The organism is Olsenella uli (assembly GCF_016899935.1).
In the GTDB taxonomy this organism is placed as follows: Bacteria; Actinomycetota; Coriobacteriia; order Coriobacteriales; family Atopobiaceae; genus Thermophilibacter; species Thermophilibacter uli_B.
Window position 1 is genome coordinate 168,484 of record NZ_JACJJK010000005.1, and the last position, 57,217, is coordinate 225,700.

The following is a 57,217-nucleotide window of genomic DNA, read 5'->3' on the forward strand; positions in this document are numbered from 1 at the left end:
CATGCCGAAGGCGGCGAAGAGCTCGGGCATGGCTTCGCGCATGAGCTCGAGCGACGCGCCGAGCTCAGGGTCGTACATGCTCACGATCACTCCGGCGTAGAGCGCGCAGACGCACGCGATGACAAGGGTGGGCAGGGCGCACGCGCGCAGCTCCCGCCTGAACAGCGGCCAGACCATGGCTACCTCCCGTCCTCGGGAACGGACGCCTGCCCGTCCCCCTCGTAGAGCCCCATGAACAGCTCCTCGAGCGTCTGCTCGCGCGAGGAGAGCGCCACCACGTCGAAGGCGGCGAGCCCGCGGATGAGGGCGTTCACGTCCGTGACGTTGCGCAACTCGGCAACGGCGCCGTCCTTCTCGCCCTCCGCCAGGCCCTGGGACCGCGCCCAGCGCTGCCGCTCCCCCGCGCTTGCGAACTCGATGACGTACGTGCGCCCCCGTCGGGCGCGAACGTCGGCCATCGAGCGCTCCAGGACCACGTGCCCCGCGCGAATGAAGGTCACCCGGTCGCAGGCGTGCTCGACTTCCTCGAAGATGTGGGATGAGAGCAGGATGGCGGCGCCGCGGGCGCGCTCCTCGGCGACCAGATCCAGGAAGCGCTCCTGCATGAGCGGGTCGAGGCCGCTCGTGGGCTCGTCGAGCAGCAGCACGTCGGGGCGCGCCATGAACGCCGCCACAATGGCGACCTTCTGCCGGTTGCCCTTGGACATGCCGCCGATCCGCGCGCGGGGATCGAGGTCGAAGCGCTCGGAGAGCTCCCGCATGCACGAGCGGTCGGAGAGGCCCCTTATGTCCGCCATGAGGCGCAGGAACGCTCCCGCGGTCATCTCCCGCATGCAGGCGTTCTCACCGGGGAGGTAGCCCAAGCGGGCCTGGACGGCGGGCCGCTCGCGGAAGCAGTCGTGCCCGAGGATGCGAGCCTCGCCCGCCTGGGGACGCACGAGGCCCATGAGGTGACGCATGGTGACGGTCTTGCCCGCTCCGTTGGGGCCGAGGAACCCCAGCACCTCCCCGGGCGCCACCGTAAGATCCACGCCGAAGACCCCGCGTCCCCACCCGTAGTCCTTGGTGAGCCTGTGCACGCAAACCGCGGGCTCCGCCGTTCTTCTCGTCATAGGAACTCCTCCTTGTAGGTCGCCCGCCTGAGCAGGTCGCTCCACACCAGAAACTCGGCGAGCATCGCATCCATGTCGAGCTCTCCGCTCGCGCGCAGCCGCTCGTGCAGGTAGCCGTCGGCCATCCACACGAGCATGCGCACCACGCGCATGGGGTCCACGTCGTCACGGAAGCGATCCCAGCGCACATGAGGGAGGTAGGTTTTGATCATCGCGGGCACCGCGTCCGCCATGAAGGCGTCGAGCGTCGCGGAAACCTCCTTGCCGCGCGAGTAGAACGCACGAACGAAGAAGCCCAGGACGCGCGGGCTAATCCGCAGGTCGTCCACCTCGCGCGTCGCGGCATAGCGCATAAGCTCAAAGAAGTCGTCGATCTCGTGCCAACGCTCGTCCACCACGGCGCTGGCCACGCGCCGGGTGAGCGCGGCGAGCACATAAAGGTAGAGCTCACGCTTGTTCCTAAAGTAGAAGAACAGCAGGCTCTTGGAGATACCGACCCGCCGCGCGATGTCGGCAGTGGAGGCGCGGCCGTAGTCCTCGCCGCCGAACACCTCCGCCGCGGCATCCAGCACCGCGCGCCTGCGATCCTCGGGGAGCGCCTCGAAGCGCTCGAATCTTTCGTCCATGGGGCCTCGCTCTCTTGATCCTCGGGAACAAGGCTACCCCGTTGACCCAGAGATGGAAGGGGTTCCGAGCAGGGGCGCAGGCCCACTATTCCCCGATGATCTCCCGCTGCACGCGCTTGGGCAGCTTGGCGAGGACCAGCTCGTAGCTCATGTCACAGAGACTGAGCACAAGGTCCTCGGGCAGATCGGCGTCGAGGTCGATAGAGACCCACGTGCGCCCGTCGGAGTAGTAGCCGGGCAGCACAGCCTCCGAGTACTCGGCGCGCAATTCCAAGATGCGGTTGGGGTCGCACTTGAGCGAGAGCAGATGGCGCCCCGCATAGGGCGGCTTCGCGTCGGGAGAAGCGGTGAACTCGCAGGCGAACTGCCTGCCGCCCACCCAGTAGACCATCCACCCCCACGTTTCGTGGAGGGCCTTCGTGGCGCCGGGGTGCGAGAGCAGACGGGCGTCTATGCGCGAGAGGTCCAAGGCGCGCCTCCTTTGGCCGGGCTTACGCTCCCGATTATACCGGGCGCGCCGCCGGCCCCGACGCACCCCATGGGATAATTGGGGAGCCGGGGCACGGGCGAAGGACTCCCCCTCGGGCGCTCTCGTCGCGTCCGCCGAGCGGGAGCGCCATCACGGCCTCCCTGTCGTCGCCGGAGATCTCCTGGAAGCCAAGCCGCTCGTAGAGTCGCGCGGCGGGGTTGGAGCGCTGCACCGAGAGTGACAGCGCGGGGCAGCCGAGCTCGGAGCACCGCTCGATGAGGGAGGAGAGCAAGGCGGTTCCCAGCCCGCGGCCGCGATGGCCCGGCAGGACGGAGACGGCGAGCTCCGGCACGCCGTCCCCCGCGAAGCCGTAGCCGCGCATGAGGCGCGCCCAGGCGGCCCCCACGACATCGCCGTCCTCCTCGGCGCAGACGGCGACGTCGCCGGTTCGGCCGAAACCCTCGACGTAGGCGCGCAGCGCCGGGTCTGCGGTCACGGAGCGCGGCGGGCGCGGCTCGTCCGGCTCGGTGTGGATCGCCTGGTACAGGAACTCGTCCAGCAGCCCGTACTCACCGGACAGCATCTCCCTGATTCTCGACATAGCTGTCCCTCCATCCGATAGCGAAAGCATTAGGCGTCATCGGCTAGAGGTCCGTCGTCATGCGTGCCTCCTCGGGAGGGAAGGTCTGAGGCGATTGTACCCGCAGGGGGTACATGGATGCACAGAGACGCGGAGACGCCCCGTAGGAGGCTCCCTTGGGGCACCCAACGGCCTCGTCGATTCCGGCGAGGCAGCACCTTACCCTCGCCGCCTCCGCCCGATCGCCCAGAGCGCAAGGAGCGAGATGGCGCCGCCCGCAACGGCAATCCAGCCGCGCGGCGTGCCGAGGCCGCCCGTCGCAGTGCCGAGGGCAATCGCGCCTACGACCCAGATTGCCGGCAGGATGGCCTCCGTCCACACGGGGCGGGCATAACGGCCCAGCATCCGCGCCGCCACCAGCGCAACAACGACGCCGACGGCCGCCACAGGCCCGATGAATCCTCACGCGTCAAGCAGCAGGCTGCCCAACACGAGCACGCCGATGCCCACGGCGAGCCCCACGAACACCTGGAGTACCACCCGCATGACGTTGGCGGAGACACTCTCCTGCGCCGCCTCCACCGGGTCACCCGACGCCGCCCCCAGAAGCTCCGCCGCGCTCTTGGCGTCACGCCCGCCCTCCTGGCGCCGCGCGACGGAGGCGACCACGGCAGATGCCACCACCAGCACCGCGAGCAGCAGACGCAGCACCAGCTCAAGATAGGCGCGCCCCACCACCTCTATGAGAACGAGTACTGCGATCACCGCGACCTCGACCGCCCCCCAGCGCCATGGCGAACGCCCTCGTCCTCCGCTCGTTCTTCTCGACCATCTCACGCATCTCGTCCACGTCCCCTCTCACTAGCTCGTCGATCGTGGTGCCGAAGAGGTTGGCGAGCAGGAGCATGCTCTGGACGTCGGGCAGGGTCTTCGAGGTCTCCCAGTGGCTCACCGTGACGCGGCTCACGTAGAGCCTCTGCGCCAGCTCGTTCTGGGAGAGCCCGAGCCGCGTGCGCCGTTCACGAATCTGGTTGCCGATGTCCATGCGCTTCCTCATCCCTCGCAACCTCGCCGACGCCCCCAACGTAGTCAGAGGACGCACGCTTCGCTGCATAAAGTGCTTTACAGCCCGTCCGAGCTGCGGGGATAACCAGCATCCTCCAACCGCGGCCAGCACGGCTCACTTCGCCGCGCTTTCAGACCATCTATGCGGGAGCCCCGCACCCCTGTACGTACAGCGCTGCACCCAGCTCCTGCGCCTCGATCTTCGGATGGAATCGCTGACCATGGTAGCCAGGGGGACAGCTGTGCCTGGAGAAGGTCCTGCGGAGGCCGTCATAACCCCCCCTCCTGATGAACGCATCGCGCGATGCACGTTCTTCTCGGCACGTTCCCCTCTGCCGCCGACACTCATGAGTGCCGGCTGGGAGTGTCGGCTGCGGGAGCCCTTTTCGCGCAGGAGTGTCGGCGCCTTCTTGGAATCTGGTGAGAGGTGTCGGCTGAAGCGTGATGTCTTGCCGGCACTCATGAGTGCCGGCCGGCGAGAGGAACCCGACACAGCGCGCCCGCACATCGTCGGAAAAAACTTCCCGTTCTCGCTTGCACTGTGTATAGGTGAGTATATACTGTACTTACCGGGTATACACGGTAGGCTCGCAGGAGACGTCCGGCGGGCCAGCAGGGAAGGACACGGCTTGGACATCATCATCTCGAACTCGAGCGGCAAGCCCATCTACGAGCAGATCACCGCCCAGATCAAGGCCGCGATCGTGACCGGCCAGCTCACGGAGGGCGAGCAGCTCCCCAGCATCCGGGCCCTCGCCAACAGCCTGCGCGTGAGCGCGATCACCACCAAGCGCGCCTACGCGGACCTGGAGGCAACCGGCCTCATCGAGACCGTGCAGGGCAAGGGCAGCTTCGTCGCCGGCGGCAACGCCGAGCTCATCCGCGAGGAGCAGCTGCGGGAGGTCGAGGGGCTTCTCGCCCGCGCCGTTGAGCGCGGACGGGCCTGCGGCCTCACGGACGACGAGCTCACCGAGATGCTCGCCCTGGTACTGGAGTAGCGCGCGAGAGGGACCTCGCGCGGAAAGGACGTCAGCATGAGCGCACTCATCGAGGCGCACGGCCTCACCAAGCACTACGAGGGGTTCTCCCTCGAGGGCGTTGACCTCACCGTGAGCGAGGGCGAGGTCGTGGGCTTCGTCGGCCAGAACGGCGCCGGCAAGTCCACCACCATCAAGGCCCTTCTCGGCCTCTTCCCCACCGACGGCGGCACCTCAAGCGTGCTGGGCACCCCCAGCGACGAGCTCTCCCGCCCCTCGGGCGCGGCCACCAAGGAGCAGGTGGGCGTGGTCTTTGACGCCATCTCGCTGCCGGAGCACCTGCGCGTTGCGGACGTGGGCCGCATCTACGGGCGCGCCTACGCAACCTGGGACGCGCACCGCTTCTCTCGCCTGACGGCGGAGCTCGGCCTGGACGCGCGCAAGACCGTGAAGGAGCTCTCCCGCGGCATGGGCATGAAGCTCTCCCTGGCCTGCGCGTTCTCCCATGACGCACGCCTGCTCATCCTGGACGAGGCCACGGCGGGCCTGGACCCGATGGCGCGCGACGAGGTGCTCGACCGCCTGCGGGACTTCGTGGCCGAGCCGGGCCGCGCCGTCCTCATGAGCAGCCACATCACGAGCGACCTGGAGCGCATCGCGGACCGGATCGTCTGCATCGAGGCGGGATGCATCGTCTTTGACCTGCCCAAGGACGCCATCACCGACGAGATGGGCATCGCGCGCTGCCGCGTGGCGGACCTCGAGAAGATCGCGGACTCGGGCGTCATCCCGGAGCGCGACCTCCGCTACCTGCGGCACGACTACGGCATCGACGTGCTGGTCCCCGACCGCTTCGCCTTTGCCGAGAGCTTCCCGGAGATCCCGGTGGACCGCATGACCATTGACGACTACCTGGCACTCACGCTGAAGGGCGGTGTCCGATAATGAGGCGCGCATACCTGATCGAGATGGCGGTGTTCCGCGACTACGCGAGGCAGCTCCTGGGCCTGGGGCTTCTGGTGAGCCTGTGCATCGGCGTGGGCATGCAGACGCCGCTTGCGATGCCGGCGACCCTCACCTGCATGTTCTTCATGATGGGCGCGATGGGCCTCGCCGCCTACGACGAGCTCAACCACTGGGGGCTCTTCCGCCTCACGCTGCCGCTCTCCCGGCGCGACGTGGTGCTCGGCCGCTACGCCGCCATCGTGACGCTCGGGCTCATGGGCATGGTCGTGGGCCTCGTGGGCGCGCTTCTCGCCATGGGCGTGATGGGCGCGCTCGGGATCGGCGGCGAGGTGGGCGAGGCGTTCTCGTTTGACGCGGAGCTCATGGGGCCGATGCTCTTCGTGACGAGCTTCACCCTGCTCATCGGCTCCGTGGTGGCGGGCGTCGTGACGCCGATCTACTTCCGCCTGGGCCAGACGCGCGCCACGCAGATCCTGCCCACGGTGATCGTGCTGCTCTTCGTGGTGCCGGTGGCGGTGCTCGGCAACAGCGGGATGCTCGACGGCGGGATCCCGGGGCTGGACCTGCTCTCCGGCCTGCTCGAGGCGCTGGAGACGCCTGCCGGCATGGCGTGCGGCGTGGCGGCGTGCATGGCCGTCTCCGCCGTGGTGCTCGCCGCCTCCGCCGCGCTCTCCCTCAAGCTCTACGAGCGGCGCGAGCTCTAGGGTCGGCCCGCAAGCGCCTCGCGACCACGAGATCCGACCACGAGCACGTGCTCGAGGGCGCCGGAGCCGTGGAGCGGGGCGCCGCAGGTCACGACCTCGCGAGCCAGCTCGGCGTCGGCGACCACGCTGCCGGCGACGAGGTCGGCGCCCGCGTCCAGCACCGGCGCGCAGATCGTGGCCGAGGGGCCCACCACGCAGGCGAGCGCGTCGCGCGAGAGCTCAAGCAGGCGCGGCATGGTCTTGTTGGCGAGCGTCATGCCCGTCATGATGACAAGGTCCGCACCCGGCAGCAGGTACTCGCAGGCGGTGTCCGGCAGGTCCGTGTCCACGCGGGCGGCGCGCTCCAGCACGGCAACGTCCGCGTGCTCGGCCAGGGCCGCGAGGTGCGGGAAGTGGCCGATCACCACCGCACGCGGCCGCGAGCCGTCGTTCTTCTCGGCCGCCATGCGCGCGGCCACGGGGGCCAGGAACACGAACGGGTCCGTGCTCTCCGCGTCCGCGACCAGGCCCAGAGCGCCCAGCCGCCCGCGCTGGTTGTGCCAGGCGTTGAGCGCCGCGACGCCCACCGACGCGACCTCGAAGTCCCAGGACCTCGCGCACGCCGCGAGCGCGCGCAGCGGGCGGCCCGCCCAACCGCGTTCCATGCGCAGGCGCGGGCCGCCGCGATGGAGCGCGGCCACGCCCGTCCCGCACTCCGCCTCGACGAGGCAGTGGTGCGCGCCCATGACCACGTGCCGCACGAGCACGTCCCCGGGAATCTGGGCGATCATCCGGTCATAGAGCGACCAAGGGTCTGTCATCATGTCCTCCAGTCGGGTAGTCGGGAGGCGGCATGCTGTTCATTCTCACCGGAGGCATCCGAACGGGCAAGACCACGTGGCTCCAGGCGTGTGTGGGCGAGCTCGAGGCGACGGGGGTTCCCGTGCGCGGCGTGCTCGCGCCGGGCGTCTGGCTCGACGGCGAGAAGCTTGGGATAGAGAACGTGCTGCTGCCCTCGCGCGAGCGCGTCCTTCTCGCCACGCCTGTTAATTGGGGACAGTCCCCAATTAACAGATGCGGCTGGGACTTTGACCCGACGGCACTCGCGCACGTGAACGCGCACCTCGCCGAGCTGCGGACACGGGCGGACGAGAAGGACGTGCGGCCCGGCCTTCTTGTCATCGACGAGATCGGCCCGCTCGAGCTGCGCTGCGGCGGCGGGCTCACCGCAGGGCTTGAGCTGCTCGACGCCGGTCCCGCGCCCGCCTGGCCGCACGCGCTCGTCGTCGTGCGCGCGGCACTCGCCGAGGAGGTCGCCGCGCGCCTGCAGGGCGCGTGGGGCCCCGTCGAGCTCGTCCGACCCGATGAATCGGGCGCCCGCCGCCTGCGCGAGGTTCTTCTCGGCGAGCGATCTTCGCACGGTCCGGAAAATTAGCATACACTGGGTTAACGTTTTCAGATAGCCAACTGGGCAAACGTAGCGTACTGGCTTGCCAGTGTATGCTAATTTCCGGTCAGTCCTCAGAAGCCAGCCCCTAAAGGCCCCCCGGCACTACTCCCGCACGGCGCCGGCCATCAGCGCGTCGTACTCCTCGTCCGTGAGATCGTGGCCGTAGAAGAGCTGGTAGTACTCCTCCACCACGTCGCGCAAGTCGTCGTCGAAGCGGTCCGGGTAGCACAGGCGCGCGTACCACTGCAGGCCGATGATCTGGTTGACCGACGCCGGCATGGAGATCCAGTTGTACGGCACGCTCGGCGCGCGGAAGTAGTTGCCAGACTTGATGGCGCTGAGCTCGGCCCACGCGGGGTCGTCGCCCACGGTGTCATAGATCGAGTCGCCCACGAAGACGATGAGCTCGGGGTCCCAGAGCGCGATCTGCTCGAGGCCGATCTCGTTGCCCTTGCCGCTGGACGATGGGTCGTCCACCACCACGACGTTATCGGAGCACAGGTCGATGATGCCGGACTGGAAGCCTCCGCGCGCCATCGCATTGGTGCCCGTGTCGCCGAGCAGGTACGCCGCGCGCGGGCGCTCGTCCTCGGGGACCTCCGCGACGACGGCCTCGACCTCGGCCACGGCGTCGCGGCAGTAGTCCGCGAGCTCGGCCGCCTTCTCGGAGTCCAGGATGTCGGCGAGCTGGTCATAGAGGTCGGCGTAGCTGTGAAGGTCGGTCGAGTCGATGTGCACGCACGGGATGCCCAGCTGCTCCTGAAGCGCGTCCAGGTCCTCGGCGAGCGAGTCCTTGGCCTCGCCGACGTCGATGATCAGCTGCGGGTCCGCAGCGGCCACGGCCTCCTTGTTGAAGTCCCCCTTGCCGCCGTAGATCTGGCCAAAGACCGGCAGGTTGGCGAGGTCCTCGCCGAGGTAGGCGAGCTGCTCGTCCGTGAGCTCGCTCGAGAGGCCCACCAGGCGCTCCGGAGCCACCGTGAGCAGCACCTGCTGGGCCACGGGGCCGGAGGCCGCGATGCGCTCGACCTCGGCCGGGATCTCCACCTCGCGCCCGAGCGAGTCCGTGACCACGCGCGTCGCCTGGTCGGTGGGCACGGGCTCCGCAGCCGGCGCGCCGCCGCACGCCCCGAGCGACGCCGCCACCGCAAGCGCCGCGACCGCCGACAAGAACGTCCTTCTCCTCACTTCTTCTCCCTCCCGCCTGTGAATTGGGGACAGTCCCCAATTCACATAAATTTTTTCTGTTAATTGGGGACTGTCCCCAATTCACAGGCCGGCACGCAGGCGCGCACCCGGTCGTCGTGGAGCGAACTGACCTCCACGGGCAGGCCGTAGAGCTCGCTCAGGAGCGGCCCCGTGATGACCTCGGACGGCGGCCCGCACGCGCGGACGCGCCCACCGTCCAGCGCGAGCACCGTGTCCGCGTAGAGATAGGCCAGGTCGGGCGCGTGCGTGGACGCAATGACCGAGAGCCCCTCGCGCGCGAGCCGCCGCACGACCGCCATCACGCGCGCCGTGTTGCCAAAGTCGAGCGCGCTCGTGGGCTCGTCCATCACGATCGAGCGCGCGTCCTGCGCGATGGCCCGGGCGATGAGGACGAGCTGCCGCTCCCCGCCCGAGACCTGCATGAAGCTCCGATGCGCGAGGTGCGCCACGCCCACGCGCTCGAGCGCCTCCTCGGCGCGGGCGCGCTCGGCCGCGCCCGGCGCGCGCAGCGGCCCCAGGCGCGACGCCGCGCTCATGAGCACCACGTCGAGCACCTCGTAGTCAAAGACCTGCGCGTGGCTCTGCGGGACGAAGGCCATCTCTCGAGCGCGCTCGGCTACCGTGAGCTCCCCGAGCGGCCGGCCGTTCACGAGGATGGTCCCCGCGCGCGGCCGCTCGAGGCCCAGGACGCAGCGGAAGAGCGTGGTCTTGCCCACGCCGTTGGGCCCGAGCACGCACGCGAGCTCGCCGTCCGCGACGGAGAGGCTCACGCCCTCGAGCACCGCATGGTCGCCGTAGGCAAAGCTCAGGCCGGAGATCTCAAAGCTCATGTCAGCCGCGCCCCCGCTTCACGATGAGCCACAGGAAGAACGGCGCGCCCACCACGGACGTAAGGATGCCAATGGGGATCTCGGCCGTGAGCGCAAGGCGCGCGATGTCATCCACCACCAGGAGAAACGTGGCGCCCGCGAGCATGCTGGCCGGCAGGAGGTGCCGGTAGTCGCTGCCCACCAGGCCGCGCGAGAGGTGTGGCACCACGAGCCCCACCCAGCCGATGAGGCCGGAGACCGCCACGCTCGCCGCCGTCACGAGCGCCGAGAAGAGCACGGCCACGGCGCGGACGCGCGGGGCGTTGACGCCCATGGAGAGCGCTTCGTCGTCGGACATCGTGAGGACGTTGAGGCGCCAGCGCATAGCCATGAGCCCGACGAGGCCGATCGCGATGGGGCCCGCCGCCAGCGCGAGGTCGGCCGTCTTGGCGCCGGTGAACGAGCCGAGCAGCCAGAACGTGATGGCCTGTAGCTGGTTGGACGGGTCGGCCACGAGCTTGGCGTAGGAGACGCCGGCCTCGAAGAGCGACTTCACCATGATGCCGGCGAGCACGGTCACGAGGATCCGGTTGCCGCGCGCACGGCCGCTCACCAGCAGCACGATGCCCACCGCGGCGAGCGAGACGACGAAGGCCGAGCCGGAGATCGCAAGCGAGCCCGCGCCCGCGAGGATGGCCCAGCACGCGCCGAAGGCCGCGCCCTGCGACGCGCCGAGGAAGTCCGGCGAGACGAGCGGGTTCTGGAAGATGCCCTGGAAGGCGGCGCCGGCGGCCGAGAGGCTCGCACCCACGAGGATCACGAGCAGGATGCGCGGCAGGCGCACGTTGAAGAAGAGCGTCTCCTGCTGCGCGGAGAAGTCGCCGAGGCCGGGGGCGATGCGGGAGGCCAGGAGCTCGAGCGCGTCCGCAGGACCGATGGGGTAGCGGCCGAGCGCCAGCGACGCGAGCACGGTGGCGACAAGCAGCGCGCCGAGAAGGGCGATGATGCGGCCGGGATGTCTGCGCAGGGCGGCGGTCATGCGCGCTCGCCCTTCCCCGGCCCCGCACCGCGACGCTCGGCACGCCGGTGGACGAGCTGCGCGACGATGGAGAGCGCGATCTCGGCGGGCGTGACGGCGCCGATGGCGAGGCCAATCGGCATGGCCACGGCGTCAACGCGCTCGGCCAGCACGCCGGCAGCCCTGAGGTGCTCACGCGCGAGGGCCGCCTTGCGAGCGCTGCCGATGCAGCCCACGTAGGCGGGCTGGACGTCGCGCGTCAGCACGGCGAGAAGGACCGTTTCGTCGTGGGCGTGCCCGTGCGTAAGCACGACGACGGAGTCACGTGGGCCGACGGCGGCGCCGACGGCGAGCTCGTCAAACGCACCGCAGGTCACGGATGCCGCCGCCGGGAGGTTGGCAGGCGTGGCGAGCTCCGGGCGGTCGTCGTAGACGTGGACCTCAAAGCCCGCCTGCGCCGCCAGGCCCACGAGCGCGGCTCCCACGTGCCCGGCGCCAAAGACGTGGAGGCGGCTCGGCGCGGCAACGGGCTCGCGGTAGATGGCGCAGGCGTCGTCCCAGGTCGGGGCGGTCAGGCGCGCGGCGGGGCCCACCTCAAGCGTCGGCGCGGCGGGGTCGGCCCAGCGCTCCGTCACGGTGACGGGCTCGTCGCGCCGGAGGGCGCCCCGCGCGGCGAGAAGAACGGGCAGGTCGTCGACCGTGAGCGCGCGCACGGCGAGCAGCGCGTCGCCACCACAGGCCATGGCGTCCCCGGTGTGGTACCACTCGAGGCTCGGTGCGCCGCCCGCCTGCGCCGCACGGGCGCGCTCGATGGCCAGCCGCTCGATCGCGCCGCCGCCGACGGTCCCGAGCAGGCGGCCGTCCTCGGTCACGGCCAACCGCGCGCCCTCGTGGCGCGGCATCGAGCCACGCGTCGCGAGCAGGCTCGCCAGTCCCACGCGCCGCCCGGCCCCGAGCTCGTGCACGAGCGCGGAGACGAAGCCCTCGTCGGAGAGGGAGCCGTTGACGGGACGGACGTTCTTCTCGGCGTGCATGTCCTTATCGTCCATCGCGCCCGAGAGCGCGAGAATCGCCTCGAGCACGCCGCCGCCCACGGCCCGCGCCTTGTCGGAGGCGCTCTCGATGTACTCCGGGTGGCAGCGCGGGTCCACGTCGCCGCACTTCATGCCCGTGTGCACGGGGACGCCCGCCTGGAGGAGCCCCCGCACCACGCCATCAATCGTGGCGTGCATGGGCTCGCAGGCCACCGTGGCGCAGACGTCACCGGCCGCCACCTGCGCGCCGATCTCCACGCACGGCTCGAAGACGCCGTCCGCCGGCGCGCGCATCACGCGCTCGCCCGCGTAGCCGCCGATGAGCCCGGGCACCGCCGTGTTGGGGATGGGCGACCCCTCGTAGTAGACGCGCCCCAGGTAGTGGCCGCGCATCGTCTCCACGGCGGCGTCGCAGTCCTCGCGCGCGGTGAAGCCGGGGCCCACGCCAATGACGACGGGCGCCAGGTCGCGCGTGGTGCCGAGGTTGCGCTTGGCCAGAATCGCGTCCACCAGGGCGTCCGGCGCGAGCTCGCGCACACAGGCGGCCTCGGGGTCCACGAGCACGGCCACGTCGCCCGCCGCCGCTGCCGCACGTGCCGCCATCGCGTCCGCACAGAGCACGCCGCGCACGCCCTCCACGCGCGTCTCACCCAGGCGGATGGCCTCGGAGAAGCACACGGTGCGCCGGATGGACGTGGGGACCGCAAGGTCGCACATCACGACCTGCATGCCCGCACGACGCAGCCGCAGCGCGATGCCCGATGCGATGTCCCCCGCCCCGCGAATCACGACCAGCATGTCCGGAAACCTCCTCGTCAACGTTATATTTTCAAAAATATAACGCTCTGCGCGACGCCTACTTCCAACAAGTAAGTCTACCTCACAAAATGTTTGCCCCACCGCCCAACGTCGCGAACGGCGGCCATTCGCACCCAGACGGCTCCCAAAACGGGACGTGTTTGCTGGCGCAGCTTTTTTGGGACAAGCCCGGGAATCCCAAGCCCCGGGTCCGAACCTGTCCCAAAAAAGCGGCAGCGATAAACACGCCCCGTTTTTGCTTATGCGGCGATGGTTCGGATGGCAGAGATGGCGGTGTCGATTTCATCCTCCGTGTTGAACCAGCCACAGCTCAAGCGAACGATGCCCTGGCGTTCGGTCCCCAGGGCGCGGTGCATGAGCGGTGCACAGTGGGCACCGGCGCGACACGCGATGCCCCAGCCCGCAGAGAGCGCGTCCGCCGCCTCCGCGGAATCCAGCCCGTCAACGTTCAGCGCCACCACGGATCCGCAGCGGTCGGGTGCCACGGGCCAGCCGCCGTAGACCGTCACACCCGGCACGTCGCGCACGCCCTCCCACAGCCGCCGCGCCAGCGCGTGCTCGCGCGCGCCCACCGCAGCGGGCCCGCCGTTCTTCTCGATAAACGCAACGCCCGCCGCAAGGCCGGCCAGGCCGTGGGCGTTGAGCGTCCCCGCCTCCAGCCGCGTGGGCCACTCCAGCGGGTGCCGCCGCTCAAAGGAGTGCACGCCGGAGCCGCCCTCGGCCCACGGCCGCACCTCCACGCCCTCGGCCACCGCCATGCCGCCCGTGCCCTGCGGGCCCATGAGGCCCTTGTGCCCGGTGAAGCACACCACGTCGATACCCATCGCAGCCATGTCCAGCGGCACCGCACCCGCCGTCTGCGACGCGTCCACCAGGCAGAGCGCACCCGCCGCATGCGCGATCTCGGCCACGCGGGCCACGTCCACGAGGTTGCCCGTCACGTTGGACGCGTGCGTCACCGCCACGAGGTTTGTCCCCGGCGTGACCAGCCGCTCGAGCTCGTCCATGTCGAGAAACCCGTGCGCGTCACAGCCGGCGCACGTCACGTCCACGCCCCGCTCGTCCGCCAGACGTGCGAGCGGGCGCAGCACGGAGTTGTGCTCCAGCACCGTGGTCACCACGCGCTCCCCCGGCCCCACCAGGCCGGACAGCGCGGCGTTGAGCGCCGCCGTCGCGTTGGCCGAGAAGCACACGTGGTCGGCGCGCGGGCAGCCCAGGAGCGCCGCCACCGCCTCGCGACAGCGCTGCACCACACGGCCGGCGTCGAGCGCGCCCGCGGACGCGCCGCGCCCCGCGTTGCCGAGTGAGCCCATCGCTGCGACGACGGCATCCACGACCTCCTGCGGCTTGCGCATCGTCGTCGCCGCGTTGTCCAGGTAAATCATCGGCCCCACGTCCTTCTGTAAATTGGGGACAGTCCCCAATTTACATAAATTATTTCTGTTAATTGGGGACTGTCCCCAATTAACAGAACTCCAGAAGCTCGATTATGGTCATGGCCTCCACGGGGACGCCGTCGGCGGCGAGCGCTGCCGCAAGCTCGTCGCGCGCCTCGGGCGCCGTCTTCCACGCCAGCCCGCACCCGGCTGCCACCTGCCCCGGGACCGGAATCATCCGCCCGCCCAGGCTGCGCCGCTCGCAGCACTCCTCGCAGGACAGCGCCGCCGCCGTGGTGGGAAACGTCACCACCAACGACGGCACCCGCACGCGCGTCACCGCACGCCCCTACGGCCGCACCACGAGGCTCGCCTGCGTGAGCCGCTGCGCGATCACGTACATGTTGGTGACCTCGCCCACGGCCAGCGTGTCCGCGATGCCGTAGTGGTCGAGACAGGTTCCGCAGGTGAGCACCTCCACGCCGGAAGCCGCCAAGCCGCGCAGGTCCTCGAGCGCCGCCGACCCCTCGCAGCTGAGGTGCGCGCCGCCGTTGTAGAGCAGCACGGTCGCGGGCAGCTCGTCGAGCTGCGTGAGCGAGTACACGAAGCTCCCCATGAGCTTGCGCCCCAGCACGTCGTCGCCGGTGCCCATGCACTCGGAGGTGATGGCCACCACGACGTTCTTCGGCGCGGGCGCTGCAACCGGTGTGCCCGGTACCTCACACGTCGCCGACTCCGCCTCCGCGTCGCTCACGCCCAGCGCCACGTCCGTGGTCACGGTCACGCGCCATTCCTTCTCGCCCAGGCGCTCGCTCGCCACCGTGCAGCCCTTGCCCTCACCCATGCGCGTGAGGTTCTGGACCGCAATCTCGTTGTCCACGAGGGTCTCCACGCTGCCCGGGCCTGCCAGCGCGCCCAGCGCCTTGAGGGTCCGCACCACGGGGATGGGGCACGCCTCGCCCCGCGCGTCGATCGTGAGCACCGTGTCTGCCATGTTCTCTCCCATCCGGCCCGTCCGGGCCTCACTCGGCGGGCGAGAAGAACCTCGGCCCGCGTCTCGTACAGCCTACCCCAGCTCCAGTGCCATGAGCGCCGCACCGAGGGCACCCGCGTAGCGTGCCTCCGGGCAGGTGGTCACGGGCGCGCCGAGCTTCTCGCCAAGCCGCTCCACCACGTACTCATTGTCACAGAGCCCGCCCGTGAGGTAGTACGGCGCCATGCCGCCCGCCGACCCCACGAGCGCAGCCACGCGGCCCACCACGCTCTCGATCACGCCGCGCGCGATGTTCTCGCGCGGCTCGCCGCGACCGACGAGGCTGATGACCTCGCTCTCGGCGAAGACGGTGCACATGCTGGAGATCTGCGTCGGCTCGCCGGCACGTGCGAGCGCAGCCAGCTCGTCGTGGCTCACGCCCAGCCGGTCTGCCATGACCTCCAGGAAGCGCCCGGTGCCCGCCGCGCACTTGTCGTTCATCACAAACTTGAACACGCGACCGCCGCGCAGGCGAATGACCTTGGTGTCCTGGCCGCCCACGTCGATCACGGTTCCGCCGGGCCCAAAGAGCCGCGCGGCACCGCGCCCGTGGCACGTGATCTCGGTCACGACCTTGTCCGCGTACGGCACCGCCACGCGCCCGTAGCCCGTCGCCACCACGCGCGGGTCGAGCGTCGAAAGGTATCTCTCCCCTTTGCACGCCCCCATCGCCGCGCGGGCGCGCTCGGCGGCGTCCACGCTGGAGAAGCCTGTGGGCATGAGCTCGGTGCGCACGAGCTCGCCAGCGGCGTCCACCATGGCGACCTTCGTGGCCGTGGAGCCGATGTCAACACCTATGCCCAGGCGCCCGGACGGCACGTTCTTCTCGCCCCCTACAGCGTCTCGATGAACGCGGCGATGCGCGTCTCGAGCTGACCCATGTCGCCGGCGGAGTAGTCGGTCTCCACCTTCATGTACGGGATGCCCGCGCCCTCCACGGCGCGCTCCATGCGCGCGGACTCCACGTTGAAGGTGTGGCACGCCGTGAGCACGCACTCGATCACGCCGTCCACCTGGTACTTCCCCGCCATCTCGAGCGTCGCGGCAAAGCGGTCGTCGTTTGGCGTCATGACGGAGCAGTTGATCTTGAGGTAGCGCTCGGCGATCGCGCGCAGGATATCAGGTGCGTCCTCGTCCACCATGAAGCGGTTGGTGCGCTCGCCGGAGCAGTCGTCCTCGCAGACTACCACGCCGCCGTTGCGCTCGATCGTGGCACCCACCTTGTTGATGACGCCGCCCACGGGACAGCCGGTGATGAGGATGCGCTTGGCGCCCGCGCTGATAGGGCTGCCGCCTGCCTGGGCCTCCGCGCGGCGCTGCTCGCACAGGCGCTCGAGGCTCTCCACATACGCGCGCACGTCAAAGTTGAACGTGCCCGCGAACATCGTGCTCATGAGCTCAACGCCGCTCATCGCCGGCGGCACGCTCCGCTGCAGGTCGTAGAGGGCCAGGATCGCGCGGCGCAGACGGTTGCGCAGACGCGCAGCCTCACGCAGGGCGTCGTCGGTGATCTGGATGCCGTAGAGTTGCTCGAGCGCCCGTTTAAGACCAACGACCTCCTGGTACCAGCCCTCGCGCTCGTGCTCGCGCGAGCGTCCCTGCGGCAGATGCAGCACATAGGTGGGCTTGAGCTCGTTTAGCAGCTCGTACATCTTCTTCTTGCCGTCGCAGGTGGTCTCGCCCACGATGAGGTCGCTGAAGTGCGTGAACGGGCACTTCTGCGAGTATGCAAAGCCGTAGGTGGACTTGATGAGCGGACAGAGGTTGGCCGGCAGGACCTCCTCTGCCGCGGGGATGACCTCGTCGGAGGTGCCGCAGAGCCCCACCCCGGAGGCACCCGCGGCATCAATTACCTCGAGCGGTGTGTAGCTGCAGAGATAGCCCACCAGACGCCCGCCCGCCTGCTTGAAGTCCTTCACCTTGAGAAAGCTCTGGCGGCGCTGTTCGTTGAACTCCTCGAAGGTGCGCGGGAGCTCGAGGGTGGCAGGCGTGGGCATGTCTCCTCCTGACGTCGTCGAAAAATGAGTTTGGCATCCAAACAAAGAGTAATACAGCGTTATAGTTTGGAAACTACAATGCGGCAGACGGTAGGATTGTGTCGAGGAGCACAAAGGGGGCGATGAGCATGGCGCTGGCAGAGACTCTGGGCGTAAGGCCCGGCGTGACGTCGGTCATCGGCAGCGGCGGCAAGACGTCGCTCCTCGCGGCACTCGCGCGCGAGCTGCCGGGCACGGTTGTGCTCACCACCACGACGCACATCCTGCCGTTCCCGAACGTGCCGCTCGCGGCCTCGGCCGACGTCAACGACGTGCGTGCCGCCCTCGCGAAGTCGCGCGTCGTCTGCGTGGGGTCGCAGGCCGAGAAGAACGGCAAGCTCGTGACCCCCGAGCTCGGCGTCGACGCGCTGGCGTCCCTCGCGGACTACGTCCTTGTGGAGGCCGACGGCGCCCGGCGGCTGCCGCTCAAGGCGCACGCCGCCTGGGAGCCCGTCATCCCCGCGTGCTCCGGCCGCACGGTCCTCGTGCTCGGCGCCTCCGGCCTCGACCGCCCTGTGCGCGAAGCCGTGCACCGCCCGGAGCTCTTCTGCGAGCTCGCCGGCTGCTTGCCGGACGACCCCGCCACCCCGGAGCTCGTCGCCCGCGCGGCCAACGCCGAGGCCCTCGCCGACGTCGCCCTCGTCAACCAGGCCGACGTCGCCCCCGAGCGCTCACGCGACCTCGCCGCCCTGCTCGACGTGCCGGCCGTCACGGGCAGCCTGCGCGCCGGCAGCGCCACATCACCTCGCTAAAACCTCACAGGTGGTGTTTGTCATTTTTAACGATATAATACTTAGGTTTATCTACGCAACGTATGCATGAAAATAGACCTACCACCTGTGAGGTTTGTGGCCAAGCAAAAGGACGGCCGAGAAAAGCGTCGGCCCGCCCGGGCGCTGGGTGCGCTCCGGACGGGCCGCTCAGGCGTGTGGCAGAGCCTACAGGTAGGCCACGGCCTTGATCTCGACCTTGGCGGCCTTGGGCAGCGCGGCCACCTCGAAGGCGGCGCGGCTGGGATACGGCGCGGTGAAGAACTCGCCATAGACCTCGTTCATGGCGCCGAAGTCGGCGATGTCGTCGAGAAGGACGGTGACCTCGGCCACGTCGGCCATGGAGGCGCCGGCGGCCTCGAGGATGTTCTTGATGTTGGTGAGGCTCTGGCGCGTCTGGGCCTGGATGTCCTCGCCGGCGAACTCGCCGGTCGCCGGGTCGATCGGCAGCTGGCCGGACACGTGGATCGCGCGCGTGCCGGTCGCGGCCACCGCCGCGGAGTAGGGGCCGAGCGCCGCAGGCGCCTTGTCGGTGACGATTGCCTCGAGTGCCATGTTCTTCTCCTTTGTCTTGGGCGCGCGGGCAGCGGGCGCCGCGCGCGATTAACGCTATCTTGCCACGTAGCGGCCGGGGGTGGGGCCGCAGGGCTCGCCGTCACGGGCCACGAGCTCGCCGCCCACGTAGACGAGGTGAGCGCGCCCGTGCGCCTCGAAGCCCTCCCACGGCGTGTAGTCCACGGCCTGATGCTGCGTCGCCGCGCTGATGGTCCAGCGCGCGGACGGGTCCCACACGCAGACATCGGCCGCGGCGCCCACGGCGAGCCGCCCGCGCTCCGGCCACAGGCCAAACGTCCGCGCCGGTCCCTCCGAGAGCAGCCGGCAGAGCTCCATCGGGCCGAGCTGGCCCTCAAAGCTCGTGGCCATCACGGCCGGGCGGTGCTCGATGCCGGGCCCGCCGTTGGGGATTTTGGTGAAGTCTCCGCGACCCCGGTCCTTCTGGCCGTGCAGGTTGAACGAGCAGTGGTCCGTCGCGATGGAGTCCACCTCGCCGGCGAGCACGGCCCCGCGCAGCGCGCGCACGTCCGACGGCTTGCGCAGCGGCGGGCTCATCACGTACTTGGCACCCGCGAAGCCGTCGTCGCCGGCCTCGAGGTAGCGCGTGTCGTCCAGCGTGAGGTACTGCGGGCAGGTCTCCACGTAGATGCCCCGCTGGCCGCGCGCCCGGGAAGCGCGCACGGCGGCCAGCCCCAGCTCCGTGGACAGGTGCACCACGTTCACGCGCGCGCCCGCGATCTGCGCCAGGTAGAGCAGGCGGGAGACGGCGTCCGCCTCGGCCTCGGCCGGGCGAGAGAGCGGGTGCCCCTCCGGGCCCGTGATGCCGGCCGCCAGCACCTGGCGCTGCAGCTCGTTCACCACGTCGCCGTTCTCGCAGTGGACGCAGAGCACGGCATCCAGGTCGCGCACCACCTCCAGGCAGCGTAGCGTCTCCGCGTCCGAGAGGCGCAGGTGGTCGTAGGCGAGGTAGGTCTTGAAGCTCGAGACGCCCGCCTCGCGCATGCGGCGCATCTGCGCCGGCGAGTCCTCGCCCCACTCGGCAATGGCCATGTGGAAGCCGTAGTTGGCCGTGCAGCCGGCACCGCTCTCGGCGCGCGCGTGCCACTCGGCCAGCGCGTCGTCCATCGTCACGCCCCGGTCGGCCGTGGCGTAGTCCACGATGCAGGTGGTCCCGCCGCAGGCTGCGGCGCGCGTGCCGGTCTCAAAGCTGTCGGCCGTCCAGTCCATGCCGGTCCAGCACTGCAGGTGCGTGTGCGCGTCGATGAAGCCGGGGAACACCCAGCAGCCGCTCACGTCCTCCACCACGTCCGTGAGGGCGGGCTCGATGCGCGCGGCGATCTCCGCGATCCGCCCGCCCTCCAGCGCGAGGTCGGCACGCCGCAGGCCCTCCGGCGTGACCAGCGTGCCGTTTGCCAGAATCCTCCTCATCGGCTCTCCTCTCTCTCGGCCAGCGCGCCCTCGAGGCGTGCCAGGTCCTCGGGCGTGTCCACGTCCGAAAGCTCCCACTCGTCGGCGGCCTCGACCAGGCGCACGCGGTCCGTGAGCTCGGCATGCCCGGACAGAAGGACGCGCCCCCCGGCATCGCCCTCCAGCCGCGCGAGCGCGCCCAGCGTGTCCCCCGGCCAGAGCACCGGGTTCGCCGCCCGACCGTGCCAGCCCAGGCGCACGATCGCCCCGGGCTCGCGAACGAGCGCCGCGACCATCGCGCGCACGCTCGCCTCGCGCAGGAGCGGCTGGTCGCCGGTCACAAAGAGGCAGCCCGCCCGGTGCCCGAGCGCCTCCAGGCCCGCGCGCATCGTGTCGCTCTTGAGCGGACCGCGCGCACGCACGCAGCGCACGCCGATCCGCGCGCACAGCGCCTCGACCGCGTCCCAGCGCGTCACCACCACCACGTCCAGCACGTCCGCCGGCAGCGCGGCGAGCGTGCGCTCCAGCACCGGCACGCCGGCGAGCGGCGCCACGAGCTTCTCGCCCGGCGCCCCGCCGAAGCGCGAGCCCTCGCCGGACGCCATGACCACGCAGCCCAGGCGCGCCACGTCGCCAAAGCCCGAGAAGCACGTCTCGTAGGCGGCGGAGAGCGCGCGGCGGCTGGCCCGCTCGAACGCCCGGTAGCGCTCGATCAGCTCGCGCGCGGCCGGCGTGAGCTGGGAGCCTCCGCCCCCGGAGCCGCCCACGGTCCGCTCGGTGAGCGCAAAGCCAAAGGCGCGCTCCGCGTCGCGCACGAGGCGTGTGGCCTTGGTGTAGGCCATCCCCATGTCGATCGCGGCGGCGCGCAGGCTCCCCAGCTCGCCCACGCGCTCAAGCAGGTCGACGGGACCGGGCCCAAAGACCCGGCGCCCGTCGTCACCCAGAAGATATGCCCTGAGGTCAGGCCTCATGCCCGCGCTTCACCGTCCTTCTCGCCGGCCCGCCGTCCTTCTCGGCCCTTAGCTCTTCTCTACCCACGCTCAGGTGGAGAAAACAGACGTTTTCCGCCCCATTTGGCGAGAAAAACGTCCGTCTCGTCCACCTGAGCGCGCGGGCGAGAAGAGCCGCGCGTCGAACCTACCCGCGTACGATGGTACCCGTCTTGCCGGCGATGCCGTCGGCCGCGCGCTCGAGCAGCGTGATCAGCGACGAGCGTCCCGGCCCGGACTGCGCGAACGCGAGCGCCGCCTGGACCTTGGGCAGCATCGAGCCGGGCGCGAACTGGCCCTCGGCCACGTAGCGCTCCACGTCGGCGGGCGTGAGCTCGTCGAGCCAGCGCTGGTCGGGCTTGCCAAAGTTCACGGCGACCTTCTCCACCGCCGTGAGGATCACCAGGAAGTCCGCGTCCAGCTGCTCGGCCAGGCGCGCCGCCGCGAAGTCCTTGTCGATGACCGCCGCCGCGCCCTTGAGGTGGTTGCCCTCGGTCTTGAACACGGGGATGCCGCCGCCACCGCACGCGATGACCACGTGGTTGGTCTCCACGAGCGAGCGGATGGTGTCCAGCTCCACGATGCCGACCGGCTTGGGCGAGGCCACCACGCGGCGGTACCCGCGCCCGGCGTCCTCCACCACGTCGTAGCCGCGCTCGGCGATCATGCGGTCGGCCTCCTCGCGCGTCATGAAGGCGCCGATCGGCTTGGTGGGATGGGCGAAGGCCGGGTCCTCCGGGTCCACCTCAACCTGCGTGAGCACGGTGGCCGCGCCCACGTCTATCCCGCGGTCGAGCATCTCCTCGCGCAGGGCGTTCTGCAGGTCGTAGCCGATGTAGCCCTGGCTCATGGCCACGCAGACCGAGAGCGGGCACGGGATGTACTTCTCGGGGTCGGAGCGCGTGAGCTGGGTCATGGCCTCCTGGATCATGCCCACCTGCGGGCCGTTGCCGTGGGCCACCACGACTTCGTTCCCTTGCTCGATGAGGTCCACGATCGCGCGCGCCGTGTGCTTGACGGCCTGCATCTGCTCGGGCAGGTTGTTGCCCAAGGCGTTGCCGCCCAGGGCGATGACGATTCTCTTACCCATGGTTTCTCTCCTGAATAGAAAAGTTGCCTAAAAGGGGTCTGTCCCCTTTTAGGCAACTCTGGGGAAGCGAGCGACTAGGCCTGGTTCCAGCGGGGCTTGGCCGCGGCCTCGAGCGCCGCGAGGGTGGCCACGGGGTCCTTGACCTTCTGCAGGAAGATCATGGCCGCGATGGCGTAGGGCTTGTAGCTGGCCTCCTTGTACATGCCCACGCGGTGCATGTCAAAGACGTCGGCCATGACCTCGCCGTGCTCGCAGGAGACGCCGGAGATGTCGGCGGGCAGCGGGTGCATGTAGATGGTGTCCTGGCCGTTTGCCGTCTTGGCCATGAGGTCGGTCGTGGAGCACCAGTCCTGGTGCGTGGCGTTCTGGGCGAGCAGCTCCTTCTCCAGCGCCTTGATGCCGGCGTCGTCGCCCTCGGCGTAGAGGTTGGTGCGCCTCTCCATGGCGGCGTAGGGCGCCCAGCTCTTGGGGATGACGATGTCGGCGCCCTCGAAGGCCTCCTCCATCGTGTTCACCTGGCGGAACGTGCAGCCGGACTCGGCGGCGTAGGTCTTGGCGGCCTCCACGCGGTCGCCCATGAGGTCGTAGCCCTCGGGGTGGGCCAGCGTGACGTCCATGCCAAAGCGCGGCAAGAGCGAGATGAGCGACTGCGGGCAGGAGAGCGGCTTGCCGTAGCTCGGCGAGTACGCCCAGGTCACGGCAACCTTCTTGCCGCGCAGGTTCTCCAGGCCGCCAAACTCCTCGATGAGGTAGAGCATGTCGGCGGAGGACTGGGTCGGATGGTCGGAGTCGGACTGCAGCGAGATGAGCGTGGGACGGTGGTCGAGCACGCCGTCCTTGTAGGCCTCGTCCACGGACTCGGCGACCTCGGCCATGTAGGCGTCGCCCTTGCCGATGTACATGTCGTCGCGGATGCCGATGACGTCGGCCATGAAGGAGATCATCGTGGCGGTCTCGCGGACGGTCTCGCCGTGGGCGATCTGGGACTTGCCCTCGTCGAGGTCCTGGAGCTGGAGGCCCAGGAGGTTCGTGGCCTTGGAGAACGAGAAGCGCGTGCGCGTGGAGTTGTCACGGAAGAGGCTCACGGCGAGGCCCGAGTCAAAGATGCGCGGCGAGATGTTGCGCTCGCGGAGGTTGCGGAGCGCTGCGGCCACCACGTAGAGGGCGCGCAGCTCGTCGGTGGTCTTGTCCCAGGTGTGCAGGAAGTCGGCGTTGTACATGCCGGAGAAGTCGTAGCCCTTGAGCTCGTCGAGAAGCGCGGAGAAGTCCTTGGCCATGGTGGGTTCCTTTCTTGTGGGGATCGGGCGTGCGCCGTCCTTCTCGCCCGCCTTGGCGAGAAGGACGTGAGGTCGCGGCTCTTTCTTACTTGATGTCGTTGTCAGTCGCGCCGGCGCGGAAGACGGTGACGTCGCCGGTCTTCTTGGACGGGTCGTAGAGGTTGAGCGCGGCGGTGTAGAGCGCGGCGCAGGTCACGAGGTCCTGCTTGTAGGTGACCTCGTTGGGCGCGTGCGCCTGGCTCTCGGCTCCGGGGCCAAAGCCCACGCACGGGATGCCGTAGCGGCCCTGGATGGAGACGCAGTTGGTCGAGAAGGTCCACTTGTCGGTCAGCGGACGGCCGGCGCGCTTGTCCATGGAGGCCGCACATCCGATGCGCTCGTCGCCATAGAGCGCGTGGTGCGCGTCGACGAGGGCCTGGACGTGGGCCGCGCTCTCGGCGTTGATCCACGTGGGGAAGTAGGCCTCGGTCTCGTAGACGGTGCCCTTCCAGCTCGGGCGGTCGTACATGTACATGGAGACCTTGACGTCGTCGCCGTACTTCTTGACGCTCGGCAGGTCGCGGATCTCCTGGAGGCAGGAGTCCCAGGTCTCACCGGCGGTCATGCGGCGGTCGATGGAAATCGCGCAGGAGTCGGCCACGGCGCAGCGGCTGGGCGAGGTGTAGAAGATCTGCGACACGGTGCAGGTGCCGCGACCCAGGAAGCGCGCGTCCTCGAAGTGCTCGGGGTTGTACTTGGGGTCGAGCATCTTGACGAGGCCCTTGATGTCGGTGGACTCGTCGCAGCCGTTGTTGTTGAGGGCGCGGACGTCGGCGATGATGTCGGCCATCTTGTAGATGGCGTTGTCGCCGCGGTCGGGCGCCGAGCCGTGGCAGGAGACGCCGTGGACGTCCACGCGGATCTCCATGCGGCCGCGGTGACCGCGGTAGATGCCACCGTCGGTGGGCTCGGTGGAGATCACGAACTCGATCTTCTCGCGGGCGTCCTCGGGACCGTCGAAGTACTTGTTGACGATGTACTGCCAGCACATGCCGTCGCAGTCCTCCTCCTGGACGGAGCCCACGACCATGATCTTGTAGCCCTCGGGAATGAGGCCCAGGTCCTTCATCATCTTGGCCGCGTAGGTGGCGCTGGCCATGCCACCCTCCTGGTCGGAGCCGCCACGGCCGTAGATGATGTCATCGGTCTCGTAGCCCTCGTAGGGGTCGGCCTCCCAGTTGTCACGGTTGCCGATGCCCACGGTGTCGATGTGGGAGTCGATGGCGATGATCTTGTCGCCCTCGCCCATCCAGCCGATCACGTTGCCCAGGCCGTCGACCTCCACCTTGTCAAAGCCGAGCTTCTCCATCTCGGCCTTGATGCAGGCCACGACCTCGCCCTCCTCGCAGGACTCACTCGGATGGGAGATCATCGCGCGCAGGAACGCGGTCATGTCCTTGCCGTACGCCTCCGCCGCGCTCTTGATCTGCTCGAAATCCAGTTCCTTGGCCATGGTGCCCACGTCCTTTCTGACGCCCTCGTTACCAGAATCTGCCGAGAAGAACCGCGTCCTTCTCGCTCTCCCCTACTCGGCGGGGTACGCGCCGTCCCACACGACCTTGCGGTAGTTGACCGGGTCCGTGTCACCCTCGGTCGAGAAGAGCAGCACGGAGCTCGTCTCGTCCAGCCCGATGGCCTCGCGCAGGTCGGCGTACTCGTCGGACTCCATGAGGGTCGTGACCAGGCCCGCGCCCACGGCTCCGGACTCGCCGGAGATGACGCGCGGGTCGCCCTTCTTGGGCGCGCCGAGCACGCGCATGCCCTTGGCGGCCACCCAGTTGGGGCAGCTCACGAACACGGACACGTGGTTGCGCAGGATGTCCCAGCCCAGCGTGTTGGGCTCGCCGCAGGCCAGGCCCGCCATGATCGTGGGCATGTCGCCGTCCACGATGCGCGGCTCGCCGTCGCCGGCGAGCGCGCCCTTGTAGAGGCAGGCCGCGGTGTCGGCCTCCATCACCACGAAGGTGGGCGGGTTGTCGGGGAAGAGGTTGGTGAAGTAGCCCACCACGCCGCCGGCCAGGCTGCCCACGCCGGCCTGCACGAAGACGTGCGTCGGGCGCTCCACGCCGGCCGCCGCGTACTGCTCGGCCGCCTCGGAGGCCATGGTGCCGTAGCCCTCCATGATCCAGGACGGGATCTCCTCGTAGCCGTCCCAGGCGGTGTCCTGCACGATGACGCCGTTCTCGCAGGCCTCGGCCTCGGCGGCGGCCATGCGGACGCACTCGTCGTAGTTGACGTCCTCGATCGTGACCTCGGCGCCCTCGGCGGCGATGTTGTCAAAGCGGCTCTTCACGCTGCCCTTGGGCATGTGCACGACGGCCTTCTGGCCCAGCTTGTTGGCAGCCCAGGCCACGCCACGCCCGTGGTTGCCGTCGGTGGCGGTGAAGAATGTGGCCTGGCCGAAATCGCGCGCCAGCTCGTCGCTCGTGAGGTAGTCGTAGGTCATGTCGGAAACCGGGCGGCCGATCTTGCCTGCAATATAGTTGGCCATGGCGAAGGAGCCGCCGAGCACCTTGAAGGCGTTGAGGCCAAAGCGGTAGGACTCGTCCTTCACGGCCAGGTTCTTGAGGCCGAGATCCGCCGCCAGCGCGTCGAGCTTGGCGAGCGGGGTGACGTCGTACTGCGGGAAGCTCTGGTGGAAGCTGCGCGCCGCCTCCACGTTCTCGAGGGACATAATGCCAAGGTGGCGGTCGTCGCTCTTGGGCATCTTGTTGGCGACCCACTTGATCTTCTCGCTCAACGCTTCCTCCTTGCTTCGGCGCCTACCAACTTTTTGTTTGCTTACCAAACAGAAAGTTTGTTACTGCATATGGTGGCACATTTCAAGGGCGTTTCAAGGGGAATTTTCGGGATGCCGCAGGCGGTGTTTTTGACGCGGCGAACGGTCGGCCGAGAAGGTCCACTTCACGACCACCACACGGCCCGTTCGTTCTTCTCGCCCGATCTGGCGCGCCCCTCTCACCGAGACGGAGCAATTGCAGAAAAAGGCCGCGATTTCTCAACCGTTTTCTGCAGTCGCTCCGTCTCGGCAGAACGCAGATGGGCGAGAAGAACGTCCGGCCGCAAGAGGGTTTTCAGCGGTAAAGAAGAGCCCGGGAGCGCCACTCGGCTCCCGGGCCCGCGCACGCTATCGGCCGGCACCTACACCGTCATGCCGCCGTCGACGGCCAGGACCTCGCCCGTCACGTAGGACGCGAGGTCGCTCGCCAGGTAGACGAAGGCGTTGGCCACGTCCTCGGGCTGGCCCACACGCCCCAGCGGGATGGCCGCCGCAATGGGGGCGATGGCCTCCTCGGGCAGGCTCGCCACCATGTCCGTAGCCGTGACGCCCGGCGCGACGGCGTTCACGCGGATGCCACGCGGCCCCAGCTCGCGCGCGAGCGAGATGGTGATGCCGTTCACCGCGAACTTGCTCATGGGATAGGCAACGCCGGAGGGCTGGCCCATCTTGCTCACCATGGAACTCGTGTTGATGATGACGCCACCCTCGCCGAGCACGCGCGACGCCGCCTGGCAGCCGTTGAGCACGCCCTTGACGTTGATGTCGATGATTTTGTCAAACTCCTCGGACGTGTAGGCGTCGAGCGGCGTGGACTGAGAGATGCCGGCGTTATTGCACACGATGTCGAGCCCGCCAAAGCGCTCCGCCACCTGGCGGAAGGCCGCCTCGAGCTCGGCCTCGTCGGAGACGTTCGGCCAGATGGCCATGACGGGAGCGTCGGGGTTTTCGGCCAGGATGCCGTCGAGCGCCTTCTGGGCGGTCTCCTCGCGGCTCCCGCAGAGCGCCACGTTGGCGCCCTCCTCCAGGAAGCGCTTCACGATGACGAGGCCAATCCCGCGCGAGCCTCCGGTAACGACGGCGGTCTTTCCCTTGAGCAGCATAGCGATTGTCCCTTCTCCGTGGGGTTGGTTGGGACTGCCCCTGCCCGATCAGGCAGGGGCAGGAGGGGCGAGAAGAACGAGCGGCCGGGGCCGTCACGCGATGTCGAGCACCGCCTGATACGCCTCGCGGATGGCGTCGAGCGCCAGGCGCGGCGCCTCCTTGGCGTCGCCCACCACGGCGCACGGGATGCCCCGCGCCTCGCACGCCGCCCTGAGGTTGTCGGTCGGGCGCGGCCTGGAGCCCACCGCCATGATGACCACGTCGGCGGGCACGTTCTTCTCGGCACCGTCCACCTTTACCGTCACCGCGCCGTCCGCGATGGCGGTGCAGGTGGCGTTGGTGAGAACCGTGATGGGCTCCTGGGCGAGCGACATCTGCGTGGCGGTCTTGCGCATCTCCCCCATCTCGACGAGAATCGCGTCGCGCATCTCGATCACCGTGGACGCGCGGCCCCGCCCGGCAAGGTGCTCGGCCACCTCGACGCCCACGAGCCCGCCGCCGATGATGGCGACGTCGCCCTCGGGGAGCTCGGCGCCGGAGAGGACCTCGCGTGCGTCGATGACGTTGTCGCCGTCCGCGCCAGGGATGCCGGGCACGACGGGCTCCGAGCCAATCGCCACGATGACGGCATCGGGAGCCACCTCGTCGATGAGCTCGGGCGTCACGGGCGTGTTGAGGCGGATGTCAACGCCGAGGTCCTCCAGGTTCTTGATCGCCCTGTCGCACGCGTAGGTGAAGTCGCCCTTGCGCGGCGCGACGCCGGCGAGCGCGAACTGGCCGCCCAGGCGGTCGGACGCCTCGCAGAGGATGGGCGTGCACCCGCGCTTGACCAGGTCCTCCGCCGCCTCGATGCCAGCGATGCCGCCGCCCGCGACGAGCACGCGCTGGGGCTCCGCCACGGGCTCGAGCGCCATGGCGCGCTCCTCAAAGAGCGCAGGGTTGCGCAGGCAGGTGATGTGCTCGATCGAGGGGTCGGCGAGCGCGCGGTAGAAGTAGTCGTAGCAGCCCTGGTCGCAGCCAACGCAGTACTTGATGGACGCCAGCTCGCCCGCCTTGGCCTTGTTGCAGAAGTCGGCGTCGGCCAGCTGGGAGCGCGCCATGACCACGAGGTCCGCCTTGTCCTCGTCGAGGATCTGCTCGGCGAGCTCGGGGCGGTTGATGCGCCCGCAGGGCATGGTGAGCATGCCGGTCTCGCGACGGATGCGCGCCGCCGGCTCAACGTTGAAGCCGTTGGGGAGGTCCACCGGGGGCGTCTCGTAGATGAGGGCTGCCGAGAGGATGTTGCCGCGCGAGACGTTGAGGACGTCGACCCCGTGCTCGCCCGCGCGCCTGCAGAACTCGATGACCTCCTCGGGCGTGAGGCCGCCCTCGAGGTAGTCGTCCTGCCAGCCGATACGCATGAAGAGCGGCATGTCCTCGGGGATGTTGGCGCGGATGGCGTCTATGCACGCAAGCGGGAAGCGCATGCGGTTCTCCAGGCTGCCGCCCCACTCGTCGGTGCGGTGGTTGATGCCGCCGGAGAGGAACGAGTGCGGCAGGTAGGTGTGCGCGCAGTGGAACTCGACGGCGTCGAAGCCGGCGGCCACGGCACGCGCCGCAGCGGCACCGTAGGCGTCGATGACCTCGTGGATGCGCTCGACCGTGATGCCCGGCAGCGTGAACTCGGGGGACATGGGCATGTCGGAGGGCACGAGCATCTGCGCGGTGGGGTCGCTGCCAACGGCGAGCGCGCCCTGCCAGAGCTGCACGGCTATGTGCCCGCCCGCCTCGTGCACGGCGTCGCAGAGCTTGGTGAGGCCGGGGACGAACTTGTCCTCGGCGATGGAGAGGAAGCCCCTGGGCGAGCTCGCCACGTCGACGGAGCAGACCTCCGTGGTGTTGAGGCCGCAGCCGCCCTTGGCGCGCGCCACGTGGAAGTCGATGAGCTTCTGCGTCACCGACTTGCCGTCTTCGCTCGCTGCGGACTCGTGCGTGCCCATCGCCGACATGACAACGCGGTTGGGCAGCTCGAGCCCCCGGACCGTGATAGGCGAGAACAGCTTGTCGAACATGGAGCCTCCCTCCGGGCAGGATGCGTAGGCTCCCCCTACCCTACCCAGCAACGGGCGAGAAGAACGCGGGGACCGCACAGCGCTCGGCGTAGGGCGCGACGTCACTCGGCGAGCGCGCAGCATAGTGCCGCGTAGCTACCAGTCGTGGATGTCGTCCTTCACCGGCTTCCATGTCCCGGCCAGGAAGTCGACGGGCTTGGTCGTCTCCTCCACCCGCACGCCGATGCGCTCGAGAAATCCTCGGTACTGCTCGTCCACGCCAAAGAACGGGTCCGTGTCCGCGCCGCTCGGTATGCCCCTCTCCAGGAGGGCGCGGCACAGCTCGCGCTCGTCCTCCCAGCGCTTGCCGCGCCGCCACACGTCGTGGATGCGCGCGCCGGGGTTCGGGAGGATCCAGACCGTCCTGTCCTTCCTGTTGTGAAACCCGGTGCAGTCGGCGATCCTGATAACGTTGATGCGGACGATTCCGAGGCCGTCCTTGTGCCGCTGCTTGTCGCGGATGAACGAGGTGCTGAAGAGGTGCCCGCCGGCTGCGAACACGTCCCGCTTTTCCGGGTGCAGGTAGTGATGGCGCGCGACAAGGACCGCCGCTAGCGCGAGCGCGGCGAACACGACGAACGCGGGGATGCCGATTACGGCGAGCCACGTGAGGTCCCGCTCGCCATACTCGCCGTTCGTGACGCCGCTGACGGCGGTTGCGACGACGATGACGAGGACGATGAAGGCGACCAGGGCGAAGGCGGCCATCCCGAGGGCGGTGCTGTCATGGGCAAAGGAGCGCCCGAACGTCCGGGCCGCCTGCGCCGCGCTCTTCTCGTCATCGGTCGGCTCGACGATCTGCATTGAGCGTCGGTTGGGACGCGCTCGCTCCTCACCCATTGTCTTGCCTTTCTCGAGCTGGACGGTGTCGCTCCCCGAGCGTCACGTTAGCAGCCGCTTGGCGCCGCCTACCAGTCTCGTCGTTTTCGTTATTTTATCCGTTTTCGTTTTTTTATTATCTTTCGTCAAAGTATTTGGGGACGGGCGCCATTCGAGGATGAGAGGAACCACGACCACAACACCGAGAAGTGTGCGTAGCTGCGGCTCAGCGTCCCGGCTCAAGTGGAGCTTACAGACGTTTCCGGCCTCGAATGGCGAGAAAAACGTCCGCAAGCTCCACCTGAGTGTGCGCCGCTCGTTTGCGCGGACGCGCACCAGGCCTTCAGAACAGGCAGCTCTCGATGACGCCCGTGCCCCGCAGCTTGTCGAGCCACTCGGACGGAATCCCCTCGATGCCGTAGACGATGCCGGCGAGCGCGCCGGCAACGGCGGCCGTGGTGTCCGCGTCGTCCCCGAGGTTCACCGCGGCGAGCGCGCACTCGGCGTAGCTCGACGTGTTGGCCAGACACCAGAGCGCAGCGTCAAAGGTGTCGCGCACGAAGCCCCCGGAGCGGATCTCGTCAACGGGGCGCGCGGCGACGTCACCTGCCACGTCCGTCGGGCTCGCACCGGCGATGAGGTCCCGCGCGATATGCACCATGGCGACGCACGCCTCCGTCGAGGTCGGGTGCGCGTGCGTGATCGCGGAGACGGCGCGCACCTCATCGTCGGTGGCGTCGGTGAACGCGAGCGGGACCGTGCGCATGAGCGAGCCGTTGCCGTTATCCCACTCCCCCGTAAGACCGTGCCCGCGCTCGAGCGCCTCGCGCGTGGCGTTGCCGATGTCAAAGAGCCCGTCGACCGTATAGGCGCCCTCGCGGTACCATCGCACGAAGCGCCCTCGGATGTCATCGACGTCAATGCGACCCAGCTCACGGCAGCTGTCGCAGATCGCAAGCGTCATCGACGTGTCGTCGCTCCACGTACCCGCCGGCTGGTCGTGACTGCCGTGTCCGACCATGTCCGTACAGCGGAACGAGCCCCGCGGACGGAACTCGTACGGCACTCCCAGCGCGTCGGCCACCGCCTGGCCGTAGACGCAGTCGCGAAGTGTTCTTGCCACGCCAGCCTCCTCTTTATCAACGGCCTGCCCATCATAGGCACTCAACGGACATCAATCCAGAGCAGACATTGGATATGGTACCGCTATAAAATGTTCGACGTTGTGGCGCCTGCCAGAAATGGAAGCACGAGACATATCGATAAGAGCGACAAAATCTGCCACAAGTTGTGGCAATCAATCCCCCAGTAACCATCGTGTTCGGGACTGCCCTGGCACCCATATACGCTGTAGCTTAGTTCATAAGACCAAGAACAATTCTCCCGCAACTTGTGGGAGAAACTTGGCGTCAGGAATTGTGCAACAACCTGTTGCAAGATTACCTGTCCCCGCAGCTTTCATTGACGGCCAGATGCCCAAACACGTTCATATCCAGCCGGATGTAAAGATTTCTTGACCGCATCAGCGTCGCGGGTATTATAAGAGCAGTGATGCAGTCGCCGTGGACTCTACGTGAGGCGGTGACAAAGAAGGGTCGCTGCCGGGCTTGTCCGGTAGCGGCCCTTTGACTTACGAGGGGGTCACCATGGCCAAGGAATTCAAGACTATTGACCAGCTCGTTGAGCTCATGGAAAGTCGCGGGATTGTCACGGACAACAAGACGGCGGCGGCAATCAAGCGAGAGAGCTACTACGCCATCATCAATGGATACAAAGCCCCATTCCTTGACAGAGAAGCAATGAAGTCTTCCGCCGACGACGTCTATCTCGAAGGTACAACCTTCCAGCAGATATATGACCTCTTTATGTTTGACCGGAATCTGAGGGAGTCAACGTTCCCCTACCTAACCGCCGCGGAGTCTGCGCTCAAGAACGCAGCCGTCTACGCCTTCTGTGAGAAGAATCGGAACGCGGAAGCCTACCTCGAACGATCGAACTACACCTCGGCAAGGGACATGTTGGTGCCAAAGTCCTACCAAGGAAACAAAGCCGAAGAGCACGCAACAAACATGGCCAACCTCATGAAGATCCTGAACGGAAAGCTCACCAACAAGAAGAAGATGCGACCCTTCGTGAAGCACTATCTCAACAGCTATGGAAAGGTTCCCCTCTGGGTTCTTCAGAATGACCTAACCTTCGGCAATATCGCTCACTTCTACCAACTCCAAAAGAGAGGCGTTCAGAACGCAGCCTGCAGGATCGTCGGCGAAATCTCCGGAAGAGGTGTCCGACTCAACCCTCATGACCTCCTGAGAGCGTTCGACGTTCTCGTTGGGTATAGAAACATCTGTGCTCATGACGAGAGACTCTACTGCGCCACAGTAAAAGGAGCTCGCTTCGCGGATATGTTTGATGAACTATGTGTTGTTCTCCCCGAAGAGGATACACAAGCAATGATCGACACTCTCAATTCGCTCATCCGGGCTTACCAAGGGAGAATCAGTACGGAAGTCCTCGTTCAGATCAACACAGAGATGGGCGTTAAGTTTGCCAATCAAAGCTAGAAACTATTCGACCTCAAAACACGTCGGCAGCAGTACCCCGGACCAAGAAAAGCGAAGCCTGTACCCAATCTCATTATGAGCGGGGAGATGCTGATTGTTGGGGCGGAAACGTATAGTCGAAAGGCTGTTCGCCGCCTCATGCTGCAGCTCATAGAAGCGCTTCATGTACCGAAGGTTGCGCGGCGAGAAGCCCTTGGCGTCCGGAATCTCCTTCTTAAGATCCCTGCTCAGTGTTTCGAAGAATCCCGAGCCCCACCGACTCTCGGCGTGCAACTCGGCAATGTCTTTTCCCAACTGCCAGTAGTACAGCAGCATCTCACGGTTTACCGAAACCGCCGCCTTAATCTGGCTGCGGCGATACCTCTCGCTCAGCTCTTGCACCCAAGCCAGGTACTCAGGGTCGTTCTTGATAATCGATTCTGCCATGGCGGCACCTTCCCGAGAGACTTCCTCAGGTTCAGTGTCGCCTAGGCACCGGACAACAATTAGCGCTCGCGCTTGCGCTGGAAAACACTCCTCATCGCAATTCAGTTAGATGTGATCCTGCGGGTAGATAATAACTAACAGCCCTCCTAAGGTTGGAGACTCATGAACGATAAGACTTGGAAAACTGCCCTCTGGGACACAAGCTGGGAAGAGCTTTACGAGGGGAAATTCAGTGAAGAGGGCGTCTGTCGCTTTTCAAAAACCAATGGAGCTACTCTAGAGATACCTTTTGGGGATATAAGCAAAACAAGAGAATTAATAACAACTGGCAGATACGTGGAGGGCATCTCCTCAAGGAGATATGACTATTTATTTGGCATCACTCAAGATGGGACGAAGCTCGCCCTCTACAACGTTCTTTCAAATGGGGTGGGAGGATCCTTTCCCGGATCGACGCATGAGACGCTTGAAGCGCCAACAGTCCTCGAGTCAAGAAGCGAGTTCGACCCTGCCGCCCCAATGCTGTCAGCCCAGTTCGATATCCAATTTCTGCGTGACTGGCTCGGAATCAGCTACAGCCCCATACGTAAAGACAGCACCTGCACATTCGACTATGACAAAGGTCGCCTGTCACTTCCACTTCTCATTTCTTCGAACACCTGCATAGAAATTCGAGTAGGCATCAACAGACCGCAAACGAACTCTTCGGGACTATCTATCTCATATTACTGTCATGTCTGTATCGAGTATCTATATGGAAAGACTCTTGATGAAATCTGGCGCACAGACCTATGGAAGCTCCAATCTCTATTCGCCTTCTGTTTTGGAACCTATCCCGAGGTAGCTTCAGCAAAGGTGAGACAGAAACGTGAGGATAGGTGGATTCACGTATATCGGAGCTCCGCGAATACCAATCGAGTTGCCAAACTATCCGCGCAACCACCGATTCAGCTACACCAACTCAGCAGAGACGGTCTTCAGAAACTGGCCCAGAGTTGGTTCGACTTGAGTGGAGACGAACAGCACGCTGCAGAAATGCTCGCTTCGCTTCTCGGATCTTGGAACATGCCACTTGATTTGGAGCTTCTGGCCGCAACGACCATGTTCGAGTCACTGATACGAGCTAACAGACCACCGCTTTATGACAAAGAAGCGCTTGAGGAGCTTATTGAACCTATCGTCGCTTCTGCCGACGACGAGATTAGTGAGCGCGTCAAAGGCCTCCTCAGCCAACTCGACAAACCCTCCTACAACCAAATGCTCAAGGAGGCATACGAAGAGGCTAAACCTTGGAGCCAGCGCCTCCTTCCCCGATGGTCAAAGTTTAGAAACGAGCAATACAGTCTGAGAATCAGCGGCGCGCACGGAATTGAATCTGACGAGAACCCCCATCTCCGCATTGACCATTACTATGCACAAATCACCCTCGCGTACTTCATCCTCATGAAGCGTCTAGGCCTATCAACAGAGACTATCGATGGATTCGAGCAGTCGAGCTTTCTCAATGTCGCACGATGGGAAATAACGAAGCACTATGCAAACTCATAAGACAGCGAAATAGACAAGGGACGCCGAGTGGCCTGAAATACTTCAAATAGATAGGATAGATTCGATATATCCGCCGTGTACTCAGTACGATCGGGAGCACTGATATGCAAGACTTTCTCAATCTTCTATCCAGTCACATTGTTGAGCTTGCCATATCTATTCTCACTGTTTTAGTAACAGGAGTTGTCACTTATATCAGCTCAGCCAAACTCAAGAAAAAAGATGCTGAGCTCGAGAACAGGATAGGCGAGAACCGGGAGCAACTATCGAGACAAAGCTCGTCAATCCAGTCTGTGCTATCTCAACAGGCAAAAAGCCAGTCGCTTACTATAGAACTTCAAGCTAGGGCAGTAGGAGAGGCATGGAAGCATGTCCTCACACTTAGAAAGATCTCAGAACCCTGTGAACTAATTGATCGAATCCTGTATCCCAGCGAAAGGAAAGGCGACCTATTAGAGGCCGCAGGAGGTCTTTCGCAGAACCTGATTGAAGAAACACTAACCGAATTATTCGATAGTGATTTGCTTGAAGAGCATCGGCCCTATCTTGGTGAAGACCTCTGGTCACAATATGATACCCTTCGGCTCTTCTCCGGAAGATCGCTTTACTACTTAAAGAAATGCTGGAATGCCGATCATCCCGTAATCTGGCAAGACGACCCAGTGTTAAATCAAATATTAGATAAGTCAACGCTGGAAAGAGATGTATTGGAGCACTGCAAGTCTCTTGAAATGGGCTTCATTCAATCCACTCGTCAAGAACTAGAAAACGCAATACTCTCTTCGATTCATAAGATAATAACTGGAGAATCCGCTTCAAAAGAATCCCTGAAAACGCTGTCCATAATTGGAACAGCCCTCTCTAAAGACGAGGCAAGGGCCGCCTTAGGCGATGTTGCCAACACAAAGAAACTTCGGATATGAGCTTTCCTCATAGAAGGTAGGGTTTCGAAGGAATAGCCATCTCCCTTCAACATTTCTATCTACACCCCACCAACATACCTAATCGGATTCTGTCCTTGCGCTAGATCCTCAACGATTTGACCCTTGTAGCGCTCACGCAGCTCGTCGCTAGCAAGACGTCCGACAAACTGGTAACGGCTGTCCCCGGACTCTGAAGCCTCATCCTGCCCCACAGGAAGCCACTCATCGATGCGGTAGACCTCGACAATGCGGCCGTCACAGACACCAAAAGCAAGCTTGGCATTGCGCGCTCTCGTAAGACCGATTCGCCAATTACCACGCACCCTGTCGTACAGCTCCTGGGCACTCATTTCCGAGGGGTTGACGTTAGAGATCTTGATGAGGATACCGGGCTCATCAAAGTCAGACTCTCCGAGCTGATTCACAGGATCGCGACGTTCCTCCCTGGCGCCATTGCTCTCGACTCTCAGCATCTTCGCCGCCGCACGCATCCGAAGCAGCCCGCTCACAAGCCATCCATACAGCCCATCCCAGTGCTCGGAGCTCACGTCCGCATCCAGTCGCACCTGCAGTTCGCGCGTCTTCTCGCTCGGCTCGCGCCAGGAGATCTTCCCGCCAAGATCGGCAAGCAGCGCGTCGACCTCCGCACTGCGCGCAACAAGCCCCTCGTACAGCGACGCATCCGTGAACCACAGATTCACGCCAACCCAACCATCACGCTGCGCGAAGTACGCCGTCGCATGAACGCCCCGCATGCCCAGCCCGAACGTCGCATACCACCCGTTGTTCTCTGCCCGACCCGACGGGTCGGCATACGCGGACACAAAGTCCTGTCGCTCGGCGCAATAGTCGTAGAAGCCGTCCCAGAAGAGCGACTTAAGGTTGGGATTCGTAACCTCCGCAAGACACTTCGCCCGCACGTCATAGAGCAGCGGACCGCTCTCCCCCACGCGCCAGTACCTCCACCCGTTGGCGGCAACATACTTCCCGGTCACGAGCTCCTTCACCCGCGTCGCCGCGCGTGAGGGGCTGTTGAGAACATCCCCGTTGAAGAGGCGAATGCCGTAGTCGTCGGTCACCGTGGCAACAACGGCACGGTCGCCCTCGCTAGCAACCAGCTCGGTCCCCGGGGCAATCTGCGCCATGGTGCAGACCGCTCTGAACGTCATGGACTTCATCGCGGGCGCGGCCTTCTTGACTGGCTTATACGACGCCACGACGTCAGCACTCAGCTCCGGGAACGGCCAGACCTCGAGAGCACGCTCTGCCAGCCGCTCGGCACGTCCGCGGATAGCGTCCTCATCCCACACGTCCAGGTCATGCAGCTCCTTGGAAATCACCAGGTAGTCCTGATCAAAGCCACCCTTGAGATGCACCTTCTTCTCCGCGAAAGGTGCGTCGGAGAGTTCAGAGTTGTACGCCGTGAGCGTGAGGTTGCCCAGCGTGTTGATGAGCTCTTCGTAGACGCGCTCGCAGTCATCCCCGAGCATCTCGCGCCACTCCGCACTGTTGAGCGCGTTCTGCGGCATGATGTGCTCGATGGAGAAGGTACCGCCCGAGAAGTCCAGCGGATCCTTCGCGTGCCAGCTGTTCTCAAGCGTGGTGAGCAGGTAGAAGCCACGTTTGAACGCGTAGCAGTCGCGCGTCCTGAGCGCCCGCTCGAACTCTGCGTCGCTCGGCATGCGTCGAGCCGTTCCCTCCTCTCCCAGGAGAATCGCCTCATAGGCCTCACGAATGTTGCCGCCGTCGTCCCGCACCGCGTTCAGCCGCGCAATCACGGACGAGAAGAACTTGTTCAGGCTGTTCGTCGCGACGTCACACACAGAGCGACGGAAGAGGTAGCTCTCCGTGGTCCTCAGCATGGAGGCGAAGTCGTCATGCGAGAGGGCATCGCCGACATAATCCTCGAAGAAGGACATGAGCGGCGGGTTCACAACTGAGACGTCAAGCTTCTGAATGCGAGCGAGAAGAACGCGCAGCTCCTTGTCCTCACAGGCACCAGCCGTGATGCACGCGTAGTGCCCTGCGTAGCGACGAATCTCCTTGAGGAGGTCCGCCATCTGCCCAGGCTTGTCGTAGCCGTTGTCCATGACATGACGCTTGAACAGTCGGTACACGTCACGCGCGACGATGCTGGTCGGCGCGTTGATGACCGTCAGCCAGTTACGCAGGAACTCGTCGAAGACCTCGTCATAGCTGTCCGCGCCGAGCGTCTCCTCGATCTTGCGCCAGTGGTTGGCGTAGAGGCCCTCCTGCTCGTCCATGGGAAGGCCCATAAGCACGAAGTTACGCACGAGGTCTGCCGTGGAGAGATCCTTGCCGGTAGAGTTCATCGACTCGAAGATAAGCTGCGGGTTGTCCTGGCCCTGCGAGAGCGTGATAGCAACAATCTCAAGGCACTGAATACCGTCCCAGACTACGTTGGGGTCGTCAATGTTGCTCAGCCACGTCCGGAAGAGGGCGAGGTTGTCGACGATTCGGTGGGACCCACTCACAACCTCGATGTCCGGATTCTCCAGGTGGTCGACAACGGAGCAGAGCGTCTTCTCGTCACCTTGCGAGAGGGTGAGACGGTAATGGTCCTCCCCCTTCTTATACTTGAGGACAAGGTAACCGCTGTCGATGATCTCATCGTAGGAGACATGCGTCAGCTTGTCAGGGTGCTCGCGGGCAAACTCCGCCATCGCGATAATGAGTAGACTGAGCGTGGTGATGCGCTGCTGGCCATCGATGATCAGGAGCTTATTCACGCCCGAGGCGCTGAACTCCCCTCCCAGCACCATGACCACGGAGCCCGTGAAGTGCGTGCCGGAGCTTCGCCGCCCAATGGCGACAATGTCATCCCAGAGCTGCCGGCACTGCTCCTCATCCCACGAGTAGGCTCGCTGATAGACAGGAATAACCATCCGCTGGTTAGCGGAGGTGAGAAGGCTGACAATTGACTGTGGTCCGGCGTTCATGTGGACTCCAAGGGACAAGGCGATTAATGCGCCCATTTTACTCAATGGCGCAGAGCGATTATTAACTGCGGGCGGCTTGATGCCGCGGTCGTAGTTGAACGTCTTGGTCTCGAACTCATAGGTGATGCTACCGGTCTTGTAACCAACGTTGCGCGCGTAGTCTCCGAGACCCGAGACCTGAATCTTCGGAACCATGATCTCCTCGGCATTGCAGCCGGCGCGCACCATGCAGCGGGGGCTGTTCAGGCACGCGGAGACCGCCGCGCACCGATAGACCTCGTCAAGGATGGTCGTGTAGTTCTTGGCGGACGCGATGCTATTGCCCATCTGCTACTCCTTGTCCGCGATGCTCGCAATCTCACGCCACCGCTTCATCGTCTTGCCCTCGTCTGATGCGACCCCCGCGTTGGGAGACCGGCCTTGCCTCCCTGCCTGGGAGCAGCTCCCTCGAACAGCCACGGCTCGGCCTCCTTCAGCTTGGAGACATCCCCGCCATGCTCGTCGAGAAGGACGCGGGCGGCCCTCATGCTCCTCGCGCCGGCCATCGTGACCTCAAACTCGACGCGCTGCTCCTCGCCCTGGCGTCGCAGCTCGTCCATCTCCGCGCGCAGGGCCTCGGCCGCCTCGGCGGGCTTAGCCGCCTCCGCAATCGCTCTCTCGATCTCGGCAATCTTCACGTCGCGCTCGGCGAGAAGGGCCTCGTAGTTCGCACCCGTTGCCGTCGCGCTGCCGCCCGTCAGCGGCTCCTGCGCCGCCTGCTGCGGCTCGCCCTGCGGCGCCTTGCCGCCCGCTTCCTGGAGCCCCCGCACCTTGCCATCGCCCTCGCCGCCCATAGATGGTCCTGCCTTTCTCTTCGGCAGGCAGAGAGAAAGCCTGCGCCCGGTATTCCACGGGTACAGGCTATCGGCGTGTCACAAGGTGCCATCTTCGATTAATACTGTTTATCGATTTGTGCTGTTCTAGTTCTTTGTATCATATTGGCACAAGCGAATTGAAAATCCTTGTATTTCTGGCATACTATACTTGTTCCAGTTTCGTCGTATGATTTGGATTGGCACATGGATGCTGTTGATTACGTTCCCAGACTTGTCAGAGCCTGCTTGGATAACGACCGGCAACTGGTCGAGTCCGTATCTCTGACCATATCCCGAAGACTTCGGAAGGATAAGCCGAACCTCGCGAGTGAAATTGCATCAGCTCTGGCTTCGGCAAATTCAAATTGCGCTGCAACCAGAGCCTCAGGCATCACTCCCTTGCCTGTTGACAAGGAGACTAGGCTCTCCTTGGTGGAACTTGTTGAGCCGACCGAGATGCCAGAACCAATACTTGACCACCTGACTATCAAGGAATTGTCCGATTTTCTTAAGGAACGATCTCTCATGGAACGTTTCTTTGAAGATGGGATTGAGCCATCCAACAGCATCCTATTTGTGGGTTCTCCCGGAGTGGGCAAGACATACACTGCCCACTGGCTTGCATATATGCTTGAATTGCCCCTAATAACCCTAGATCTTGCCACTTCTATATCAAGTTATCTGGGACGTTCTGGTCAGAACATCAAAAGCGTTTTCGACTATGCGCGAGCCCAGCCCTCAGTGCTTCTTCTAGATGAATTCGATGCAATCGCAAAGAGAAGGGATGACCAAGGGGATTTGGGCGAATTAAAGCGTCTTGTAAACGTCCTCCTCAAGGAAATCGAGACATGTCCGAAAAGCAGTGTCATCCTTGCGGCGACGAACCACCCAGAGCTTCTTGATAGAGCAATGTGGAGGCGCTTCGACAGAGTCATCGAAGTGCAGCTTCCGGATATGGATGAGAGGGTCAATTTAATTTCAAGACATCTCCCGCAAGATCGCTTTTTCCTTAGCGAGTCGATTCGCGACTATCTTGCAGCTCACAGTAGCGGGATTAGCGCGGCCGATTTATGCAAAGTGTGCGAGCACATCAAACGGCAGTCAGTCATGAACCCGGACACCAGCCTTGAAGTCATCTCTCTTGCCGAGCTGTATTCCAGGCTTAAGCCCAAAACGAAGCTAGAGAAAAAAGAAGCTTGCAAAATGGTCAAAGAGGCGAGTCCCGCGCTTACAACACGCGATATTGCGCGCATCGTCGGCGTCGGAGCCTCAACGGTCTCCCGATACCTGAAAGAGGAGTAGGTCATGTCTGAGAGGCTTCCAATCATCGCTCATGGCGAGACATATATAAAACCAGTTGAACGAGGCCAGGGCGGCGGTCCAAAAACCCTTCCACATGAGTATGAAGAGGCAAGGGGGAGGCTTCTTTCCAACATAGAAACGATCTTCACCCAAATTGAAGATAACCCAGACTTGTATCTTGACGAGAAGGTTGTTTGCGTGCGTCTCGAGCCCAAGTTTGAGGCAAAGTCATACGTTCCATCCTCAATGCTGACCACTTCCGATGACCTTGCGATTGTCGGAGGTAGAAGGTACCGAATTGCGGATGATCAGATTCCGAAGCCTAGCGAGAACGACGGACAGGAGGGGATTCCCAAGTTCGCGAAACTCTATTTCCTTCGCACAACCTCAAGAGGTATTAGAGACTTCGAGAACGCTCTGCGCCGTGAAACCGCCGTTTCTGAGGCCTGGCGAAACGAGATTATGTCTATTCACTCCCTTGATTTGCTTACCCCCGAAGAGAAGGTTCTCGGATTTGATGATGATTGGGAGTCGGGAATTGTAGAAGTCGTTCTCCACCCGTTAGATCAGGATGAAGATGAGGCGGTCAATCTATTCTGCAGGACGTCGGGACTCAGCCGCAACGAAATCGAGGTGAGGACATATCGAGACGGAGTAACATTCATAGCCGCACAAATGGACAGAGAGGCCGCATTTGGTGCAGCAAGAATCAACCCTCTTCGCACCATGCATCCGATGGGCGGCATCAGCTTCGAGCCGATTATTCGTAGCAAACTCAGCGCACCTGCTCCTCAGATTGCTCCCGCTCAAGAAAGACCTCCTGTTACGGTTGGTGTATTTGATGGAGGCTGCAACGCAGACGTTCCACTGTTGAGGGGCCGCGTCGATGTACACGATTGCGTTGGGTCTCCAGCGCTGCAAGAGGGCATCGACCATGGCAGTGGAGTGTGTGGTGCCGTACTTCATGGCGAACTTTCCAACAAGAAAGCAAGCGACGTCCTTCCAGAACCCGAGATATATGTCGAAAGCTTTCGCGTTCTTCCGGCGAGCAGTCCAGCTGACTTCGATTTATACGAGTCCATCGATGCGATTGAATTTGTGGTCGAGCAGAACCCCAACATCAAGCTATACAACCTTTCATTTGGCCCCCGGGGACCGATACTCGACGATGACATAAGTCGATTCACGTATGCTCTTGATGTCATGTCTTTCAGCCGAGATGACGAGCCCCCTTTGTTCTGCGTGGCAGTAGGCAACGATGGGGAAATGCCCCAGCCTTTCAACCGCATCCAATCACCCTCTGACCTCATTAACGGCGTTGGAGTGGGAGCGTTTGTCAAGAAGAGCGACGGCACCCAAGCCCGTGCTGACTACAGCTGCGTAGGGCCGGGACGCGAAGGAGCTAAAGTCAAGCCGGATATCCTTGAGTTCGGAGGCGATATTTTCAGGCCATTTTTCGTTGTGGGCTCAAGCGGCAACGAATTGCAAATCAACGCAGGAACAAGCTTCGCCTCTCCTCTAGTTGTGCACAAGCTCGGAAAGATGATGGCTCGCAGCGAGGATGTTACACAGCACCTTGCGAGGGCGATACTCCTTCACAATGCCGTGCACCGCGAGGATTATAGCCAAGAGGAATATGGTTTTGGCATAGCCCCTGACAATCCAGCAGACTGCCTGAGTTGCGAAGACAACAGGGTAACGACGCTGTACCAGGGCATCCTGAGACCCAAGCAGCTGGTGTCGCTTCCTATCTTTGCGCCACGCATCGAACAGGCGAAAGGGTTAGTTACCATTAACTGGACTATTGTTGCCGTCTGCGATACAGACCCAAACGATTCGGACGCCTACTCGGCAAGCTGTATCACCGACACATTTGTTCCGCATTCCAGTAAGTTTGCATACACGCTGAAGGGGACCAAACACAAGAAAACTGTCGATCTATCTACCGAAGAGGGTCGCAACTTGGCTGCGAGACTCGAGCGTGAGGGCTATTCTGCCTCGAATCTCCCTGTGAGCAAACCTGCAAAACGGTACTGGGAGGAAAGCGACCTTAGGGCAAATGATTTTAAGTGGGATACCGTCATCAACAAGAGCCAACGTATGCAGGGCGCTTCACTTCATGAACCATCTCTCACGCTGCAATCCATCTTTCGCAACAATAGTGATCCCGATGCGCTTACAAGGTATTACGCGGTAGTCACCGTTGATGCTCCCGGATATATCGGTAGTCTATACAATGAAACCCTTCAGCAGTTCCAGAACTTGCAGCCCATTAGACTGCGGGCGACGCAGCGCATCGAAACGAGAATCTAGTGTAAGGGGTAAATTATGTTCTTGGCACACGTAGCCATAGCCGACCTCGAAGACCGCCCCGAGTGCGTTCACCGCGCCTACCTCGACCCCACCGAGGAGTGGAACGGCTGGGCATGCCCCTACTTCGAGCGCGCCGAGGTCGAGCGCATGGCTGCGTGGCTGTCCGAGTTCGACGATTCGCTCGTCTACGACGAGAAGTCAGACGCCTTCCGCACCACCTACGATCCTGACCTCACCGAGACCTTCCTCGGCACAGACATTGACGGTCGGCACCTATACCCCATAGGCGCCGGCTCATGGACGTGGGTCATAGTTGACGAGAGCAGCGAGGAAACCATCGCAGACGTATCGGCTGGCACGGCCACCAAAGCCGACAAGCACGCCCCCGCCTAGCCAATCACCTCGGCAAGGCGCGCTGCGTCCAACTCCCGCCCTCCCACATAGGCGTCGAACACCGCCTCCGCCGGCAGCGCGTACAGCTCCACCTCGTTCGAGAACGGCAGCTCCTCGGCAGCGATCACGCCGGGAAAGCGCACGCGCCCCAGATGCTCCACAGCGTCACCGCACGACGGCACGAGAAATGCGTTCACCACCCTGGAGAACCCGTGCGCGAGCACAAAGTCGCGGTATGCAGCCTGATACAGGAACTGCTTGGTCACCGACTCCACGCCCGGCACACCACCCACGCGCTCACCCAGCAGCGGCGTGTAGTACTTAGCGTCAAGGATGGCGAACGCCCCAACCCCGACACCAGCAATCCCACCAGAACCTCGCATCGTCACGATGTCCGGAATCAGCGTCGCAACCTCGCCGCACGCCCGCTCCTCGCCAGCACCCAGCGCAGCCCACTCCGGTCTCGGAATGACATCGATGAGCCGCATTTCCGCCATCCCCGCAAACGGTGGAGCCAGCTCAATCCCCAGCTCTCCAAGCCGAACGGACAGCACGTCACCGAACGCGATCTTGCACGCCGTCTCCCACACGTGATGGAAGCTTGACGTCCCCAGGCACAGCGGCGCGTCCGGCGTTGCGGACATGCCCTCGTCGCGCACATAGCGCACGAGGAGGTCGATTACGTCCTGCTTCCACGTGACGAACTGCACTGCCCGCTCGCGCTCCAGCCGATATGCCACGAAATCAGTGTCCCCAAAGTCCGCCACGGAGGAATCGCTCAGCCACACCTCGTCAAGTGCCAGCAGCTGAGTAAGCCCGCTCTCCCGCATAAAGCGCGAGCACTCCGTAAGCACCGCGCGGTGCAGCCGCGTCACGAAGTCAGAGGCGTCGGCGTCAGTCTCCACGGTCTTGTAGTCAAAGTAGATGGGACGCCCGTCCCGCACGAAGGGGAGGTTCGCCGCGATAGTGCGCTCCCAGCTGATGTTGCCCGATCCGTTGTCCGCGATGGTGTGCACGTAGTTTGAGTAGACACCGTACTCGTCGTACATCTCGAGCAACGCGAGCATGAGCGCCAGACTGTCGTTGGCCCTCATGCCGTCCTCAGTCGCAGCGGCGATGCTGGCGTAGCTTCCACTGCTCTTGCGAAGGACTCTAAACACCTGGCGCATCGTGGCCCTCGTGACGTCATCGGGGCATAGGGGGTCGACTACGGGAAGGTACTTCGGATACACGACGATACAGATGCCCTCCACCAGGGCGAGCCCAACGTATACGAACTGATAGGTCCCGCGCGGCGCGCTCTCCCCAAGAGGGTCGTATTCCTTCGGCTCGTCACCCGTCCTCAGTCGAAGCACGCCGTGCGCGCACAGCAGAGCGATGTAGCGGCCGGCATCATCCACCTCGATGCCAAGTGTCCGCGCGAGGCTCATCGGAGTGTGGAACGAACGCTCACGAACGTAGACCGTACGCATGACGCTACTCCGCACCGTCAGCAAAAGGCTCCTCCGCGGCGTCCGCTTCCTCGCCGGCCTCAAGCTCCTCAGTCACGTTCGCGTTAACCGGCGAGAAGGGCGGCAGCTCGCGCATGCCCCTAAACGCCAGCTCTCCAAAGCTCTCGAAGTCCTTGCAAACATCCGAGTATGTCGCATGCCCCTCGTGGGAGAATACCTTTGAGGCCTTGGTCTTGGCAGCATCCTCAAAGAGATAGAGGAGCACTTTGTCCTTGAAGACCTGCGTGAAGCCGTCAGGGTCAGCGAGCCTCGCGGGCGAGATGAAGAACGGCCCGAGCAGCTTATCCTCGTTCACACCCGCATTGAGAAGCACCCGGTTGATGCCGCGCCTCAGCGCGTCCCAGCTCACCATGCGGGCGGGCGTCCCGACCGGCACGGCGTAGCCGGCGATCTTGTCCGAACCCTTGTCTATGCCCATGTAGCGGAAGTCCCAGCGACGCTTGAAAGCGGTGTCCATCGGAAAGACGCCCTGGTCCGCACTGTTCATGGTTGCCCAGATGAACATGTTGGGCGGCAGCGACAGTCGCTCCGCTTCGCCCTTGAGACGCAGCTGTTCGGAGAGTAGCCGCTCAGGATCTTGGATATTCGCCGTTGTGGCATACTCAGGTAGGAACACGCGCAGGTACTCGCGCATCTCGCGCGGCACGGCAATATCGTACTCACTTCGCCCATCGGAGTCGCGATCAAGCAGCTGGAACACGTCACCGAACGCGGCCGCCGGGTTCGCGCGATTGATCTCCTCAACGACAAGCAGGTAGTTCGTGCCGGGGTTCTGCACCGCTGCAATGTATGTCTCCAGGAACGGCCCAGGAACGAAACCGTAGCTGATCTCACTCTGGGTGCTCTCGGTTCCACCCTCATCGGTCGCCGTGCGCATCGTCGTGACCGGCTTGTAGCAGCCCACGAACTGAGCGTAGGTGTAGTCGGGGTGGAAGGTGACGCGCCTGACGTTCCTCCTGTCGAAATACTTCTCCGCAAGCCGTGCGAGCCGGTACGACTTACCCGTGCCAGGAGCCCCGAAGAAGATGAGATTGCGGGGTTCGGGGACACTTGGCGAAACAGAAACGAAAGGATTGCCAGGAAGAGCAGGGCGTCCAACAATATCCATCACAGCTGGCAGCGGATCACCAATACCCGAATAGGTCGTAGGACACTCGTGTGCAACCAGGCTCATGAGCTCAGCGGTTCTCTCGAAGCATTCTTCACAGTCAAACGGTACGGCACCGAGAAGGACGGCACTAAAGTGCCGCAGGACGTCAGCTGCCGCCCTCGGAAGAGAGGTGCAGTGATCTGCTGCATAGAGGATGTCATTCACTCGTCTCTCGAAATCGAGCGTGAAGAACATGACCTCACCGGTTGGCTTACCGTCCTCCGTCGCGTACTTACCCTGCTTGGAGAGGCCACCACTGAACACATAGTCCTTGGGAATGAAGCAGGCCGACCCGTCATCTTCGAACTCGCAATCGAGCCACATGGACCTCAGCCAGTAGTTTCCCCTCGTGAGCGGTGAGAGCTCAAGAGAGTCCGCCATGTTGATGGTTGTTGTCTCGGGAAGCATCATAATAGCCGGCAACAGCAAGCTCGGCCTGACCTTTCCTCCAAGACTCAGCTTCATCTGCTGGCTTCCGGCTCCGCGAGGAGAAACAGGGTAGCGATACGCATTCTGCGTCCCCAAGTCAACTTTGCACACGCTGCCATCAGCCCTATGGAAGCGAAGCGAAAAGGCGGCAGTCAAACCGCCAAGTGTCGAGGCCGCGGCTCTTCCGCCATCTTCCCCGGCAAACGCCCCACCAAGGAATGCCTGGCCTCCGCCGCTGTTCGCGTTGTAGTCAAGATGGAAGTCGCACTCCTCGCCCTGATAGGTTCGGTAATCTCCGATCTGCTTGAAGTACGACAAGGCACTCACCTCTTACTGCTCAACGCCGTTCTCATATTTTAGGACACGTTCTGCCACGTATTTCGCCAGGGCGGGAGGGACGGCATTCCCGATGGCCAGCTCGACACTCGTCTTTGCGCCCTCAAGCTTAAACTCCTCGGGAAAGGACTGCAGGTAACTGCGCTCCTTCGTCGTGAGAGCACGAACGCCATCTTCGATTGCCGCAGCATCGGCATGATGCCGCTTGTAGTTCTCCGGTATCGGCCTGTTGATTCCACGTATCGTCGCGGATGGCTCATCAACGGAGAAGACGGCACGCCGGTTGTAGCTGCGCGGGTGCATGTAGTAGTACTGCGTGCCGAGCTTGTCGCCCAGATAATCCCGCACAGTCATCTGCTTTTCCGCCATGCCCTCGATGAACGCCTCGTCGAAGAACCCATCCTCGGCGCCGAGCCGACCGACCAAAATGAAACGCTTTCTCGCCTGGGGTACCCCACAGCGGCTCGCATCGAGCACGCGAGAGCTCAATCCATACCCCGCGTCCCTAAGCATCGCCTTCATTCGAGGAAGCGTGCCGAACCTCTCGATGTTGTAGACGTTCTCGAACACGACCCATTCGGGCAGTACGCCCGTGACGATCTCGGCGAATCGAATGGTTAGGTTCGCACGCGCCCCCTCCGTGCGCTTGCCCGCAATTGAGTAGTCCTGACAAGGAGGCCCTCCCATAATCAAGTCGGGTCTCAGCTCCTTGATGGTTTCAACGGAATCCTCGTCACACAGATCCTTCTCATAGATAGGATGCATGAAGTTCGCGCGGTAAATCTCCACCGCAGGCTTCCAGTTGTCGAACGCGGCGACAACCTCAAATCCAGCCTGCTCGAAACCAAGAGACATGCCGCCGCAACCAGAGAAGATGTCGACGGCCCTCATTCGTCACCGCCATTCTTGTTGGAGATGTAGCCCATCAGAGCTCTCGCAACGTAATTTGCAAGGTTAACCGGAACGGCATTGCCAATCATCGTGTTCACGTCTGACTTGCTCCCGAAGAACTCGAACTCCTCGGGGAACGTCTGGATGTAGCTACGCTCCTTTGGAGTCAATATGCGCGTCTCGCTCACAGGAGCAGAGTCGTTGGGGTTGCCCTTATATCCCGGCGGTATGGGACGATCAACTGCACGGATGGTCATGGACGGCTCGTCGATGCTGAACACACCCCTCCGGCTGTAGTTCGTTGGCACACGAAAGTAGTAATCAATCCCAAGCGAGTCGCCGAGATAGTCTCGAATCGTGAGAGGCTTGTCGCTCAGCCCCTTATCAAGCGCACCATCAAGAAAGTCGTCCTCTTCGCCAATGCCCCCGATAACGAACATGCGCTTACGGATTTGCGGCACCCCGCAATATGCAGCATTAAGCACCTTGCAGGTAAGGCCATACCCCGCCTCTCGAAAGATTTCGCAAGCACGCTTGAACGAGCGCGTGTTTCTTATAGTCGCGACGTTTTCCATTACGAACCACTGCGGCTTTACCCGAGAGACGATCTTTGCGAACGCAACCGAGAGAATGGCTCGCCCACCATTCTCATCCTGATGCCCGGCCGTTGAGAAATCCTGACAAGGAGGTCCACCAAAAACGACTGTAGGAGCAAACTCTCGAACAAGAGGAACGGAGGCATCAACATCGGAGAGATCGTGCATAAAGATGGGATGGTCGAAGTTCTTGCGGTACACCTCAACAGCGGGCGTCCAGTTGTCGAACGCAGCCAACACGTTGAAACCGGCATTCTCAAAGCCAAGGGACATGCCACCGCAGCCAGAAAAGAGGTCCACAGCAGTGATGCTATTGCTCTGTACCTGATTCGCAGACAACGTGCCGACCTGCCCTTTCCACCTGATGTTGCCGCACCGTCCGATGCGATGCTATTCCTTGCAAGTAGAAGATTTTACCATGCACCATACATGGTCCACGTATCGTCAATCCGCTAACTCGCAATCTCCTGTATCCGTAGCAGCCCATCAAACAATGGCTAAAACGTCGATTCAGGAGTCGAGAATAATAAACTAGAGAAACCAGCGCCCGCAACGCCAGCCACCCCGGACTCCATCATTCCGACCACATCCTGCACGTTGCAGAAAGCACAACGAACCAGCAAGTCGACCGTTGGATGCTATCCCGCCACCAGTCCTGACCACCTGCTCGGTTGCGCACTACGTTGACGATGTCGACCGCAGCGCGGCCGCCCGCACGCAACCGGACGGGCGCCCAGGGCGGACGGCGTACTCACTCGCATGATGACCTGCCAGCACGCACAACGGGTCAGATGGCGCCACGCATACCCGTCATCCGCGCAAGTGCGGATTGGCTCCGCCGACGGCCCACGGACACCACTCAGAGAGCCGCTGGCGGCCACGCGCCCAACCGAGCGCTTCCCCCCATGCGCGCGAGGGGCACACACGTCGCGACAAGAGTCCGTATGACGCCGCTCAACTGCTGCCGCGCCCGACGCTACTCATCCCGGCCCGCACCCGCTGAGACCACCCCAGAGACGCCTACAGAGGCACCCGCGAGTCGCCTCGCGGTCGGATTGTCCTTCCCGTACCACTTGGCTCGGTATTCCCACGCGTTTATGAGACCCGAGGTCACCCCCGTCATGTCCTGACGTTTCTCAGCGCTCGCGTCCGTGATGATGCTGCCATCAAACGTGACGCGCACCTCGCCCTCGTCGGGGGGTCCGATGCCCAGTGGGCACTTGCTGCCATAACCGCCCTGCAAATTCCCGCAGTCGCGCCCTACAAAACGTGCTCATGCCTGCGGACGTTGCGCATGAGCGCCGAGTTGTCGGCAGAGATCTCCGTCGTGGTCTTAACGTACCCGGCACCGTCAAAGTCAAAGTACCCCAGACCAAAGCCTGTCAAATCGCCGAGCATCTGCCGCGCGCACCTAAACGCCCGCAGCTGCGAGTCAGTCTCAGCGCCGACGCAAACTCCTGAACCGTGTCCGCCACGCTCATGACCTCCCGAAACACGGTGCAGTCCTGCCGCCCGAACGATATCGAGACCCTCCTACCCTTACCGTCCGTCTCCTGGTCGAACATCACGTCACCGAGAAACACGCGCTTCTTGCATTTTTCCGCCCCGGAGATCATCGCATCGAAGGCGAGGTTCACTGCCAATATGGCGTGCACTGCGCCAGCGAACACGCCCTGCCCGTACGGCCTCATGTCCTCGCACGCGTTGTCCGCAGCGGGCTTTACGATGGCAAAGGTGAGCCACGGGCTCCCGATTCGTACACGGTGTACACGCCCACAGGAGCGACCTCGTTGTCATGCTCGTCAAAACACGCCATGAATATCCGATACTCGCCGTTACCGGAGTCCTCATATGATGAGCAAGCGAGACCAAGCAAGCAATGGAACAATTTGGCTCTTCGAATTGGCCTCCGCACTCTCATCTATCCGGCAAACAACTTCAATATGGCATTAGTCAAACTGAAGACAAAACGCAGGCTCACCTCAATAGACATAATAATTATCGATCTATTGCAGCGTGGCCTCACTAGTCACTCTTACGGAATCTGCTTGCCAATTGATATAGTGCAATTATTTCCAGCTGATACACTGGCTTACCAGTTATTTCAGATATGACATCTGCTTGGTAGTCAAAATTACTATCTTTGAGGCTCCTTAACGCCTCAATCATCCCCTCCTTTGATCTCTGATCTTTCATTCGTGTAAAGATGGTATTTTTAAGCAGCTGAGTCCCTTGTGGGTAATACTGCTTGACCTGGGCAAGACATGTTAAGCTTCTTCCCACTATATCTTCTCTTGAAGATTGATAAAGGTATTCATCGTTAATTGTGCCTACAATAGCATACTCCTCCTGATCTGAAACAATCTCCTCAGAGCCAAACAGCTCTTTTGTCACACCAACTATCTGCTCGATCTGCTTAATATTATTTGTCTTATCGAGTGCCCGTCCCCCATTGCCCAAACCTGACATCTTTTTGCTAAGTTCAAGCAAACTTTTCGCTTCATTCATGAGTGATTTAATCGAATTGATTCTTGCAGTGATTGTTGTAATAACAAACGATCCCTCAGAAGAATCTCGGATGTCTGTGATAAAACCTTGGCTCCGCAGGCTACCGATAACGATGTCGAGCATCGAGGTGGCCGTCTGAACTATTTTTATATTTGATTTATCATGTCCTATCGCATTGTCTTCGTCAATTCCGGAAATGTCCGCACCAACCTTAAATAACCTAAAGCCCGTTTTTCCGTTAATGCTTCCAGAGCGAGCTTTCTTGCTCTCCGATGACGCTAAAGACTCAATCTCCTCGTATTCTGAATACCCACCATTTAATATTGCATATATATCCAGAAGTCTTGGCTGATTAATATAGTATGGAAGGAACAGTTCAGCATCTATATTTGTCTTATCTGCCATTTAGCACCTCTTTAATTTCAGATTTTCATTTAGAAATCTACTCAGAATTATAAGGTGGCACAATCGTTGCCCAGTGATCAAATTCGGTTGTTTTACAGCACCGGGCATAAATCAAGTTCGCGCGTTCTTCCAACTGCGGAACGATGGTAGCCTCATGATCAAATAACGCACAGTTCAGCACGTCGAATCTTTTGAATAAAACCACCGGATGCGCACAATCGAAAGCAGAAAAGCACCTTTCCATAGAAACAAGTCCGCCAAGTTAAGTCCCGATTTCGTCCCCATTCACAACGAATGCGTCCAGACTCTCATTCTATCTGAGGTCATTATCCTCATATCCGTCTGTCGTGTCCTCAGTTGAAGCCAACCTCAAACGAGCTGGAGAACCTCTTCAAATTCGAGACCGCAGTCTCCATCGCCCTTGCCGACTTCTCGGCTGCCTTCTGCCTGTCGACCAGTTTCTTCTTTTCGTCCTTCTCAGCATCTTCAGCGGCGAACTTCAGCCTCTGGATCTCCGCCCGCTCCTCGACAACCATGTCCTGATAGCATTGGAGGACGGTCTGCGAGAGGCCGAGGTCGTGCTCGTCGTTAAGGAATATCTCCTCGACGGCAGCGAGCACCTTCGCCGAGTAGGCAATCGTCCTTCTCTTGTCGAACAGAAACAGCTCGCGAGCCGTCGCACCGGCAGCGCCACCAATACCCGCTCCCAGAATCGCGGCACCACCGACAATAACGACAGAGCCACCCAGCATGCCAAATCCCCCGGCAGCAATGGCACCGCCACCCAGATAGGCGAGGCAAGCACTGGCAAGGGCGGCGCCGCTGAGCCCGGAAAACTGTGACCCAACAAGCGCGGTCGCAATTTGGGCGGTGGCGATACCGCCCGTCGCAACAAATACGAGCACGCCCGCAGCAGTAACGCCCAACGCGATCATGGTGCCCTTAAGCGACTCGTTGAGCTGCCTGGACACTCGGTTGTGGCATGACCGAAGCCGCTTGATGTAGCCATTCTCGACAAAGGGAGCCGCAAACGTCTCCTCGAGGAACTCGTCGCACGCTTTTGCGCTGTAGCCAGCAAGGGGCAGCTTGGTCCCCGCGACGTCACCAAACTTCTGCAGGGTATTTCGTTCGTATCCCTCGGGATCTAGGAGGTAGTACGGCTCGAAGAGCATTGCCTCAAGCAGTACGAGTCGGAACCAAGGATTGTTCGCCCCTTCCTCCTCGATTGCAGCCTTGAGCTCGCTGAGAGCGAGCCAGTGGAGCTCTGCGTTCGCGTCACCAACGAACTTGGGAAAGTCCTCCCTTATGATGTCGGACCAGCGCTTGAGCCAATCTCGCTTCACTTCTTTGACCGGCTCAAATGCGTCTCCCTCAAGACGTCGAATGTCGTAGAACACCTTCTGCCGCTCGAGGTTGTAAAGAATCTCAGTCTGTCGAAGAGTGAGCCCAAACTTGCCGAGGCCGAGACCCTCGCCCATGTTGCCGTACACGGCGTTGTTCTCCCTTGTTTACGTGTTAGCTCGTATGGCTTCGTAGGCGCTCTTTATACGCTTGAGGTCGCGAGCCTTGAGGGACCACGAGACGTCCCTCCCAACTGCTACGGCAAACCGACACACCCCCACGTAGTTCACGGACAGCCACCATGTCTCACTCGCAGCAGCCGCGACAACGTCGACGCTGGTGAAAACCCCTGTCGCAATCGTAAGCATACGATCAATGGTCGGGTTGCCGAAGGGCTTTACGCCCTCCCAGGATATGCGCCGCATGTCCTCAAGCGTCCTCGGGCGCACGCGAGCAATCTCCGAAGCGAGGTGTCGCAAGAGATAGAACCCGCGCACCACGCACTCGTTTGCCATGACAGGAATTGCCTGACGCCCCAGTTCCGAAAGCGCGCCAAGCTCGCCACGCAAATCAAACCTCAGCTGAGTGTCTCTTATGATGCGGCCCGAGGCATCATGCTCCGCAAGCAACGTTCCGTTGAAGAGCTTCGACAATAACTCCGAGAGGGAGACATGACCGACAGAGATATTCCGAAAGAGGGGCGTCGCGGAGAGTTCCTTCGCCAGCGACAGAAGTGGACCAGGAATTCCTACTCCACCGGTCAAACCGGCAGTCGCGCTCGAGCCGGCCATGTCGCTCACAAGGTGCAGGAACCAGCGCAGCGTACCGAACAGCAACTTCTCTGGCACCGTTTCGCCAATTAGGCCAAGCGCTCGTTCCGGCACGTCCATTACGAGAAACGCACCAGCTGTGGTCACGCCGTACACCCTGCCTGTGGACTGCGTCAAAAGAGAGAAGGCAAGGCCTGCGGGAGTCGGGTGGTGAGCGAAGTCGCGCAGGTGATGCTGGAGGCCTCCGCCGAAATCGGGTGTGCTCGCATCGCTTGGAATCGGGGCCAGTTTCTCGAGAAACCTAACGGCTCCCGTAAGGTCGTCTCCATCGTAGCCGGCAGCCTGTGCAATCTTGGTAACGAACCCATCGACTACCTCACTCGACGCTTCTCGTCCTCGTGCAAGGTCAAAGTCACCAACTCACAGGACATCAAGTGCTCCACACAGTAGGCCGCTGCACGCGGCAACAAGATAGTCGAGTTTGTCCGCATGGTTCTCAAGCATGTCAATTTGCTTGTCGAGCTCGTAGATTGCACGATTGGGGTCGCGGCGCAAATCGTGACTGACGTCATTTGCCACTAGCTCAATGCTCAGCGAGTCATCTGACATACGGGCGCTCCTTAAAAAACCGGCGCGTATCGTTTGACGCACTCTCATTGTCACACAGCAAGCGGACGCTATTTCAGTTCCTTCGGGAGAAGGCCGCCACGCTAGAGGTCAACGAGCAGCGTGCTTCTTTCCAACTATGACAGCCCCTGCTTTCTCACGGGTGTCGACATTCCCACCCTGTTCACGCCAAGTCGCATCAAGTCATGGGAGACAGACGCACCGAGCGAGCGCCTCGTGTCGTCGAGCGGCCTTGCTCAACGCGCTGCAGGACCGCACTTTCGACTGCAGTTTCCTTTTGAGTGCCACGCACGTCTACAGCACGAGGCCGCTAAGACTGAGCAATTTGATTAGAGAGCAATACCAAGTTCAATGATTCTGCGCACGTAGGGCGAAATGAGCGCCCACAAAACTATGCAGACCCCAATACAACAAGCCGTCGCATCGACAACGTCCATCCAGCATTTCTCGACCAACGATGCGCCATGAACTCTGCCTACCTCCTCGCCTTCGGCCTATCATTCTTATACCAAGAGGTGCCGAGACCTTCATTCCACAAAAAACGCCCGCCGTATTCAACTCTGCAATATACATTGTTGACAATCCGAATCGAATCGATCGTCGTTGAATTTGTCTTTTTCAAAGACTCAATGATACGAATGAAGCAGCTTAAAATGTCTTCGCTATAGGATAGAGACCAAATGACGCCATGATTCGGTTCTAGCTCTCGATCACCATAGAATCCCAAGTCGCCCGCAGTAGCCGTCATCACAGTATCGGGGTAAAGCTGGGCATGATTTTTGAAAAGCTCGGAAGAAATGGCTATTCTCGTCGGTACATTTCTGTTGTTCTCATTTTTAACAAAATCAAGCACCTGAGCAAATATCGAGTCGCATTCCAACGATTTTGACCCTCGATAATCTCCATATATTTGAGAAAAGCGATGCACTAATACACATTCAAATTGTTCTGCATCAAACGAATACCAGTTTGATGTAAACCATACGGCCCCAACATTTGAATCGCCAGAGCCGTTCATGGCCGCACCATAGATAAACTCTTCCCAAAGGGTCAACAACTTAGGAAAGGCCACCCGTACGCTTTCCTCATCCGTGTAATACGACTTCAAGAAGCTTGAGTCATCCACGGCTTTGCATTGCATGATTCCCGTAGTTTTACTTAGGCCTACACGAGAAAGCACACTTTCGATTCTTCGTATGAGTTTCGGTCTATTGTGGTCTTCGATGTACATTACTGTTAGAAATAAAGCTCGGAACAGGTAATCTGACTCAAACCGTTCGCCATGTTTACACTTATTAATCACTTGCCTGTAGTGTCTAAGGTAACCGTAAAGCGCTTTTTCAAGCCGTTCCTTTAGATAGCCAGAGGTGTCTTCGCCAAACCCAGTTGATCCAACTACCAGCGAGGTAATCCCATAAACAAGCATAAAGCCGATGGAAATCAACATTTGGAATCCGACATTTGTGTTGTCAAAGACAGAAAGTCCCTCAAGCACAATACGACTAACCACCGACGAATCAAATAACAAGCACAGGGCAAGAGACGCCAGAGCTTCGAACAGAAAACCAATTGGAGCGAGAAACAGTCTCCTGGCCACTTTAATTACAAATAGAACTATCCAATAGGTGACTACAGAAAGCCAACGCAGATCCACCGCCGCCATTCTCCCGCATAGTAAAAACAACAGACAGGAAATGACTAGATGTAGCGCTTCGGTAATGACTACGGGGGCGACAATTCTATAGAGAACATTTGCCATTGCCGCGCCTCTAGATACACTATGATAAGGCTCAAGGTAATAACCATCGATTGCATATGGACCGATTTTACGAACCAACCGAATTGCGAGTAAGGCAACTATGAGATTGGCGAAGACATCTTCAATCCCAGCCTGACCAAACGAAAACTCAGCAGCTAAAAAGAACCCTAATTCCTTGTTAAGCGGGGTTGGTAAGTTGGCCAATAGTTTATCCATAATCAACCTCCATAATGGCTTAACAATCGATTCTGTATGGATAACATTATTGCGGCAAGGCGATAGGGCGATGGCCGGACAGAACGGAGAGCACCACTATTCCCAATATACTCTTGAAAGTTAAGTGTGATAGGCGGTACCCACACCAGCAGAATTATCGAAATTAACGTCGCACTGAAAACGCTACTGGAGAAACTGATGAACGCTACCTTGCGCGCGCAGGCCTCCGAGCTCAAGAAGTCGTGCAACGACACAGATTCCACGAGCGTTTACTTAACATCCGCGTCGGAATGCTAGCACTCGACATCCTTGGCCTCGAAGGGGATAACTGCTTCGCAGACAATCTGGCGAGAGACGTGCACGCCGGCACCGCGCTCGCGCGTATGGGTTACTCCGAGAGCGCTCAAGCTACCCGCCGTTACCGATTCTCACGATACGAACAGCTCGGATGACCGCTGTCCGCTCTCGCATACCCAGGCTTCCCGCACACGGACGCTATATGGGCTAGGACCTAGTTCATCGACACAAGATACTAACAGCCTACAACGAGCGCGAGCCGCTACTTGAGGATCTAAAAGGAGCCGAGGGGTCATCAAGCTCGCAGGAGAGACGTTCGATAGGAGGCTGAGAGCAGCGCAGGGTTGATAGGAGGCCCTTAGGCCACTTATCGTGATGAAACTCAGTACTTATCCCTAAACACCAGCAGCCCGCTGTAGTCCGTGTCGCGCGGGCGACGGCTGTCGGGGTCGCGGAAGAAGTCCGCCGCAAACCGGCGGATCACAGGAGAGAGCGCAATCAGCGCGATGAGGTTGGGGATCGCCATGAGGCCGTTGAAGCAGTCGGCGAACTCCCAGACCACGTCGAGGTTGGTCACGCAGCCCGCGAACACCATGGCCACGTAGGCAACCTGGTAGACGCGCACGGCCACACGCTGGGCGCAGCTCTTGCGGAAGAGGTACTCAACGCACTTCTCGCCGTAGTAGTACCACGCGATCAGCGTGGCAAACGCAAAGAGCATGAGGCCCACGGTCACGATGTACTGGCCGCCGGGGATGCTCTGCCCAAAGGCCGCCGAGCTCATGGCGCCCTCGGACATCATGGGGTCGGCGTGCCACAGCCCCGAGGTGATGATCACGAGGCCCGTGATCGTGCACATGACGATGGTGTCGAAGAACACCTCGAAGGTGCCCCACAGGCCCTGGCGGGCGGGGTGGTCG

The 57,217-nt window shown here is 62.7% G+C and carries 54 protein-coding genes (2 of these 54 running past the window's edge); 11 read left to right on the forward strand and 43 right to left on the reverse strand.

Going from position 1 to position 57,217, the window contains the following annotated elements; all coding sequences use genetic code 11:
- From H6A07_RS06200 to H6A07_RS10245, 8 genes are all read right to left on the reverse strand, one after another.
- On the reverse strand, nt 1-177 hold the beginning of the coding sequence (locus tag H6A07_RS06200; RefSeq protein WP_204814066.1) for an ABC transporter permease subunit. 621 nt of this gene lie to the left of the window's left edge; the window shows 177 of its 798 coding nt (coding positions 1-177); the start codon lies at nt 175-177; its stop codon lies beyond the left edge, outside the window.
- A gap of 2 nt (nt 178-179) precedes the next feature.
- On the reverse strand, nt 180-1,112 hold the full coding sequence (locus H6A07_RS06205) for an ABC transporter ATP-binding protein (protein WP_204814067.1): 933 nt from the start codon (nt 1,110-1,112) through the stop codon (nt 180-182).
- Nucleotides 1,109-1,738: a TetR/AcrR family transcriptional regulator gene (locus tag H6A07_RS06210; RefSeq protein WP_204814068.1), complete on the reverse strand. Its 630-nt coding sequence runs from the start codon at nt 1,736-1,738 to the stop codon at nt 1,109-1,111. Before H6A07_RS06210 ends, H6A07_RS06205 begins: the two co-directional genes overlap by 4 nt.
- Before the next feature lie 85 nt (nt 1,739-1,823).
- The gene (locus H6A07_RS06215) at nt 1,824-2,207 is read right to left on the reverse strand and encodes an MmcQ/YjbR family DNA-binding protein (RefSeq protein WP_204814069.1); all 384 of its coding nucleotides are present in this window, start codon (nt 2,205-2,207) and stop codon (nt 1,824-1,826) included.
- A gap of 34 nt (nt 2,208-2,241) precedes the next feature.
- Complete coding sequence (locus H6A07_RS06220; protein ID WP_204814070.1) at nt 2,242-2,808, reverse strand: GNAT family N-acetyltransferase; 567 nt, start codon at nt 2,806-2,808, stop codon at nt 2,242-2,244.
- 198 nt (nt 2,809-3,006) lie between these two features.
- Entirely contained in the window at nt 3,007-3,234 is a 228-nt protein-coding gene (locus tag H6A07_RS10235; protein WP_239471109.1) for a hypothetical protein, read from the reverse strand.
- Nucleotides 3,235-3,249: 15 nt separating this feature from the next.
- Nucleotides 3,250-3,522 (reverse strand): hypothetical protein, encoded by a 273-nt coding sequence (locus H6A07_RS10240; protein ID WP_239471110.1) that lies wholly within the window; start codon nt 3,520-3,522, stop codon nt 3,250-3,252.
- Complete coding sequence (locus H6A07_RS10245) at nt 3,503-3,832, reverse strand: helix-turn-helix transcriptional regulator (protein ID WP_239471111.1); 330 nt, start codon at nt 3,830-3,832, stop codon at nt 3,503-3,505. The genes H6A07_RS10240 and H6A07_RS10245 overlap by 20 nt, the downstream gene beginning before the upstream one ends.
- 649 nt (nt 3,833-4,481) lie before the next feature.
- Between H6A07_RS10245 and H6A07_RS06230 the strand changes: the two genes are divergently transcribed.
- The 3 genes from H6A07_RS06230 to H6A07_RS06240 are packed head-to-tail and all read left to right on the forward strand — an operon-like array spanning nt 4,482 to nt 6,499.
- On the forward strand, nt 4,482-4,850 hold the full coding sequence (locus tag H6A07_RS06230; RefSeq protein ID WP_204814071.1) for a GntR family transcriptional regulator: 369 nt from the start codon (nt 4,482-4,484) through the stop codon (nt 4,848-4,850).
- Between the two features lie 36 nt (nt 4,851-4,886).
- Entirely contained in the window at nt 4,887-5,774 is an 888-nt protein-coding gene (locus H6A07_RS06235) for an ABC transporter ATP-binding protein (protein WP_204814072.1), read from the forward strand.
- Nucleotides 5,774-6,499, forward strand: a complete 726-nt coding sequence (locus H6A07_RS06240) for an ABC-2 transporter permease (protein WP_204814073.1) — start codon at nt 5,774-5,776, stop codon at nt 6,497-6,499. Before H6A07_RS06235 ends, H6A07_RS06240 begins: the two co-directional genes overlap by 1 nt.
- Here H6A07_RS06240 and H6A07_RS06245 read toward each other — a convergent pair.
- A complete protein-coding gene (locus H6A07_RS06245; RefSeq protein WP_204814074.1) occupies nt 6,496-7,302 on the reverse strand; it encodes a Rossmann-like domain-containing protein in 807 nt (268 codons plus the stop codon). The two genes, H6A07_RS06240 and H6A07_RS06245, sit on opposite strands and share 4 nt — an antisense overlap.
- A gap of 29 nt (nt 7,303-7,331) precedes the next feature.
- On the opposite strand from H6A07_RS06245, the gene H6A07_RS06250 reads away from it, so the two are divergent.
- Nucleotides 7,332-7,913: a nucleoside-triphosphatase gene (locus tag H6A07_RS06250; protein ID WP_204814075.1), complete on the forward strand. Its 582-nt coding sequence runs from the start codon at nt 7,332-7,334 to the stop codon at nt 7,911-7,913.
- A 117-nt stretch (nt 7,914-8,030) separates the two neighbouring features.
- Here H6A07_RS06250 and H6A07_RS06255 read toward each other — a convergent pair whose 3' ends face one another.
- The 9 genes from H6A07_RS06255 to H6A07_RS06300 form a co-directional block, all read right to left on the reverse strand.
- The gene (locus H6A07_RS06255) at nt 8,031-9,113 is read right to left on the reverse strand and encodes an ABC transporter substrate-binding protein (protein WP_342636569.1); all 1,083 of its coding nucleotides are present in this window, start codon (nt 9,111-9,113) and stop codon (nt 8,031-8,033) included.
- Nucleotides 9,114-9,172: 59 nt separating this feature from the next.
- Nucleotides 9,173-9,964: an ABC transporter ATP-binding protein gene (locus tag H6A07_RS06260; protein ID WP_204814076.1), complete on the reverse strand. Its 792-nt coding sequence runs from the start codon at nt 9,962-9,964 to the stop codon at nt 9,173-9,175.
- Between the two features lies 1 nt (nt 9,965).
- On the reverse strand, nt 9,966-10,982 hold the full coding sequence (locus H6A07_RS06265) for a FecCD family ABC transporter permease (protein WP_204814077.1): 1,017 nt from the start codon (nt 10,980-10,982) through the stop codon (nt 9,966-9,968).
- Nucleotides 10,979-12,793, reverse strand: coding sequence for a selenium-dependent molybdenum cofactor biosynthesis protein YqeB (gene yqeB, locus H6A07_RS10250; protein ID WP_239471112.1), 1,815 nt, complete (start codon nt 12,791-12,793; stop codon nt 10,979-10,981). The genes H6A07_RS06265 and yqeB overlap by 4 nt, the downstream gene beginning before the upstream one ends.
- A 260-nt stretch (nt 12,794-13,053) precedes the next feature.
- On the reverse strand, nt 13,054-14,199 hold the full coding sequence (locus tag H6A07_RS06280; RefSeq protein WP_204814078.1) for an aminotransferase class V-fold PLP-dependent enzyme: 1,146 nt from the start codon (nt 14,197-14,199) through the stop codon (nt 13,054-13,056).
- 79 nt (nt 14,200-14,278) lie between these two features.
- The gene (locus tag H6A07_RS06285) at nt 14,279-14,530 is read right to left on the reverse strand and encodes a putative Se/S carrier-like protein (protein ID WP_204814079.1); all 252 of its coding nucleotides are present in this window, start codon (nt 14,528-14,530) and stop codon (nt 14,279-14,281) included.
- A gap of 9 nt (nt 14,531-14,539) precedes the next feature.
- Nucleotides 14,540-15,184: a sulfurtransferase-like selenium metabolism protein YedF gene (gene yedF / locus H6A07_RS06290; protein WP_204814080.1), complete on the reverse strand. Its 645-nt coding sequence runs from the start codon at nt 15,182-15,184 to the stop codon at nt 14,540-14,542.
- Between the two features lie 72 nt (nt 15,185-15,256).
- Complete coding sequence (locus H6A07_RS06295; protein WP_342636570.1) at nt 15,257-16,042, reverse strand: acyl-CoA dehydratase activase; 786 nt, start codon at nt 16,040-16,042, stop codon at nt 15,257-15,259.
- 14 nt (nt 16,043-16,056) lie between these two features.
- Nucleotides 16,057-17,220, reverse strand: coding sequence for a double-cubane-cluster-containing anaerobic reductase (locus H6A07_RS06300; RefSeq protein ID WP_204814081.1), 1,164 nt, complete (start codon nt 17,218-17,220; stop codon nt 16,057-16,059).
- 128 nt (nt 17,221-17,348) lie between these two features.
- Here H6A07_RS06300 and yqeC point away from each other — a divergent pair, with 128 nt between their 5' ends.
- Nucleotides 17,349-18,011, forward strand: a complete 663-nt coding sequence (gene yqeC, locus H6A07_RS06305) for a selenium cofactor biosynthesis protein YqeC (RefSeq protein WP_204814082.1) — start codon at nt 17,349-17,351, stop codon at nt 18,009-18,011.
- Nucleotides 18,012-18,197: 186 nt separating this feature from the next.
- Here the strand turns inward: yqeC and H6A07_RS06310 are convergent, their stop codons facing one another.
- From H6A07_RS06310 to H6A07_RS06360, 11 genes are all read right to left on the reverse strand, one after another.
- Nucleotides 18,198-18,584, reverse strand: a complete 387-nt coding sequence (locus H6A07_RS06310) for a Rid family detoxifying hydrolase (RefSeq protein ID WP_204814083.1) — start codon at nt 18,582-18,584, stop codon at nt 18,198-18,200.
- 54 nt (nt 18,585-18,638) lie between these two features.
- Nucleotides 18,639-20,012 carry a dihydropyrimidinase gene (hydA, locus tag H6A07_RS06315; RefSeq protein WP_204814084.1) on the reverse strand — a complete coding sequence of 458 codons (1,374 nt, stop codon included), beginning with the start codon at nt 20,010-20,012 and terminating at the stop codon, nt 18,639-18,641.
- On the reverse strand, nt 20,009-20,962 hold the full coding sequence (locus H6A07_RS06320; protein ID WP_204814085.1) for an NTP transferase domain-containing protein: 954 nt from the start codon (nt 20,960-20,962) through the stop codon (nt 20,009-20,011). The genes hydA and H6A07_RS06320 overlap by 4 nt, the downstream gene beginning before the upstream one ends.
- 166 nt (nt 20,963-21,128) lie before the next feature.
- Complete coding sequence (gene arcC / locus H6A07_RS06325) at nt 21,129-22,070, reverse strand: carbamate kinase (RefSeq protein ID WP_204814086.1); 942 nt, start codon at nt 22,068-22,070, stop codon at nt 21,129-21,131.
- 74 nt (nt 22,071-22,144) lie between these two features.
- A complete protein-coding gene (gene ygeW, locus H6A07_RS06330; RefSeq protein WP_204814087.1) occupies nt 22,145-23,347 on the reverse strand; it encodes a knotted carbamoyltransferase YgeW in 1,203 nt (400 codons plus the stop codon).
- Nucleotides 23,348-23,432: 85 nt separating this feature from the next.
- Nucleotides 23,433-24,839 carry a YgeY family selenium metabolism-linked hydrolase gene (locus H6A07_RS06335; RefSeq protein WP_204814088.1) on the reverse strand — a complete coding sequence of 469 codons (1,407 nt, stop codon included), beginning with the start codon at nt 24,837-24,839 and terminating at the stop codon, nt 23,433-23,435.
- A gap of 72 nt (nt 24,840-24,911) precedes the next feature.
- Nucleotides 24,912-26,126, reverse strand: a complete 1,215-nt coding sequence (gene dpaL, locus H6A07_RS06340) for a diaminopropionate ammonia-lyase (RefSeq protein ID WP_204814089.1) — start codon at nt 26,124-26,126, stop codon at nt 24,912-24,914.
- A 401-nt stretch (nt 26,127-26,527) separates the two neighbouring features.
- A complete protein-coding gene (locus H6A07_RS06345) occupies nt 26,528-27,268 on the reverse strand; it encodes an SDR family NAD(P)-dependent oxidoreductase (protein ID WP_204814090.1) in 741 nt (246 codons plus the stop codon).
- A 93-nt stretch (nt 27,269-27,361) separates the two neighbouring features.
- Nucleotides 27,362-29,320 (reverse strand): bile acid Fe-S flavoenzyme BaiCD, encoded by a 1,959-nt coding sequence (baiCD, locus tag H6A07_RS06350; RefSeq protein ID WP_204814091.1) that lies wholly within the window; start codon nt 29,318-29,320, stop codon nt 27,362-27,364.
- A gap of 135 nt (nt 29,321-29,455) precedes the next feature.
- Entirely contained in the window at nt 29,456-30,199 is a 744-nt protein-coding gene (locus H6A07_RS06355) for a hypothetical protein (protein WP_204814092.1), read from the reverse strand.
- A 322-nt stretch (nt 30,200-30,521) separates the two neighbouring features.
- Nucleotides 30,522-31,301 carry an ADP-ribosylglycohydrolase family protein gene (locus H6A07_RS06360; RefSeq protein WP_204814093.1) on the reverse strand — a complete coding sequence of 260 codons (780 nt, stop codon included), beginning with the start codon at nt 31,299-31,301 and terminating at the stop codon, nt 30,522-30,524.
- A gap of 523 nt (nt 31,302-31,824) precedes the next feature.
- On the opposite strand from H6A07_RS06360, the gene H6A07_RS06365 reads away from it, so the two are divergent.
- On the forward strand, nt 31,825-32,742 hold the full coding sequence (locus tag H6A07_RS06365) for an Abi family protein (RefSeq protein ID WP_204814094.1): 918 nt from the start codon (nt 31,825-31,827) through the stop codon (nt 32,740-32,742).
- Between the two features lie 3 nt (nt 32,743-32,745).
- On the opposite strand, the gene H6A07_RS06370 is transcribed toward H6A07_RS06365, so the two are convergent.
- On the reverse strand, nt 32,746-33,168 hold the full coding sequence (locus tag H6A07_RS06370) for a DUF1016 N-terminal domain-containing protein (protein WP_204814095.1): 423 nt from the start codon (nt 33,166-33,168) through the stop codon (nt 32,746-32,748).
- Nucleotides 33,169-33,330: 162 nt separating this feature from the next.
- Between H6A07_RS06370 and H6A07_RS06375 the strand changes: the two genes are divergently transcribed.
- Both H6A07_RS06375 and H6A07_RS06380 read left to right on the forward strand, forming a co-directional pair.
- Nucleotides 33,331-34,716 (forward strand): hypothetical protein, encoded by a 1,386-nt coding sequence (locus tag H6A07_RS06375; protein WP_204814096.1) that lies wholly within the window; start codon nt 33,331-33,333, stop codon nt 34,714-34,716.
- A 104-nt stretch (nt 34,717-34,820) separates the two neighbouring features.
- Nucleotides 34,821-35,639: a hypothetical protein gene (locus H6A07_RS06380; RefSeq protein ID WP_204814097.1), complete on the forward strand. Its 819-nt coding sequence runs from the start codon at nt 34,821-34,823 to the stop codon at nt 35,637-35,639.
- Nucleotides 35,640-35,698: 59 nt separating this feature from the next.
- Here the strand turns inward: H6A07_RS06380 and H6A07_RS06385 are convergent, their stop codons facing one another.
- On the reverse strand, nt 35,699-38,926 hold the full coding sequence (locus H6A07_RS06385; RefSeq protein WP_204814098.1) for a GmrSD restriction endonuclease domain-containing protein: 3,228 nt from the start codon (nt 38,924-38,926) through the stop codon (nt 35,699-35,701).
- Between the two features lie 44 nt (nt 38,927-38,970).
- Nucleotides 38,971-39,432, reverse strand: coding sequence for a hypothetical protein (locus tag H6A07_RS06390; RefSeq protein WP_239471113.1), 462 nt, complete (start codon nt 39,430-39,432; stop codon nt 38,971-38,973).
- A gap of 225 nt (nt 39,433-39,657) precedes the next feature.
- On the opposite strand from H6A07_RS06390, the gene H6A07_RS06395 reads away from it, so the two are divergent.
- The 3 genes from H6A07_RS06395 to H6A07_RS06405 are packed head-to-tail and all read left to right on the forward strand — an operon-like array spanning nt 39,658 to nt 43,461.
- Nucleotides 39,658-40,755, forward strand: coding sequence for an AAA family ATPase (locus tag H6A07_RS06395; RefSeq protein WP_204814099.1), 1,098 nt, complete (start codon nt 39,658-39,660; stop codon nt 40,753-40,755).
- Between the two features lie 3 nt (nt 40,756-40,758).
- Nucleotides 40,759-43,068 (forward strand): S8 family peptidase, encoded by a 2,310-nt coding sequence (locus H6A07_RS06400; RefSeq protein WP_204814100.1) that lies wholly within the window; start codon nt 40,759-40,761, stop codon nt 43,066-43,068.
- Between the two features lie 15 nt (nt 43,069-43,083).
- Nucleotides 43,084-43,461: a hypothetical protein gene (locus tag H6A07_RS06405; protein ID WP_204814101.1), complete on the forward strand. Its 378-nt coding sequence runs from the start codon at nt 43,084-43,086 to the stop codon at nt 43,459-43,461.
- Here the strand turns inward: H6A07_RS06405 and H6A07_RS06410 are convergent.
- From H6A07_RS06410 to H6A07_RS06460, 11 genes are all read right to left on the reverse strand, one after another.
- The gene (locus H6A07_RS06410; RefSeq protein WP_239471114.1) at nt 43,458-44,933 is read right to left on the reverse strand and encodes an LlaJI family restriction endonuclease; all 1,476 of its coding nucleotides are present in this window, start codon (nt 44,931-44,933) and stop codon (nt 43,458-43,460) included. The two genes, H6A07_RS06405 and H6A07_RS06410, sit on opposite strands and share 4 nt — an antisense overlap.
- 4 nt (nt 44,934-44,937) lie before the next feature.
- The gene (locus tag H6A07_RS06415; RefSeq protein WP_204814103.1) at nt 44,938-46,869 is read right to left on the reverse strand and encodes an McrB family protein; all 1,932 of its coding nucleotides are present in this window, start codon (nt 46,867-46,869) and stop codon (nt 44,938-44,940) included.
- A 12-nt stretch (nt 46,870-46,881) separates the two neighbouring features.
- Nucleotides 46,882-47,778: a DNA cytosine methyltransferase gene (locus H6A07_RS06420; protein WP_204814104.1), complete on the reverse strand. Its 897-nt coding sequence runs from the start codon at nt 47,776-47,778 to the stop codon at nt 46,882-46,884.
- Nucleotides 47,775-48,713 (reverse strand): DNA cytosine methyltransferase, encoded by a 939-nt coding sequence (locus tag H6A07_RS06425; RefSeq protein ID WP_204814105.1) that lies wholly within the window; start codon nt 48,711-48,713, stop codon nt 47,775-47,777. Before H6A07_RS06425 ends, H6A07_RS06420 begins: the two co-directional genes overlap by 4 nt.
- 1,043 nt (nt 48,714-49,756) lie before the next feature.
- Nucleotides 49,757-50,065 (reverse strand): hypothetical protein, encoded by a 309-nt coding sequence (locus H6A07_RS10255; RefSeq protein ID WP_239471115.1) that lies wholly within the window; start codon nt 50,063-50,065, stop codon nt 49,757-49,759.
- A gap of 334 nt (nt 50,066-50,399) precedes the next feature.
- Entirely contained in the window at nt 50,400-51,287 is an 888-nt protein-coding gene (locus H6A07_RS06435) for a DUF6414 family protein (RefSeq protein WP_204814106.1), read from the reverse strand.
- 353 nt (nt 51,288-51,640) lie between these two features.
- Nucleotides 51,641-52,777 carry a hypothetical protein gene (locus H6A07_RS06440; RefSeq protein ID WP_204814107.1) on the reverse strand — a complete coding sequence of 379 codons (1,137 nt, stop codon included), beginning with the start codon at nt 52,775-52,777 and terminating at the stop codon, nt 51,641-51,643.
- Nucleotides 52,778-52,795: 18 nt separating this feature from the next.
- Nucleotides 52,796-53,545 carry a hypothetical protein gene (locus H6A07_RS06445; RefSeq protein WP_204814108.1) on the reverse strand — a complete coding sequence of 250 codons (750 nt, stop codon included), beginning with the start codon at nt 53,543-53,545 and terminating at the stop codon, nt 52,796-52,798.
- A 273-nt stretch (nt 53,546-53,818) separates the two neighbouring features.
- Entirely contained in the window at nt 53,819-54,007 is a 189-nt protein-coding gene (locus tag H6A07_RS06450; RefSeq protein WP_204814109.1) for a hypothetical protein, read from the reverse strand.
- Between the two features lie 493 nt (nt 54,008-54,500).
- Nucleotides 54,501-56,000: a hypothetical protein gene (locus tag H6A07_RS06455; protein ID WP_204814110.1), complete on the reverse strand. Its 1,500-nt coding sequence runs from the start codon at nt 55,998-56,000 to the stop codon at nt 54,501-54,503.
- Between the two features lie 679 nt (nt 56,001-56,679).
- A protein-coding gene (locus H6A07_RS06460; protein WP_204814111.1) for an alanine/glycine:cation symporter family protein crosses the window boundary here: on the reverse strand, nt 56,680-57,217 show its end. 896 nt of this gene lie beyond the right edge of the window; the window shows 538 of its 1,434 coding nt (coding positions 897-1,434); its start codon lies off the right edge, out of view; the stop codon is at nt 56,680-56,682.

Excerpts from the sequence above, each read along its gene's own strand:
- H6A07_RS06390 (WP_239471113.1), bottom strand. The coding sequence starts at position 39,432 with ATGGGCGGCGAGGGCGATGGCAAGGTGCGGGGGCTCCAGGAAGCGGGC.
- hydA (WP_204814084.1), bottom strand. The coding sequence starts at position 20,012 with ATGAGGAGGATTCTGGCAAACGGCACGCTGGTCACGCCGGAGGGCCTG.
- yqeB (WP_239471112.1), bottom strand. The coding sequence starts at position 12,793 with ATGCTGGTCGTGATTCGCGGGGCGGGGGACATCGCATCGGGCATCGCG.
- H6A07_RS06220 (WP_204814070.1), bottom strand. The coding sequence starts at position 2,808 with ATGTCGAGAATCAGGGAGATGCTGTCCGGTGAGTACGGGCTGCTGGAC.
- H6A07_RS06355 (WP_204814092.1), bottom strand. The coding sequence starts at position 30,199 with ATGGGTGAGGAGCGAGCGCGTCCCAACCGACGCTCAATGCAGATCGTC.
- H6A07_RS06335 (WP_204814088.1), bottom strand. The coding sequence starts at position 24,839 with ATGGCCAAGGAACTGGATTTCGAGCAGATCAAGAGCGCGGCGGAGGCG.
- ygeW (WP_204814087.1), bottom strand. The coding sequence starts at position 23,347 with ATGGCCAAGGACTTCTCCGCGCTTCTCGACGAGCTCAAGGGCTACGAC.
- H6A07_RS06420 (WP_204814104.1), bottom strand. The coding sequence starts at position 47,778 with ATGAGGGCCGTCGACATCTTCTCTGGTTGCGGCGGCATGTCTCTTGGT.
- H6A07_RS06280 (WP_204814078.1), bottom strand. The coding sequence starts at position 14,199 with ATGATTTACCTGGACAACGCGGCGACGACGATGCGCAAGCCGCAGGAG.
- H6A07_RS06265 (WP_204814077.1), bottom strand. The coding sequence starts at position 10,982 with ATGACCGCCGCCCTGCGCAGACATCCCGGCCGCATCATCGCCCTTCTC.
- H6A07_RS06210 (WP_204814068.1), bottom strand. The coding sequence starts at position 1,738 with ATGGACGAAAGATTCGAGCGCTTCGAGGCGCTCCCCGAGGATCGCAGG.
- yqeC (WP_204814082.1), top strand. The coding sequence starts at position 17,349 with ATGGCGCTGGCAGAGACTCTGGGCGTAAGGCCCGGCGTGACGTCGGTC.
- H6A07_RS06250 (WP_204814075.1), top strand. The coding sequence starts at position 7,332 with ATGCTGTTCATTCTCACCGGAGGCATCCGAACGGGCAAGACCACGTGG.
- H6A07_RS06235 (WP_204814072.1), top strand. The coding sequence starts at position 4,887 with ATGAGCGCACTCATCGAGGCGCACGGCCTCACCAAGCACTACGAGGGG.
- H6A07_RS06240 (WP_204814073.1), top strand. The coding sequence starts at position 5,774 with ATGAGGCGCGCATACCTGATCGAGATGGCGGTGTTCCGCGACTACGCG.
- H6A07_RS06320 (WP_204814085.1), bottom strand. The coding sequence starts at position 20,962 with ATGAGGCCTGACCTCAGGGCATATCTTCTGGGTGACGACGGGCGCCGG.
- H6A07_RS06300 (WP_204814081.1), bottom strand. The coding sequence starts at position 17,220 with ATGCCCACGCCTGCCACCCTCGAGCTCCCGCGCACCTTCGAGGAGTTC.
- H6A07_RS06410 (WP_239471114.1), bottom strand. The coding sequence starts at position 44,933 with ATGCGTACGGTCTACGTTCGTGAGCGTTCGTTCCACACTCCGATGAGC.
- H6A07_RS06245 (WP_204814074.1), bottom strand. The coding sequence starts at position 7,302 with ATGATGACAGACCCTTGGTCGCTCTATGACCGGATGATCGCCCAGATT.
- H6A07_RS06310 (WP_204814083.1), bottom strand. The coding sequence starts at position 18,584 with ATGGCACTCGAGGCAATCGTCACCGACAAGGCGCCTGCGGCGCTCGGC.
- H6A07_RS06385 (WP_204814098.1), bottom strand. The coding sequence starts at position 38,926 with ATGGGCAATAGCATCGCGTCCGCCAAGAACTACACGACCATCCTTGAC.
- H6A07_RS06345 (WP_204814090.1), bottom strand. The coding sequence starts at position 27,268 with ATGCTGCTCAAGGGAAAGACCGCCGTCGTTACCGGAGGCTCGCGCGGG.
- H6A07_RS06400 (WP_204814100.1), top strand. The coding sequence starts at position 40,759 with ATGTCTGAGAGGCTTCCAATCATCGCTCATGGCGAGACATATATAAAA.
- H6A07_RS06405 (WP_204814101.1), top strand. The coding sequence starts at position 43,084 with ATGTTCTTGGCACACGTAGCCATAGCCGACCTCGAAGACCGCCCCGAG.
- H6A07_RS06395 (WP_204814099.1), top strand. The coding sequence starts at position 39,658 with ATGGATGCTGTTGATTACGTTCCCAGACTTGTCAGAGCCTGCTTGGAT.
- H6A07_RS06205 (WP_204814067.1), bottom strand. The coding sequence starts at position 1,112 with ATGACGAGAAGAACGGCGGAGCCCGCGGTTTGCGTGCACAGGCTCACC.
- yedF (WP_204814080.1), bottom strand. The coding sequence starts at position 15,184 with ATGGCAGACACGGTGCTCACGATCGACGCGCGGGGCGAGGCGTGCCCC.
- H6A07_RS06450 (WP_204814109.1), bottom strand. The coding sequence starts at position 54,007 with ATGTCAGATGACTCGCTGAGCATTGAGCTAGTGGCAAATGACGTCAGT.
- H6A07_RS06380 (WP_204814097.1), top strand. The coding sequence starts at position 34,821 with ATGCAAGACTTTCTCAATCTTCTATCCAGTCACATTGTTGAGCTTGCC.
- H6A07_RS06375 (WP_204814096.1), top strand. The coding sequence starts at position 33,331 with ATGAACGATAAGACTTGGAAAACTGCCCTCTGGGACACAAGCTGGGAA.
- H6A07_RS10245 (WP_239471111.1), bottom strand. The coding sequence starts at position 3,832 with ATGGACATCGGCAACCAGATTCGTGAACGGCGCACGCGGCTCGGGCTC.
- arcC (WP_204814086.1), bottom strand. The coding sequence starts at position 22,070 with ATGGGTAAGAGAATCGTCATCGCCCTGGGCGGCAACGCCTTGGGCAAC.
- H6A07_RS06370 (WP_204814095.1), bottom strand. The coding sequence starts at position 33,168 with ATGGCAGAATCGATTATCAAGAACGACCCTGAGTACCTGGCTTGGGTG.
- H6A07_RS10255 (WP_239471115.1), bottom strand. The coding sequence starts at position 50,065 with ATGAGGCCGTACGGGCAGGGCGTGTTCGCTGGCGCAGTGCACGCCATA.
- H6A07_RS06455 (WP_204814110.1), bottom strand. The coding sequence starts at position 56,000 with ATGGATAAACTATTGGCCAACTTACCAACCCCGCTTAACAAGGAATTA.
- H6A07_RS06260 (WP_204814076.1), bottom strand. The coding sequence starts at position 9,964 with ATGAGCTTTGAGATCTCCGGCCTGAGCTTTGCCTACGGCGACCATGCG.
- H6A07_RS06435 (WP_204814106.1), bottom strand. The coding sequence starts at position 51,287 with ATGGCAGATAAGACAAATATAGATGCTGAACTGTTCCTTCCATACTAT.
- baiCD (WP_204814091.1), bottom strand. The coding sequence starts at position 29,320 with ATGTTCGACAAGCTGTTCTCGCCTATCACGGTCCGGGGGCTCGAGCTG.
- H6A07_RS06365 (WP_204814094.1), top strand. The coding sequence starts at position 31,825 with ATGGCCAAGGAATTCAAGACTATTGACCAGCTCGTTGAGCTCATGGAA.